Source organism: Nocardioides sp. NPDC047086 (genome assembly GCF_040643685.1).
Classification (GTDB): domain Bacteria; phylum Actinomycetota; class Actinomycetes; order Propionibacteriales; family Nocardioidaceae; genus Nocardioides.
The window spans coordinates 1-57671 of record NZ_JBEYUV010000006.1 but is presented as its reverse complement, the minus strand read 5'-3'; the positions used below and the strand labels follow the sequence as shown (position 1 = coordinate 57671).

At 70.2% G+C, this 57671-nt stretch carries 50 protein-coding genes and 1 riboswitch (1 of these 51 running past the window's edge); of the genes, 27 read left to right on the top strand and 23 right to left on the bottom strand.

Annotated features, from left to right (window positions below; translation table 11 throughout):
* Both ABZ796_RS06685 and ABZ796_RS06680 read right to left on the bottom strand, forming a co-directional pair.
* Window positions 1–67 carry the beginning of a thioesterase family protein gene (locus tag ABZ796_RS06685; protein ID WP_357335598.1) on the bottom strand. It extends 728 nt beyond the left edge of the window, so the window shows 67 of its 795 coding nt (coding positions 1–67); the start codon lies at window positions 65–67; its stop codon lies beyond the left edge, outside the window.
* Window positions 67–762 (bottom strand): SDR family oxidoreductase, encoded by a 696-nt coding sequence (locus ABZ796_RS06680; RefSeq protein ID WP_357335596.1) that lies wholly within the window; start codon window positions 760–762, stop codon window positions 67–69. The genes ABZ796_RS06685 and ABZ796_RS06680 overlap by 1 nt, the downstream gene beginning before the upstream one ends.
* A 101-nt stretch (window positions 763–863) precedes the next feature.
* Here ABZ796_RS06680 and ABZ796_RS06675 point away from each other — a divergent pair, with 101 nt between their 5' ends.
* A complete protein-coding gene (locus ABZ796_RS06675) occupies window positions 864–1298 on the top strand; it encodes a helix-turn-helix domain-containing protein (protein ID WP_357335595.1) in 435 nt (144 codons plus the stop codon).
* 24 nt (window positions 1299–1322) lie between these two features.
* Here the strand turns inward: ABZ796_RS06675 and ABZ796_RS06670 are convergent, their stop codons facing one another.
* The gene (locus ABZ796_RS06670; protein WP_357335593.1) at window positions 1323–1784 is read right to left on the bottom strand and encodes a DUF3817 domain-containing protein; all 462 of its coding nucleotides are present in this window, start codon (window positions 1782–1784) and stop codon (window positions 1323–1325) included.
* Between the two features lie 65 nt (window positions 1785–1849).
* Between ABZ796_RS06670 and ABZ796_RS06665 the strand changes: the two genes are divergently transcribed.
* The 3 genes from ABZ796_RS06665 (at window position 1850) to ABZ796_RS06655 (ending at window position 3343) form a co-directional block, all read left to right on the top strand.
* Complete coding sequence (locus ABZ796_RS06665; RefSeq protein ID WP_357335591.1) at window positions 1850–2404, top strand: DNA starvation/stationary phase protection protein; 555 nt, start codon at window positions 1850–1852, stop codon at window positions 2402–2404.
* 24 nt (window positions 2405–2428) lie between these two features.
* Complete coding sequence (locus ABZ796_RS06660) at window positions 2429–2572, top strand: hypothetical protein (RefSeq protein ID WP_357335589.1); 144 nt, start codon at window positions 2429–2431, stop codon at window positions 2570–2572.
* Window positions 2573–2668: 96 nt separating this feature from the next.
* Window positions 2669–3343 (top strand): DUF6766 family protein, encoded by a 675-nt coding sequence (locus ABZ796_RS06655; RefSeq protein ID WP_357335587.1) that lies wholly within the window; start codon window positions 2669–2671, stop codon window positions 3341–3343.
* 7 nt (window positions 3344–3350) lie between these two features.
* Here ABZ796_RS06655 and ABZ796_RS06650 read toward each other — a convergent pair whose 3' ends face one another.
* From ABZ796_RS06650 to ABZ796_RS06630, 5 genes are read right to left on the bottom strand one after another with little or no spacing between them, the layout of a single operon-like run.
* Window positions 3351–4370, bottom strand: a complete 1020-nt coding sequence (locus tag ABZ796_RS06650; RefSeq protein ID WP_357335585.1) for a DNA topoisomerase IB — start codon at window positions 4368–4370, stop codon at window positions 3351–3353.
* Window positions 4371–4382: 12 nt separating this feature from the next.
* Window positions 4383–4616 (bottom strand): CDGSH iron-sulfur domain-containing protein, encoded by a 234-nt coding sequence (locus ABZ796_RS06645; protein ID WP_357335583.1) that lies wholly within the window; start codon window positions 4614–4616, stop codon window positions 4383–4385.
* A complete protein-coding gene (locus tag ABZ796_RS06640; RefSeq protein ID WP_357335582.1) occupies window positions 4616–5548 on the bottom strand; it encodes an iron-containing redox enzyme family protein in 933 nt (310 codons plus the stop codon). The genes ABZ796_RS06645 and ABZ796_RS06640 overlap by 1 nt, the downstream gene beginning before the upstream one ends.
* Before the next feature lie 17 nt (window positions 5549–5565).
* Window positions 5566–6216, bottom strand: a complete 651-nt coding sequence (locus ABZ796_RS06635) for a class I SAM-dependent methyltransferase (protein ID WP_357335580.1) — start codon at window positions 6214–6216, stop codon at window positions 5566–5568.
* 33 nt (window positions 6217–6249) lie between these two features.
* Window positions 6250–7389, bottom strand: coding sequence for a glutamate--cysteine ligase (locus tag ABZ796_RS06630; RefSeq protein ID WP_357335578.1), 1140 nt, complete (start codon window positions 7387–7389; stop codon window positions 6250–6252).
* A 35-nt stretch (window positions 7390–7424) separates the two neighbouring features.
* Between ABZ796_RS06630 and ABZ796_RS06625 the strand changes: the two genes are divergently transcribed.
* Window positions 7425–8249 (top strand): class II glutamine amidotransferase, encoded by an 825-nt coding sequence (locus ABZ796_RS06625; RefSeq protein WP_357335577.1) that lies wholly within the window; start codon window positions 7425–7427, stop codon window positions 8247–8249.
* A gap of 119 nt (window positions 8250–8368) precedes the next feature.
* On the opposite strand, the gene ABZ796_RS06620 is transcribed toward ABZ796_RS06625, so the two are convergent.
* On the bottom strand, window positions 8369–9043 hold the full coding sequence (locus tag ABZ796_RS06620; protein ID WP_357335575.1) for a class E sortase: 675 nt from the start codon (window positions 9041–9043) through the stop codon (window positions 8369–8371).
* 304 nt (window positions 9044–9347) lie between these two features.
* Between ABZ796_RS06620 and ABZ796_RS06615 the strand changes: the two genes are divergently transcribed.
* Window positions 9348–14303 (top strand): Ig-like domain-containing protein, encoded by a 4956-nt coding sequence (locus ABZ796_RS06615; RefSeq protein ID WP_357335574.1) that lies wholly within the window; start codon window positions 9348–9350, stop codon window positions 14301–14303.
* Between the two features lie 129 nt (window positions 14304–14432).
* The gene (locus ABZ796_RS06610; RefSeq protein WP_357335572.1) at window positions 14433–15599 is read left to right on the top strand and encodes a trypsin-like peptidase domain-containing protein; all 1167 of its coding nucleotides are present in this window, start codon (window positions 14433–14435) and stop codon (window positions 15597–15599) included.
* Window positions 15600–15608: 9 nt separating this feature from the next.
* Here the strand turns inward: ABZ796_RS06610 and ABZ796_RS06605 are convergent, their stop codons facing one another.
* Both ABZ796_RS06605 and ABZ796_RS06600 read right to left on the bottom strand, forming a co-directional pair.
* Window positions 15609–17108 carry an amino acid permease gene (locus ABZ796_RS06605; RefSeq protein WP_357335570.1) on the bottom strand — a complete coding sequence of 500 codons (1500 nt, stop codon included), beginning with the start codon at window positions 17106–17108 and terminating at the stop codon, window positions 15609–15611.
* Window positions 17105–17329 (bottom strand): hypothetical protein, encoded by a 225-nt coding sequence (locus ABZ796_RS06600; protein WP_357335569.1) that lies wholly within the window; start codon window positions 17327–17329, stop codon window positions 17105–17107. Before ABZ796_RS06600 ends, ABZ796_RS06605 begins: the two co-directional genes overlap by 4 nt.
* A gap of 158 nt (window positions 17330–17487) precedes the next feature.
* On the opposite strand from ABZ796_RS06600, the gene ABZ796_RS06595 reads away from it, so the two are divergent.
* A complete protein-coding gene (locus ABZ796_RS06595) occupies window positions 17488–18354 on the top strand; it encodes a glycoside hydrolase family 16 protein (protein ID WP_357335567.1) in 867 nt (288 codons plus the stop codon).
* A 15-nt stretch (window positions 18355–18369) separates the two neighbouring features.
* On the opposite strand, the gene ABZ796_RS06590 is transcribed toward ABZ796_RS06595, so the two are convergent.
* The 6 genes from ABZ796_RS06590 to ABZ796_RS06565 all read right to left on the bottom strand — a co-directional run bounded on the left by ABZ796_RS06590 (window position 18370) and on the right by ABZ796_RS06565 (window position 22873).
* On the bottom strand, window positions 18370–18549 hold the full coding sequence (locus ABZ796_RS06590) for a hypothetical protein (protein ID WP_357335565.1): 180 nt from the start codon (window positions 18547–18549) through the stop codon (window positions 18370–18372).
* Between the two features lie 141 nt (window positions 18550–18690).
* Window positions 18691–18825: a hypothetical protein gene (locus ABZ796_RS06585; RefSeq protein ID WP_357335564.1), complete on the bottom strand. Its 135-nt coding sequence runs from the start codon at window positions 18823–18825 to the stop codon at window positions 18691–18693.
* Between the two features lie 103 nt (window positions 18826–18928).
* Window positions 18929–19690: an ABC transporter ATP-binding protein gene (locus ABZ796_RS06580; protein ID WP_357335562.1), complete on the bottom strand. Its 762-nt coding sequence runs from the start codon at window positions 19688–19690 to the stop codon at window positions 18929–18931.
* Complete coding sequence (locus ABZ796_RS06575; RefSeq protein WP_357335561.1) at window positions 19687–20850, bottom strand: iron chelate uptake ABC transporter family permease subunit; 1164 nt, start codon at window positions 20848–20850, stop codon at window positions 19687–19689. Before ABZ796_RS06575 ends, ABZ796_RS06580 begins: the two co-directional genes overlap by 4 nt.
* Window positions 20850–21905 (bottom strand): ABC transporter substrate-binding protein, encoded by a 1056-nt coding sequence (locus ABZ796_RS06570; RefSeq protein WP_357335559.1) that lies wholly within the window; start codon window positions 21903–21905, stop codon window positions 20850–20852. The genes ABZ796_RS06575 and ABZ796_RS06570 overlap by 1 nt, the downstream gene beginning before the upstream one ends.
* Window positions 21906–21958: 53 nt before the next feature.
* A riboswitch (cobalamin riboswitch) is annotated at window positions 21959–22146 on the bottom strand.
* A gap of 28 nt (window positions 22147–22174) precedes the next feature.
* Window positions 22175–22873 (bottom strand): NAD(P)H-dependent oxidoreductase, encoded by a 699-nt coding sequence (locus ABZ796_RS06565; RefSeq protein WP_357335558.1) that lies wholly within the window; start codon window positions 22871–22873, stop codon window positions 22175–22177.
* Window positions 22874–23051: 178 nt separating this feature from the next.
* Between ABZ796_RS06565 and ABZ796_RS06560 the strand changes: the two genes are divergently transcribed.
* The 4 genes from ABZ796_RS06560 to rhaS are packed head-to-tail and all read left to right on the top strand — an operon-like array spanning window position 23052 to window position 27725.
* Window positions 23052–24578 (top strand): sugar ABC transporter ATP-binding protein, encoded by a 1527-nt coding sequence (locus ABZ796_RS06560; protein ID WP_357335556.1) that lies wholly within the window; start codon window positions 23052–23054, stop codon window positions 24576–24578.
* A complete protein-coding gene (locus ABZ796_RS06555) occupies window positions 24575–25618 on the top strand; it encodes an ABC transporter permease (RefSeq protein WP_357335555.1) in 1044 nt (347 codons plus the stop codon). Before ABZ796_RS06560 ends, ABZ796_RS06555 begins: the two co-directional genes overlap by 4 nt.
* A complete protein-coding gene (locus tag ABZ796_RS06550) occupies window positions 25615–26688 on the top strand; it encodes an ABC transporter permease (RefSeq protein ID WP_357335554.1) in 1074 nt (357 codons plus the stop codon). Before ABZ796_RS06555 ends, ABZ796_RS06550 begins: the two co-directional genes overlap by 4 nt.
* A gap of 5 nt (window positions 26689–26693) precedes the next feature.
* Window positions 26694–27725: a rhamnose ABC transporter substrate-binding protein gene (gene rhaS / locus ABZ796_RS06545; protein WP_357335552.1), complete on the top strand. Its 1032-nt coding sequence runs from the start codon at window positions 26694–26696 to the stop codon at window positions 27723–27725.
* Window positions 27726–27880: 155 nt separating this feature from the next.
* Here the strand turns inward: rhaS and ABZ796_RS06540 are convergent, their stop codons facing one another.
* From ABZ796_RS06540 to ABZ796_RS06515, 6 genes are all read right to left on the bottom strand, one after another.
* On the bottom strand, window positions 27881–29005 hold the full coding sequence (locus tag ABZ796_RS06540; protein WP_357335551.1) for a glycerate kinase: 1125 nt from the start codon (window positions 29003–29005) through the stop codon (window positions 27881–27883).
* A complete protein-coding gene (locus tag ABZ796_RS06535; protein ID WP_357335549.1) occupies window positions 29005–29856 on the bottom strand; it encodes a sugar phosphate isomerase/epimerase family protein in 852 nt (283 codons plus the stop codon). Before ABZ796_RS06535 ends, ABZ796_RS06540 begins: the two co-directional genes overlap by 1 nt.
* The gene (locus tag ABZ796_RS06530) at window positions 29853–31037 is read right to left on the bottom strand and encodes a dihydrodipicolinate synthase family protein (RefSeq protein ID WP_357335547.1); all 1185 of its coding nucleotides are present in this window, start codon (window positions 31035–31037) and stop codon (window positions 29853–29855) included. Before ABZ796_RS06530 ends, ABZ796_RS06535 begins: the two co-directional genes overlap by 4 nt.
* Window positions 31034–32185, bottom strand: a complete 1152-nt coding sequence (locus ABZ796_RS06525; RefSeq protein ID WP_357335546.1) for a Gfo/Idh/MocA family oxidoreductase — start codon at window positions 32183–32185, stop codon at window positions 31034–31036. The genes ABZ796_RS06530 and ABZ796_RS06525 overlap by 4 nt, the downstream gene beginning before the upstream one ends.
* A gap of 127 nt (window positions 32186–32312) precedes the next feature.
* On the bottom strand, window positions 32313–33347 hold the full coding sequence (locus tag ABZ796_RS06520) for a LacI family DNA-binding transcriptional regulator (RefSeq protein WP_357335544.1): 1035 nt from the start codon (window positions 33345–33347) through the stop codon (window positions 32313–32315).
* Between the two features lie 156 nt (window positions 33348–33503).
* Window positions 33504–34550 carry a LacI family DNA-binding transcriptional regulator gene (locus tag ABZ796_RS06515; RefSeq protein ID WP_357335542.1) on the bottom strand — a complete coding sequence of 349 codons (1047 nt, stop codon included), beginning with the start codon at window positions 34548–34550 and terminating at the stop codon, window positions 33504–33506.
* A 137-nt stretch (window positions 34551–34687) separates the two neighbouring features.
* Here ABZ796_RS06515 and ABZ796_RS06510 point away from each other — a divergent pair, with 137 nt between their 5' ends.
* From ABZ796_RS06510 to ABZ796_RS06440, 15 genes are all read left to right on the top strand, one after another.
* A complete protein-coding gene (locus ABZ796_RS06510) occupies window positions 34688–35026 on the top strand; it encodes an L-rhamnose mutarotase (RefSeq protein ID WP_357335541.1) in 339 nt (112 codons plus the stop codon).
* 193 nt (window positions 35027–35219) lie between these two features.
* Complete coding sequence (gene rhaI / locus ABZ796_RS06505; protein ID WP_357335539.1) at window positions 35220–36389, top strand: L-rhamnose isomerase; 1170 nt, start codon at window positions 35220–35222, stop codon at window positions 36387–36389.
* Window positions 36390–36523: 134 nt separating this feature from the next.
* A complete protein-coding gene (locus tag ABZ796_RS06500) occupies window positions 36524–38554 on the top strand; it encodes a bifunctional aldolase/short-chain dehydrogenase (protein WP_357335537.1) in 2031 nt (676 codons plus the stop codon).
* A complete protein-coding gene (locus tag ABZ796_RS06495) occupies window positions 38551–40023 on the top strand; it encodes a rhamnulokinase family protein (RefSeq protein ID WP_357335536.1) in 1473 nt (490 codons plus the stop codon). The genes ABZ796_RS06500 and ABZ796_RS06495 overlap by 4 nt, the downstream gene beginning before the upstream one ends.
* 23 nt (window positions 40024–40046) lie before the next feature.
* The gene (locus ABZ796_RS06490) at window positions 40047–43142 is read left to right on the top strand and encodes a glycosyl hydrolase (protein ID WP_357335534.1); all 3096 of its coding nucleotides are present in this window, start codon (window positions 40047–40049) and stop codon (window positions 43140–43142) included.
* A 73-nt stretch (window positions 43143–43215) separates the two neighbouring features.
* Window positions 43216–43443 carry a helix-turn-helix domain-containing protein gene (locus ABZ796_RS06485; protein WP_357335532.1) on the top strand — a complete coding sequence of 76 codons (228 nt, stop codon included), beginning with the start codon at window positions 43216–43218 and terminating at the stop codon, window positions 43441–43443.
* A gap of 43 nt (window positions 43444–43486) precedes the next feature.
* The gene (locus ABZ796_RS06480) at window positions 43487–44242 is read left to right on the top strand and encodes a (Fe-S)-binding protein (protein WP_357335531.1); all 756 of its coding nucleotides are present in this window, start codon (window positions 43487–43489) and stop codon (window positions 44240–44242) included.
* A 79-nt stretch (window positions 44243–44321) separates the two neighbouring features.
* On the top strand, window positions 44322–45758 hold the full coding sequence (locus ABZ796_RS06475; RefSeq protein ID WP_357335529.1) for a lactate utilization protein B: 1437 nt from the start codon (window positions 44322–44324) through the stop codon (window positions 45756–45758).
* Entirely contained in the window at window positions 45755–46363 is a 609-nt protein-coding gene (locus tag ABZ796_RS06470; protein ID WP_357335528.1) for a lactate utilization protein C, read from the top strand. The genes ABZ796_RS06475 and ABZ796_RS06470 overlap by 4 nt, the downstream gene beginning before the upstream one ends.
* 93 nt (window positions 46364–46456) lie before the next feature.
* The gene (locus ABZ796_RS06465; RefSeq protein ID WP_357335526.1) at window positions 46457–49621 is read left to right on the top strand and encodes a family 78 glycoside hydrolase catalytic domain; all 3165 of its coding nucleotides are present in this window, start codon (window positions 46457–46459) and stop codon (window positions 49619–49621) included.
* 59 nt (window positions 49622–49680) lie between these two features.
* Window positions 49681–52452 (top strand): family 78 glycoside hydrolase catalytic domain, encoded by a 2772-nt coding sequence (locus tag ABZ796_RS06460; protein ID WP_357335524.1) that lies wholly within the window; start codon window positions 49681–49683, stop codon window positions 52450–52452.
* Between the two features lie 29 nt (window positions 52453–52481).
* Complete coding sequence (locus ABZ796_RS06455) at window positions 52482–53336, top strand: hypothetical protein (protein ID WP_357335523.1); 855 nt, start codon at window positions 52482–52484, stop codon at window positions 53334–53336.
* Between the two features lie 107 nt (window positions 53337–53443).
* Window positions 53444–53869, top strand: coding sequence for a ribonuclease domain-containing protein (locus ABZ796_RS06450; protein WP_357335521.1), 426 nt, complete (start codon window positions 53444–53446; stop codon window positions 53867–53869).
* 164 nt (window positions 53870–54033) lie between these two features.
* Entirely contained in the window at window positions 54034–56319 is a 2286-nt protein-coding gene (locus tag ABZ796_RS06445) for a transglycosylase domain-containing protein (RefSeq protein ID WP_357335519.1), read from the top strand.
* An 89-nt stretch (window positions 56320–56408) separates the two neighbouring features.
* On the top strand, window positions 56409–57371 hold the full coding sequence (locus ABZ796_RS06440; RefSeq protein WP_357335517.1) for a GNAT family N-acetyltransferase: 963 nt from the start codon (window positions 56409–56411) through the stop codon (window positions 57369–57371).
* Window positions 57372–57671 lie beyond the last annotated feature (300 nt).

The window sequence follows — 57671 nt, the reverse complement described above, 5'->3', positions numbered from 1 at the left end:
CCGGGGTCGACTCGAAGACGCCGTCGTCGCCGGTCGGTAGGTAGAAGGCCTCGAAGTCGCGGGTCATCAGCGGCTCAGCTGGGGGTAGAGGGCCTCGATCGGCTGAGCGAGACCGGCCTTGACGTCGGCGCTCACCTGGTCGGCGAGGATCTCGTACGCGTCGGCCTCGAGGCCGTCGTAGGCACTGCGGACCACGTCGGCCGGATCGTTCTTCGGGTCGGTGATGCCGACCGTCATCGGGGTGTCGGTGTATCCCAGGTGCAGCGACGCGACGTGGATGCCATCGCCCGCCAGCGCGAGGCGCTGGGTGTTGGTCGCCGACCACAGCGCGGCCTTGGTGGCGCTGTAGCCGTCCCCGATGCCGTACCAGCTCAGGACCGAGAGCACGTTGAGCACGACACCCTTGCTGGCGCGCAGGGATGGCAGGAAGGTGTTGGTGACGTCGAGCGCTCCCCAGAAGTTGGTCTCGAAGAGGTCGCGGACGGCGCTCAGGTCACCCGTCACGCTGGCGCCGTTGGAACCGCCGGCGTTGTTGATGACGACCGTGACGTCTCCGGCCGCCGCTGCCGCCTCGGCGATCGAGTCGTGGTCGGTCACGTCGAGCCTCAGCGGCACGATGCGCGGGTCGTTCCACTCGCGGGGCCTGCGTGCGGCGGCGTACACCTTGGCGGCGCCGCGCTCCAGAGCCTGGCTGACGAAGTGGGTGCCGAGGCCGCCGTTCGCTCCGGTCACCAGGACGACCGCGTTCGCGAGAGTGGGCATGTGGTTCTCCTGCGTCAAGGGCGGGGACGCCGCTCCGCTGAGTTGGTTTTTCCAACGTACTCGGGTTGGTTTGGTTTTCCAACTCGATTAGGATCGAACCCATGATGACGCAGGTACGTGAATGCTCGGTCGCGCGGACGCTCGAGCTCGTCGGCTCCAAATGGACCCTGCTCATCGTTCGTGAGCTGTTTCTCGGAAGTCGCCGGTTCGAGGAGATCGCCCGGTTCACGGGCGGACCGCGCGACATCCTCACCGATCGCCTACGCAGGCTCGAGGCGCACGGACTGGTGACGCGGGTCCAGTACGAGCAGCGCCCGCCGAGGTTCGAGTACCACCTGACCGACCTCGGACGGTCGCTCGCGCCGATCATCGCCACGATGCGCGAGTTCGGCGATCGTCACCTGGCCGGTGAGGACGGCCCGCCGGTCAGGTTCGATCACTCCTGTGGCGCGGAGTTTCACCCCGTGCTGGCCTGCAAGGCCTGCGGCGAGGTCGTACGCAGCGGTGAGGTCGAGATCGCAGAAGCCGCGAAGTGACCGGGCTGCGCTGTCCGGCGTGGGTCAGCCGACAGGCGGCCCGGCGATGAGCGCGACCACGGTCAGCGCGGCGACGCTCGCGAGGCCGGTGGCCAGGCCACGGACCGGGTTGCGCAGGAGCCACGCGAGGGGACGCTCGAGCGGGCGGGTGGGCGACTCCTCGATCAGGCGCCACGTCGGGGCGAGGAGGCCGCGGCGTTCGGCGTAGCGCTCGAACCAGAGGGTGAGGAGCGGCGGGATCGAGGAGGCGAGGCCGGCGACCAGGCGGCCGAACGACCAGCGCTGGTCGACCGCGATCGCGACGGTGGTCACGCAATAGGTGATGAACACGATCCCGTGCAGCATCCCGAAGATGCTGACGCCCAGCTCGGTAGTCTCGGTGACGTACTTCAGGAACATGCCGCTGAGCAGCCCGGTCCAGGTCACCGCCTCGGCAGTGGCGACGATCCGATAGAGGCGAGACGGCGAGCTGAGAAGTGCGGACACGCGGCGAAGTTTATTCGCCGCCTGGTCACGGCATGAATCGGAGCGCGGCGGGGTACCGGCCGGACATGACGACAGACACGTTGCACTACACGATTCCCGGGCTTGACGAGAGCGCTGCGCGTACGACGATCGGCCTGCTGCAGTCACGGCTGCACGCCACGAACGACCTCCAGCTCACCCTCAAGCACGTGCACTGGAACGTGGTCGGACCGCACTTCATCGCGGTCCACCAGATGATCGACCCGCAGGTCGACGCGGTGCGCGCGATGGCCGATGCGCTCGCCGAGCGCATCGCGACCCTGGGTGGTGCCCCGCGAGGCACCCCGGGTGCGCTGGTCGAGGAGAGGGAGTGGAACGACTACAGCATCGGCCGGGCCACCACCCAGGAGCACCTCGCCGCGCTCGACGTCACCTATCAGGGCGTGATCGGCTCCTACCGGGAGGCCATCAAGACCCTTGACGACCTCGACCTGGTGACCCAGGACATCCTGATCGGCCAGGTGGAGCAGCTCGAGCTCTTCCACTGGTTCGTACGCGCCCACCTGGAGGACCAGGGTGGTCAGCTGAAGACCAGCGGCGAGGACACGGAGGCTGGGGCGGCACGGGCCGCCCACGGCTGAGGGGTTCGCATGCGGTGGTGGTCCATGGCGTCGGTCTTGCTCCTGCCGATGGTCCTCACCGGATGCGGCTCGGGGCAGGACGAGGCGGTTCAGGAGCGGGCCGCCGCCTTCGAGGCGGCGGTCACCGCGCAGGACTGGGCTCGGGCGTGCGCGCTGCACGGAGGCTGAGATGAGAGTCATGTACGTCACCTATCTGGCGGTCATCGGCATCGGGCTGCTCTACACGTTGGCCCTCGCGCTCAGGCACGGGTGAGGAGCCACGAGATGCGCCGGTTCCTCAAGGAGAACTCGCTCAGCCTCGTCTTCGGGGCGCTCTTCCTGGGCAGCCTGATCGGCCAGGCGTTCGCCGGCTGGCACCAGCTCAACGACGAGCTGTTCGCCGACGGCCTGCACCAGCTCTCGCTGGGTGCGTACCTCACCTCGGCGAGCTTCGCCGTGGACGTGACGGAGAACTGGCAGAGCGAGTACCTCCAGTTCCTGCTTTACGTCGTGCTGACCGTCTGGTTGGTGCAACGAGGTTCCCCGGAGTCCAAGCCGCTCCAGGACGCCGGGCAGGAGTCCGACGAGAAGCAGAAGATCGGCGCGTACGCCCGGTCCGACTCTCCCCGGCTGGCCCGGATCGGTGGCCTCCGGACCGCGCTCTACTCCCGGTCCCTCGGGATCGTCATGGGTTCGATCTTCCTGATGTCCTGGCTGGGCCAGTCGGTGGCCGGGTGGGCGACGTACAACGAGTCCCGGCTGCGGCAGCTGTGCGACCCGATCTCGTGGGTCTCCTACCTGGGCAACGCGGACTTCTGGGCGCGCACCCTGCAGAACTGGCAGTCCGAGTTCCTGGCGGTCGGCTCGATGGCCGTCCTCGCGATCTACCTCAGGCAGCGCGGGTCGCCCGAGAGCAAGCCGGTCGGCTCCTCGCACGAGGCCACCGGGGTCGAGGGCTGAGGGTCGGTCAGGCGTCGTCCTGCGCCAGCAGACGCAGGACCGCCCGCTCGGCCGCGGCCTGGCGCCGCTGGGGGTCCTTGCTCACGGCCTCGCGTACCTGGATCGTGCGCCCCTGCTCGTGCAGCTCGAGGACCCGCGGGTCGATGTAGGAGCTCCGCGCGATCGCCGGCGTGTTCCCGAGATACTCCGCGACCTCCTTGATCGCGGCGACCTGCTGTTTGCGGCGGGACCTGGCGGTCGGGGTCGAGCGACCTGCGGCGTGCGGGTCCTCGGCCAGTGCGAGCGCCGCGAGCACGGTGGCGTGCCAGGTCCGGAAGTCCTTCGCCGACACCTCCAGACCGCTCACCGCACGCATGTAGTCGTTGACCATGGCCGCCGTCAGCCGCTGCCAGCGCCGGCCCTGCCGGTAGGCGAGGAGCTCCTGGAAACCATCGCGCCGGCGTCGCAGCTGCGCGATCGCCTCCATCGAGAGCGGGTCGTCGATGCTGATGGTGTGGTCGACGCCGGACTTCCCGGTGAAGGCGAAGACGTAGGAGTCGCCACGCTTGCGCACGTGGCGACGCTCCAGCGTCGTCAGGCCGAAGCCACCGTTCTCGTCGGCGTAGGCGTCGCTGCCGATGCGGAAGCACCCCAGGTCCAGCAGGCGCACCGCGAGCGCTGATGCCCGCGCATCGCTCATCCCAGTGGTGGTGAGATCGCGCTCCGTCCGCTCGCGTACGCGGGGCAGGACCGCCCCGAGCTCCAGCACCCGTTCGAACTTCTCCTGGTCACGCTTCGCCCGCCAGTCGGGGTGGTAGAGGTACTGACGGCGGCCGGCCGCATCGGTTCCGACGGCCTGCAGGTGCCCGTTCTCTCGGGGGCAGATCCAGACGTCCTCCCAGGCGGGCGGGATGGCCAGGGCACGGATCCACTCGGTGGCGTCGTCCGGCAACCGGTCACCGGAGTCGTCGAGGTAGACGAAGCCACGACCCGCGCGGCGGCGGGTCCACCCCGGCTCCTCCGTCGAGACCCGGCGAAGTCGGACCACCAGGGTCTCCTCTCACCTGCCGTCGCCGTCGCCGTCGCTGTCGCGCTCGCGCGCTGCCGCGGCGAGCAGCCGGTGCGTACCGTCGCACCAGGGCTTGATCGCGGAACCGCCGCACATGCACACCGCGCTGACCGGGCGAACCGTGTGATGGATCTTCCCGTCGGGGTCCTGGATCTCGTGCTTTCCGCGCAGCAGCATCGGCCCGGCCGGGCACAGCACGACCGAGGGGTGCTCGAAGTCCGTCATCAGGCACCCCACTCGGTGAGCATCGTCCGGGCGTACCGCGCCTCCAGGTCGAGGCAGGTGTACGCGCCGAAGAGCACCTGGTCGCGCTCGCTCGGGTTCTCCTCCACGAACGAGCCGCACGCGTCGCGCACGGCCACCTGCTCGTGGACGGCGTCGGCCTCGACGTGCTCGTCGTAGTAGGCCGCCATCTCGTCGGGGAAGTCCAGCCGGCGCAACCCCTGGGCGAGCTGCCGCGACGGCACCGAGCTGGTCGACTCGAACGCGGCGAAGTGGCCGAGCGCCGCTCCGCGGAGTCGACGATGGAGCCCGAACAGCGAGAGCGCGTTGTTCATCTCGAGGATCTCGAGCGGCGCCTCGTCGACGTAGCAGGCATGGTCGGTGCGCAGGCCGGCCGCTTCCAGCCCGCGGCGGAACAGATGGTGGTGGAGCCGGTTCGGGTCACCGTCGCCGTACTCGTCGAAGAGGATCTCCATCAGCGCGGCCTTGGGCCGGGTGTCGAGCCGGGGGACGATCCAGCTGGTCGGGTCGGCTTCCTTGAGGTGGTAGAGCGAGCGGTGCTTGAGGATCTCGAGCACCTGCTCCCGGTCGGCCCGGCGCTGCACGAACCGGGCCAACGACGGTCCGTCGTGCCCGGCGACCAGTCCGGGCAGGTCCAGCTCGCGATCCTCCTGGAAGCCGCTGTGCGCCCAGCGCTGCCGCAGCTCGGCCTCGAACGACCTTTCCAGACCGCGCCGCAGACGCAGCAGGTCCGCGTCCCACTCGAGATCGGGATCGACCTCGTCGAAGCCCCGGTAGTGGAGCTCGTAGAGCGCCCACAGAGTGATCTGGGCGTCCTCTGCTGACTCCGGAGTCGGCTCCAGATCAGCGGTGGCGCCGCTCTGCAGCGCGGTGAAAACAGCGGCACTCAGGGTGCCACGCGACTTCGGCAGCATCTATGCCTACCTTTCCCTCAGACTCTCCGGTACCCGACCGCCGGGTCCGACATGCTCGGCCGCGGTGCCCGGGCGATGTGCACGAGCACTCCTTCCCCCGGCGAGTCCCGGACCTCCTGGATCCCCAGATCGCTGCCCTCGACCATGTCCAGCAGGCGATCGGCCTGCTCGGACGTGCCGAGCTGGAGGACGGCCGCGCCGCCGGGGGAGAGGTGCCGAGCGGTCGTCGCCAGGCACTTCTCGGCGACCAGCATCCCGTCGGTCCCGCCGTCGATGGCCGACCGGGGGTCCTCGGGATACCGCTCGACCTGGGCCGTCGGCACCCACGGCGGGTCCGCGATCACCAGCCAGTAGCGCTCGTCCGGGTCCAGTGCGTGCTCCATGCTGCCGTGGCGTACCTCCACCAGGTCGGCCAGACCGGCGCGTTCGGCGTTGGCACGGGTGAACGCACAGGCGGCCGGGTCGGCATCGACGCAGACCAGGCGACGGCCGGTCAGCGAGGCGGCGAGCAGGCCGATCTGGCCGGCGCCGGAACACAGCTCGAGGATCGGCCCGTCGGGCAGCTCCGCGGCGAGCTTGGCCGCCCATTCGGACTGACGGGCGGTCCAGGTACGCGGCGTGAGCACGCGATCGTCGAAGTCGATGTCGAGATGACCGAATCGGATCATGACAGCAGGTGCCTCCTGTTCAGGGTGGAAAACTCAGGTGAGCTCGGCCAATCGGACCACGGCCCGGTCGAGACGACCTTCTTCGGTGTGGATCCGGCGCTGGGTCGAGGAGCCGGTGCCGCCGGTGAAGACCCGGCCGAGGCCCTTCTCTACGCGCACGAGATCTCCGGTGTCACGCAGGGCCGGGCCGATGTGTTCGAGGAGGCGTTCGACCACCTCACGAGCCGGTCTCGGCCGATGGGTCTGCGGGTCGAGCAGGTCGCCGGTGATCCCGTGCCGGCCCGCCTGCCACATGGCGAGGCGGAGCACGGCCACCGAAGCGGGCTCGGGCGGCCGGCCCTCGGCCCACTCCCTGGCGCCGGTCTCGACGAGAGCTCTCGCGATCCCGGCGACGAGCACGGCGTCGCGAGGGTCGAGACAGACGTCGGCGACCCGGATCTCGAGCGTCGGGTAGTTGCGGGACGGACGGGCGTCGAAGTACGCCATGCCCTCATCGATCGGCACCCCCGTCTCGACGAGCAGGCGCAGGTGGTCGGCGTACGCCTGGGCGCTGCCGAAGATCTCGGTCGGACCGTTGGTGGGCCACCGGGTCATCGCCTGGGAACGATAGCTCGCGTAGCCCGAGTCGTCGCCCTGCCAGAAGGGTGAGTTGGCGCTCACCGCGAGCAGCGCCGGCAGCCAGGTGTGGATCCGGTCGAGCGCCCCGACGGCCTCGTCGTCGGAGTCGACCGAGACGTGTACATGGCAGCCGCAGGTGAGCTGTTCGCTGGCGGTCAGCCCGAACTGCTCCGTGATCGCCGCATAGCGCTCGTCGTCGAAGGTCCGAGGGTGCACAGGCAGAAGGGGCGTACCGCTGGCCAGGATCAGCGCGCCCGCCTCCTTCGCCGCGGAGCGAGCCTTGTCACGCCACTGCCGCAGGTCCAGCTCCAGGAGCCCGAGATACTCCTGCGGAGGAGTGTCGGTCTCGACCTGCTGCTCCTGGAGCTCCGGCCCCACCGAACCACCGGGCTTCCCGGCCTCTGCCTCGGTGTCGCCGTGCCGGCGTGCCACCCGGAGCACCTCGCTCGCCACCGACCGCGGGGCGCCCGTCTCGGCGTCGACGAGAAGAAGCTCCTCCTCGACTCCGACTGTCCTGAGCTGGTGATGGGTACTGCTCGAAAAGTGTCTGTTCAACGCTTGCACCTGCCTTCGGAAGGAGCTGCTCGACGATGTGTCGCCTGTTCGGATATGTGACCGAGTCGCCGTGTGCCGTGGCCGACCTGCTCGGGGAGGAGGGACTGGAGGCGTTCACCTCGCTCACCTCCGTGCACTCCGACGGGTGGGGAATGGCCTGGCATGCTCCCGAGGGCACCTGCACGACGAGCTCGCCGCGTTCTGCCGACATCGACCCCGCCTATCGCCGGCTCGTCGAGGCCCCGCTCTCCAATGCCGGTTTCGTGCACCTTCGCTGGGCGACCGGTGGGCTCGACGTACGTCCGGAGAACACCCACCCGTTCCTGACCGACGGCGCCGCGTTCGCGCACAACGGCCATATCTCGCCGATCGCGGATCTCGAGGCCCTGCTGACTCCGGAGTCCCGCTCGCGGCTGCGCGGTGACACCGACAGCGAGCGCTACTTCCACTTCGTGCACCAGAACGTCGAGAAGTACGGCGACGAGGCCGAGGGCGTCACCCGGGCGCTGGCCACGCTGGTCCAGAAGTTCCCGCGGTGCAGCCTGAACGCGCTGATGCTCACCCGGACGCACATGTTCGCGATCCACATCAACTCGCGTGCCGACTCGCCGCTGCGTGCGCTGCGCGAGCTCTTCGACGACGAGGGCGACATCCCGCCGCGTCACACCACGGAGTACTTCGCGATGGACTACCGCCGCAGCGACCACGGGCTCGAGATCGTCTCCAGCGGTCTGGGGCAGCCGGGCTGGACCCCGGTGCCCGCCGACACCGCGGTGATGGTCGACCTGGCCACCCGCGACGTCACCAGGCTGGATCCGATCGCTCAGCTCGGTGCCGACGCGGTGCGTGCCCGCGACTGAGGACGCGGTGTCACCGACCTCCTGTGGGGTGCGTACGGCCATGCCCAGAGGTACCCCGTCGGGTGCCCTTTCATTCCGAGCCGTGCACGTGAGCTGCGTCCCGTGGACCTGCTGCCGACCTACGTCGTCGGCTCCTCGGAGACCAGCTTGCCGAAGGCGATCATCCGGTTGTCGGTGTGGAAGAGCTCGGCGCAGGTGGTGAGCGTGATCAGGCGCTGGCCCTTCTGCTGCACAGGTTCGACCCCGCCTCGCTCCGGGTTGTCGGGGAGCGGGTCGGTGACCCAGATCGACGTGAACGGCACGGTCAGGTCGTCGCCGTCGCTGATGAGGGCATAGACGTACGTCTTCTCCCTGGTCAGTACCCGGATCTTGTCCCCTTGCCGGAGCTTCGGGAGGTCACGCAGCGGTTCGCCGTGGGTGATCCGGTGGCCCGCGAGCGCGAAGTTGCCGACCTCGCCGGGCGCGGCGGTGCCGTCGAAGTGGCCGAAGCCGGCGCCCAGGGCTCGGTCGGAGGTCCCGGCGAGGACCGGGATCCGGTAGTCCTTGCCGAAGCGCGGGATCTCGATGAGGGCCTGGGCGGACCCGAACTCGGTGCTGACCTCGGTCTGTCCCGAACCCCACGCCTTCTCGATCCTCGAGGTCGCGTCCTGCTGGTGCTGCTTGCTGACGTACGTGGTGCCGTAGAACTCCCAGGCGACGTAGCCGAGGATCGCCAGTCCGGCCAGGACCAGGGCGATCCCGGCCCAGAAGACGGACCGGCGCCCCCGTCGCTGGGGTTGCGTTGTGGTGGACATCGACTCAAGCATCTCAGTCTGTCTGGGCACCGTCGGCGGGCACGCGGCCCGGGTGCCATCACTAGGGTCGAAAGACCATTTCTTTGACAGGTACCAGATTTGTCATCGATTTGGGTGACAAGAATCACTGTTTTGATGAAAGGTACAGGTGCCGACGTTCGGGAGGCGGCATAACAGCCGAAATACGGCTGTTGATGGCGATTCACCTGGGGGAGCTATGCCGTCGCGCAAGTCGATGGGTTCGTCGGTTTCGAGGTCGCGAGTGTCGCGCGCGTGGGGAGCGACACTCGCGACTCTCGTCGCAGTGGGGTTGACGGTCGGGTCCAGCCCGGCCGCGTACGCGGACGCGGGGGACTCCTCGCAGTCCTCGGCGCAGTTCCTCAGCGGGTCGCTGCTCGACGGGCTCGACCTGAGCACGGTCGCCGGCATCGCCGGCGCGCAGGCGCAGCACACTGACGGTGCGGACCCGAGCGCTCCGACCGTGGACAACGCCGCTCTCGACGTGACCGCGCTGAGCACGATCGGGCTCGCCCTTCCGGGCATCGACCTCAGCCTGGGCGACCTGCTCGAGCTCGAGGCCGTCACCCAGCAGGCCACCGCCGAGGACGACGCGATCTCCAGCTCCAGCACGGGCACGGCGAGTGCGAGCCTTGATCTGACCGCGCTGCTCGGCCAGACCCAGGCCCTCGACGCCGCTGCGCTCGACCTGGGCGCGGTGGACTCATCCGCGCGGCTCGAGCCCGACCCCGACAACCCGGGGGAGTGGATCGTCACCCGCGACTACAACATCGCCGAGGCGACCCTCGATCTGCACTCGCCCGTCGTCGGTGACATCGGCACCACGACCAACCAGGCGATCGCCGACCTCAACACCCAGGTCAACGGTCTCAGTGACGTCATCGAGACCGCCGTCAACGGCAGTGTCAACCAGATCATCAACCTGGTCGGTGGAGTCACCGGCACCGCGAGCACGAACACGACCGTCACCGTCAACTCCCGGATCGACGAGCAGATCAACCAGGTCCTCAGCTCACCGCTGTCGACCGACCTGGTCACGATCGACCCGCTGACGGGCCAGGTCACCGTGAACCTCGCCGGTGGCATCGACCTCAACAACCTTCCGCCCAACTCGACGTTGCTCAGCCCCGAGGTGATGCAGCAGGTCTCCGCCGACGTGGCCACGCTCCTGGGACAGTTGCAGAGCAACCTGAACGACGTCATCACCAACGCCCACGACTACATCGACATCACGATCACGTCGAACACCACGCTGCGGGACCCGGTCTTCGGCACCACCCTCGGCGGGCTGAACATCGGCTACACCGGGACGGTCGGTGACCTTCTCGACGGTACGACCCCGATCACCGCCGACGGCAGCGGCGTCCTCGCGCCGCTCGATGCACTGCTCGGGCCGATCACGAACATCCTGGTGCCCGCGATCGGAGGTGCGGTCGACACTGCGCTCAACACCGCGCTGGCGACGGCCGGACAGGCGATCGACGAGGTGGTGACCCAGGCGACGAACACCCTTGCCCCGGTGCTCGAGGGTCTGACCGATGTCGTCGCGGTCAACGTCAACGTACAGAACGACGTCGGTGGAACGGGCCCCGGGCCGTACAGCGTCACGGCCGTGCAGGTCACCCTCCTCGACGACGCCGGTGCCCGGCTTGACCTGGCCACGTCCACGGTCGGCCCCAACGTCGATCAGGACGGCACCGCGCCGGAGGCGCCGGTGATCGAGTCGCCCGCGGACGGGTCCTCGATCAACGACAGCACCCCGACGATCACGGGCACCGGCGAGCCGGGCGCCACGGTCGAGGTGAGCATGGACGGGGCCGTGATCGGTACGGCCACGGTCGATGCCGACGGCAGCTGGTCGTTGCCGACGACCGACGCCCTGGCCGACGGGGAGCACACGGTCTCGGCGATCCAGACCGATGAGGCCGGGAACGTGTCCCCGGCGGACTCCAACACCTTCACCATCGACACCGCCGCGCCGGAGGCGCCGGTGATCGAGTCGCCCGCGGACGGCTCGACGATCAGCGACAGCACCCCCGCGATCACGGGCACCGGTGAGCCCGGTGCCACGGTCGAGGTGAGCATGGACGGGGCCGTGATCGGTACGGCCACCGTCGATGCCGACGGCAGCTGGTCGTTGCCGACCACCGACGCGCTCGCGGACGGTGAGCACACGGTCTCGGCGGTGCAGACGGATGCGGCGGGCAACGTGTCCCCGGCCGACTCCAACACCTTCACCATCGACTCGAGCGCGCCCGATGCGCCGACGATCACCGGGCCGGCCGACGGCTCGACGATCGGGCCGGACGTACAGACAGTGACCGGCACCGCCGAGCCCAACGCGACCGTGCGGGTGAGGGTCGACGGCCAGGACTACGAGACCCAGGCCAACGCCGACGGCGCCTGGACGATCGACACCGGCACGCCGTTCACCGAGGGTGAGCACACCGCGACCGCGGTGCAGGTCGATGCCGCGGACAACGAGTCGCCGGCCACGACCAGCACGTTCACGGTCGACGCCTCCGAGGATGCGCCGGTCATCACGGGCCCGGAGAGCGGCACCACGACCGACGACAACACACCGACCATCAGCGGCACGGGTACGCCCGGCACGCTGATCACGGTCTACGACCAGAACGACGACGTGATCGGCACCGCGCGGGTCGACGACACGGGCAGCTGGACGATGGACGCCCCCGAGCTCGCGGACGGGACGTACACCTTCACCGCGACCGCCACCGACGACCTCGGCAACGTCTCGCCCGAGAGCAACTCGGTGATCCTGACCATCGACACGGCCGCCCCGGAGGCGCCGGTGATCACGTCGCCGGAGGCCGACTCGGTCACCGACGACAACACCCCGACGGTCACCGGCACCGGCGAGCCCGGCGCCGAGGTCGAGGTCTTCGTCGACGGCGTCCCGGTCGGCACCACCACGGTCGATCCCGCCGGCAACTGGTCGCTCGAGCTGACCACGCCGCTCGCGGACGGTGGCCACACCGCCACCGCGACCCAGACCGACGAGGCGGGCAACATCTCGCCGACCTCCGACCCGGTCCCGTTCACGGTCGACACCCAGGCTCCGGCCGCGCCGGTGATCACCTCGCCGGCCGACGGTGACGTCATCGACGACAGCACCCCGACGATCACAGGTACGGGCGAGTCGGGTGCGACGGTCGAGGTGTCGATCGACGGTGAGGTCGTGGGCGAGGCCACGGTGAGCCCTGAGGGCACGTGGGAGCTGCCGCTGACCGACCCGCTGGCCGATGGTGAGCACACGGTGACGGCGACGCAGACCGACGAGGCCGGCAACGTCTCCGAGCCCTCCGCCCCGGTCACCTTCACGGTCGACACGACGGCACCCGACGCTCCGGTGATCACCTCGCCGACCGACGGATCCACGACCTCGGACACCACCCCGACCATCACGGGCACCGGTGAGCCGGGTGCGACGGTCGAGGTGACGATCGACGGTCAGGTCGTGGGCGAGGCCACGGTCGACGCCGACGGCAACTGGGAGCTGCCGCTGACCGACCCGCTGGCCGATGGTGAGCACACGGTGACGGCGACGCAGACCGACCAGGCCGGCAACGTCTCCGACCCCTCGGCCCCGGTGACCTTCACCGTCGATGCCGCGGCCCCGGAGGCGCCGGTGATCACCTCACCGGCCGACGGCTCCTCCACGCAGGACACGACGCCGACGATCAGCGGCACCGCCGAGCCGGGCACGACCGTCGAGGTGACGATCGACGGCACCGTCGTCGGCAGTGCTCCCGTCGATGGCGACGGCAGCTGGAACCTGATCCTCACCGATCCGCTCGTGGAGGGACCGCACACCGCGACCGCCACGGCGACCGACGAGTCCGGCAACACGTCCGACCCGTCCGAGCCGGTGACCTTCACCGTCGACCAGACCGCACCGGAGGCGCCGGTGATCACCGGTCCGGCCGACGGCAGCACCGTCAGCGACACGACACCGCCGATCACCGGCACCGGTGAGCCGGGCGCCACGGTCGAGGTCGTCATCGATGGCGAGGTCGTCGGCGAGGCCACCGTGAACCCGGACGGCACCTGGACGTTCACCCCGAGCGAGCCGCTCGCCGACGGCGAGCACACGGTGACGGCGACCCAGACCGACGAGGCCGGCAACACCTCCGAGGTCTCGGAGCCGGTGAGCTTCACCGTCGACGCCTCCTCGGACGCGCCGGTGATCACCTCGCCGGAGTCGGGCGACAGCACCAACGACGACACCCCGGCCATTGAGGGCACCGGGAATCCCGGTGACACCATCACCGTCATCATCGACGGCGAACCGGTCAGGGAGACGACGGTGGACCCGGACGGTGCCTGGACGTTCACGCCGACCGAGCCCCTCGAGGACGGGGACCACACGATCACCGCTACCGCGACCGACCCGCTGGGCAACACCTCGGGCGAGTCGAACGCCGTGATCATCACCGTGGACACGACCGCTCCCGAGGCGCCGGAGATCACCTCCCCGGCCGATGGCGGGTCGACCAGCGACACGACCCCGACGATCGAGGGCACCGGTGAGCCGGGTGCCACCGTGACCGTCGAGATCGATGGTGAAGAGGTCGGCACCGCGGTCGTCCAGCCTGACGGCACCTGGTCGCTCGAGGTCACCGACCCGCTCGCCGCGGGGGAGCACACGGTCGAGGCGGTCCAGACCGACCCGGCGGGCAACACCAGCCCGGCGACCACGGTCGACTTCACCGTCACCCCGGCGGCCCCGGTGATCACCTCGCCCCAGGACGGCGACAGCGTGGACAAGACCCCGGACGTCGCCGGCACCGGCCAGCCCGGTGCGAACGTGACGGTCCAGGTCGACGGGAAGGATGTCGACACGGTTCGGGTCGGCGACGACGGCACCTGGTCCACGACGCTGCCCGCGCTCGAGTGCGGCGACCACACCCTGACCGCAACTCAGGCCGTCACCCTCCCCGAGGGCGGCGCGGCTCGCGGGATCGCGGGCGCGGCCGGACGTACGGTCATCTCCCCGGCCTCGGACGCGGTCGCCATCGAGGTCGCCTGTGCCGGGAACGGCACCGACCCTGGCGGCTCCGCCGGTTCCGACGGCGGGGACCGGGGCGACGACGGTAACGGCGGGGTCCTGCCCAACACGGGCTCCCCGACCTTCCTCGCCGCGCTCCTCGGGCTGGGTATCGGCCTGGTGATCATCGGTGGGCTGATGGTGGCGGGGAGGTTCCGCCGCCAGAGCTGACGGGCCGGTCCCCCCGCGAGCCGTGGGGGGGGGACCGCTGACTTTCCCAGCCAGTCCGTGCCTTGCTCACAGGAGGCTCACAGCGGACGAGCGGAGTGTTGAGGCATCAACAGCCTCAAGGAGCACCCGATGTCCCGTTCTCGTCGTATCCGCCGTTCACTGCTCGCCGTCGCGGCGATCCCGCTCGTCGCGATCCCGGTCGCCACGCCTGCCCTCGCCGTGGCGGCGGTCGCCAGCAGGACGTACGTCGCCGAGTCGAGCCCGGGGTCTGTTTCCGGCTCCCTCGGGACCTACGGAGGAGACAGCTACCAGGGCGGGATCAGCGGCGGCTACGGCTACGGTGGGACCGCGGATCCCTACCAGCGCGGTCTCGGCACCTCGACCGCCACGGTCGACTCCGAGCCCGCGACCGAGACAGAGTCGACCGGCGTCGTGCTGATCAACACCACGGTCGGCTACGGCACCGCGCAGGGCGCGGGCACGGGGCTCACGATCACGGGCGACGGGATCGTGGTGACCAACCACCACGTCGTCGAGGGTGCCACCTCGATCACCGTGACGGATCCGAGCACGGAGGAGACGTACGCCGCGAAGGTCCTCGGCTACGACGACCTCCATGACGTCGCGGTGCTGCAGCTGGAGGACGCCTCGGGGCTCTCGACGGTCGCGACCGACCGGGACGCCGCCACCCAGGGCGAGCAGGTCACCTCGGTGGGCAACGCCGAGGGCCAGGGCTCGCTCTCGGCCGCGGACGGCACGGTCACCGACCCGAGCACCGCGATCACCGTCGACAACGAGGACGGGACCACGGCCGCGTTCAGCGACCTGATCGAGACGGACGCCGACGTCGTCTCCGGAGACTCGGGCGGCGCCCTGCTCGACGAGGACGGCGAGGTCATCGGGATGAACGTCGCCGCAACCTCGGGCTCGGCGGAGATCTCCGGCTACGCCATCCCGATCGACACCGTGCTCGACATCGCCGCCCAGATCCTGGCCGGCGAGGAGTCGGGCGACGTCGAGATCGGTGGCTCGGCCGCCGCGCTCGGGGTGCAGGTCGACACGACCAGGTCGACGCTGGTCGTCGGTGTCGTCGAGGACGGTGCGGCCGCGTCCGCCGGGATCGCCGAGGGCAGCACGATCTCCTCCGTCGGCGGGACCGCGGTGGCCAGCATCGAGGACATCACCTCGGTCCTCGACAGCCACGAGCCCGGCGACGAGATCTCGGTCGGGTGGACCGATGCCACGGGGGCGGCCCACACCGCCACCGTCACGCTCGGCGAGGGTCCCGTCGCCTGAGCACGAGAGTCAGCTGCTCGGCTCGTCGTCATCGTCGGAGATCGGACGCTCCGCCCTGATCGGGATCGCGCCGGTGTAGCCCTCGCGGTCGAGGGCGATCTGCTGGACGCGGTCGCGGACGAGCCGCCAGCCGATCATCAGCGCGGGGATGATGATGACCAGGGTCGCGACCGTCCAGGTGCCGATCGGGTAGTCGAAGCCCATCAGGACGAGCACGGTGGCGAGGAACACGAGCGTGGCGTAGCCGGTCCACGGTGATCCCCACAGCCGGAAGTCGGGCCGGTACATCAGGCCCTTCTTCCACCGCCGGTAGAGCTGGATCTGGCAGATCACGATGGTCGCCCAGGACGCGATGATGCCGAGCGCCGACATGTTCAGCACGATCTCGAACGCCTGGCCCGGCACGATCGCGTTGAGGCCGACACCGAGGAGCGTGATGCTGCCGGTGAGCAGGATCCCGCCGAACGGCACCCCGTTCCTCGACATCCGGGCGGTGAAGGTGGGCGCGCTCCCGCTCATCGCCATCGACCGCAGGATGCGCCCGGTGGAGTAGAGGCCGGCGTTGAGCGAGGAGAGTGCCGCGGTCAGAACGACGAGGTTCATGATCGTGCCGGAGTTCGCGATCCCCAGCTGGTCGAAGAACGTCACGAACGGGCTCTCGTCGGCCCGGTAGGACGTGTAGGGCAGCAGCAGTGCCAGCAGCACCAGCGAGCCCACGTAGAACACCGCGATGCGCGCGATGACGGAGTTGATCGCCCGGGGCATGATCTTCGCCGGCTCGGCGGTCTCGCCGGCGGCGGTGCCGACGAGCTCGACCGCTGCGTACGCGAAGACGACGCCCGAGATGACGATGACCAGCGGCAGCACGCCGACGGGGAACAGCCCGCCGTTGTCGATGACCATGCCGATGCCGGTCTCCTGGCCGTTGAGGTCCTCGCCGCCGGCGAGCACGATCATCCCGAGCACGAGGAAGGCCAGCAGCGCGACCACCTTGATGAGCGCCGCCCAGAACTCCAGCTCGCCGAAGAGCTTGACCGAGATCAGGTTCATCGAGAGCACGACCGCGAGCGCGACGAGCGCGATCACCCATTGCGGGACGACCTCGAAGGTGCCCCAGAAGTGCATGTACGTCGCGATCGCGGTGACGTCGACGATGGAGGTCATCGCCCAGTTCAGGAAGTACATCCAGCCGGCGGCGAACGCGGCCGGCTCGCCCAGGAACTCGCGCGCGTAGGAGACGAACGATCCCGACGAGGGCCGGTGCAGCACGAGCTCGCCGAGCGCGCGCAGGATGAGGAAGACGAACACTCCGCACAGGGCGTAGACGAGGAAGAGGCCCGGCCCGGCCTCGTGGAGGCGGCCGCCTGCCCCCAGGAACAGCCCGGTGCCGATGGCGCCGCCGATCGCGATCATCTGCAGCTGCCGCGGGCTGAGGCTCTTGTGGTAGCCCTCGTCCTCGTCCGTCAGGCCGCTGGCCTGGCTGCCGGTCTGGTCGTCGGTGTCGGTCATCGGCTCGCTCCCGGTCCGGAGTGCGGTGGCTCGGGCACGTCCTTGAACAGCAGCCATCCGCCGACCACGGCGACGACCGCCGCTGCGGCGTAGCCGAGCAGCGACCACCAGCCGAGGTGCAGGTACGCCGTCACCCCGACGATCGCCAACGCGAGGAACACCATCGTCATGCCGATGATCGGCGTCCGTGGCCTGTACGGATCCCGTGCCAATGCGATCACCTCACCTGCGGAGCCCCCGATGGCCCCGCTCCGGGGACCAATTAGAGCGCATCGAGCGTGTTCTCGCGGTGACCGGACGTCGCCCGGCGTTTCCGTTCCACCGAACGGCAAATAACAGTAAGGTCGCCTTACAGTTAACCCCCATGAAGGAGCGTTCGATGCGTAGCTCGAGGATCCGCACCATCCGCACCACACTCACGGCGACCGCCGCTCTGGCTCTCGTCCTGGTCGCCCCGCTGGCCGCGCCGGCCGCGGTGCCCGACACCCAGGCCGGCGGTGCAACCCGGGCCGGAGAGGTCGAGGCCGCTGCCCTCACCTGGTCCGACGAGTTCGACGGGCCCGCCGGCAGCGCCCCCAACGGCGCCAACTGGAACTTCGAGACCGGCGGCGGGGGCTGGGGCAACAACGAGCTGCAGACCTACACCGACTCCCGCGACAACTCCGCGCTCGACGGCAACGGCAACCTGGTCATCACCGCCCGGCAGAGCGGGAGCGGCTATACCTCGGCCCGGCTCACCACCAAGGGCAAGGTGCAGCCGAAGTTCGGGCGCCTGGAGGCGCGGATCCAGATCCCGCGCGGCCAGGGGATCTGGCCGGCGTTCTGGATGCTGGGCGGCCAGTTCCCGAACACGCCGTGGCCGAACGCCGGTGAGATCGACATCATGGAGAACGTCGGCTACGAGCCCCATCTGGTCCACGGAACCCTGCACGGTCCGGGATACTCCGGCGGCAACGGCATCACCGGTCAGTACATGCACCCGCAGGGCTGGTCCTTCGCCGACACCTTCCACACCTTCGCCATCGACTGGCAGCCCGGCTCGATCACCTGGTCCGTCGACGGCGTCGCCTACCAGACCTTCACCACGGCCAACACCGGAGCCAACCCCTGGGTCTTCGACCAGCCGTTCTTCTTCATCCTCAACGTCGCGGTCGGCGGCAACTGGCCCGGAAACCCCGACGGCACGACCCAGTTCCCGCAGAGCATGGTCGTGGACTACGTACGCGTCTACGACTCCCAGCTCTGAGCGAACCGGTTCCGTTCAGGAGCCGGACCAGTTGAGCGACAGCACGGCCTGCTCCTCGGAGGCGTCGAGAACCTTCGCGGTCATGCCCTTGAGGTAGTAGGCCTTGCTGTCGCCGACCGGAATGATCGTGGCCAGGCCGCCGGTGCTCGAGTTCCCCGCTGCCGAGAGCGTCAGCCCTACGCCGGTCGGGCTCACGTCGGTGACGGTGAGCCGTTCCCAGCCGCCGGTGTCCAGGCCCGGGGTGCCTTCCCAGGCGAGGTCCGGGTCGAGCTCGATCTCGGTGCCCTTCTCGACGAGTACCTCGCAGGTGGCGTCGGAGCATTCGTCGTACGCCGCTCAGTCCGTCGCGCTGAAGCCGCCGCCGCCCGACGAGTCGCGGTCGGCGTTGCCTCCGTTGTCATCGCTGCCGCCGCACGCGGTCGTGAAGAGCGCGACGGTGACCAGCGCAGCGGCGATACCGGTTGTCTTCACGGGTTCTCCGTCCGAGAAACGGTGTTCGGCTCACTGAACCAGAAGTTTGCTCTCGTACTTGCCGGAGCGGTCCGATAGCAGGCCGCTTCGGCCCGGCTATCCATCACGCCGGGCCGAGGAAACGGATGACGACGCCGTCGTCGTGGTGCACCCGGGCCCGCACGCCGTAGACCTCGGAGATGAGGGTCTCGGTGAGCACCTGTGCGGGCGGGCCGCCGGCCACGACGCGGCCTTCCGAGAGCACGAAGACCTGGTCGCAGTAGGTGGCGGCGAGGTTGAGGTCGTGCAGTGCGACGAGGCAGGTCGTGGGCATCCGGCGGACCAGTGCGAGCAGGGCGAGCTGGTGACGTACGTCGAGGTGGTTGGTCGGCTCGTCCAGGAGCAGGATCTCCGGCTCCTGGGCGAGCGCTCGCGCGATCTGCGTACGTTGCCGCTCGCCGCCCGACAGGGTCGAGAAGCGCTGGTCGAGGCGGTCGGCGATGCCGGCGTGGGCGGCGGCCTCCTCGATGACTGTTCGGTCCTCGGCGCTGTCGGGTGCCCAGGCCGGGCGGTGGGGGACCCGGCCGAGGGCGACGACGTCGCGGACGCGGAGGTCCTGGCTGGTCGCCGGCTCCTGCTCCACGACCGCCAGCCGCCGTGCGAGGCGGCGCCGGGACATGCCGGTGAGCGGGCGGCCGTCGAGGCTTACGTCTCCGGAGGACGGCGGCCGGAGCCCGGCGAGGATGCGGATCAGTGAGGACTTCCCGGACCCGTTGGGGCCGAGCAGCCCGACGGTGGTGCCGTCCTCGACCCGGAGGGACACGTCGTCGACGACGATCCGGCCACGGGGTGCCCAGCGGACCCGGCCGGCCTCGAGCGCCGTCATCGGCGTGCCCTCATCAGCACCAGCGCGAAGGCCGGCACCCCGACCAGCGCGGTGGCCACCCCGACCGGGAGCTCTTCGGGGTCGATCACCGTCCGGGCCGCGGTGTCGACCCAGATCAGGAAGATCGCGCCGAGCAGCGCGGTGGCCGGGAGCAGCAGCCGGTGTCCGACTCCGACCAGCGCGCGAGCCAGGTGCGGCAGCACCAGTCCGACGAAGCCGATCGCCCCGGACGTGGAGACGATGACGGCCGTCATCAGTGCCGTGAGCACGAGGAGTACGACCCGGATGCGGGTGACGTCGACGCCGAGCGAGGCCGCCGCGTCGTTGCCGAACGCGAACGCGTCCAGCCATCCGGCGCCCGCGACACAGCAGAGCAGCCCGCCGAGCACGATCACCCCGCAGACGAGCACGTCGGTCCAACTCGCCGAGGAGAGCGACCCGAGCAGCCAGAAGAGCACCCCGCGCGTCTGCTCGGCGTCGGCCGCGGTGAACACGATGAACGAGGTGAGCGCGGAGAAGAGCTGGGTGGCGGCGATGCCGGCGAGCACGAGCCGGTCGGTGGTGCCGCCGGCGAGCGAGGCGAGCAGCAGCACCAGCGCGAACGAGACGAGCGCGCCCGCGAACGCCCCGGTCGAGAGGCCGATCGCGCCCGACCCGATGCCGAGCACGACGACCGCGACCGCCCCGGTGGAGGCACCCGAGGAGATGCCGAGCACGAACGGGTCGGCGAGCGGGTTACGCAGCAGCGACTGCAGGATCACCCCGCAGATGGCCAGCCCAGCCCCGCAGATCCCGGCCAGCAACGTACGCGGCAGCCGCAGGTCCCACACGATGCTCTGCTGCAGCAGAGTGAGGTCGGAGGAGCCGAGGCCCACCCGGTCGGCGACCACGCCGTAGACATCGGCGACGCCCAGGTCCGAGGGCCCGACGGTGATGGCACCTGCGACCGAGGCCAGCACCGCCAGGGGAGCGACGCACAGCAGGACCCCGGCGACCCCGATCGCCGAGCCGTCACCCCCGTCGCCCGAGCCGTCACCCCCGTCGCCCGAGCCGTCACGTACGTCGGCCGAGCCGTCACGGCCGTGCCAGGTCGGCCGACCGGGCTGACGCCTCGGCCGACGGGGGTGACGCTTCGGCCGGTCGGGGAGGCGTACCGACATCAGCGGAGGCCGAGGTCGGCGAGCTGGTCGGCGGTGTTCTCCACCGCGTAGACCGTGCGGATCGAGGGGTTGAGCTCGGCGCCGGAGAGGGTCACGAAGCGGTCGTTCTTCACCGCGTCCATCTGCGCGGTCACCGGGTTGCTCTTCAGGTAGTCGATCTTCGCGCGGGCGGTCTCGGCGGTCTGGCTCTTGCGGGTCAGGTCGCCGAGGACGATGACGTCGGGGTTGCGCTCGGCGACGGTCTCCCAGTTGATCTGCGGCCACTCGTCGGTGGTGTCGTCGAAGACGTTCTCGATGCCGAGGGTGCGGCCGATGATCCCCGGGCCGCCGCAGCAGCCGGCCAGGTAGGGCGACTCGGAGTTGGCGAACCAGTACATCGCGCTCACCTCGTCGTCGGGCGCCTTGCTCTCGGCGGCCTCGAGGCGGCGCGTCAGGTCGGCGACGAGCTCCTCGCCCCGTTCGGGGACGCCGAAGATCCGCGCCAGGTCGGTGATCTCCTGGAGGATCGTGTCGATCTCGAGCACATCGTGGCGGGTGCCGTCGTCGTCGCCCTCGTTGTCCTTGAGGCACTCGGCGGGGGAGAGGTAGGAGCCCACGCCGAGCTTCTCCAGGTCCTCGGGCGTGGTCACCCCGCCCTCACCCAGCGTGCTGATGAAGGAGGCGGTGACGAAGTCGGGCTCGGCCTCCAGGACGCGCTCGTAGGAGGGCGCGTTCTCGGCGAGCCGGGGCACGTCCTCGTTGTCGGCGGCGAGCGAGTCGAGCACCGGGTCGGTCCAGTTGGCGGTGCCGGCCATCTTGTCGGCGAGGCCGAGCGAGAGCAGGATCTCGGTGGTGCCCTGGTTGAGCGAGACGACACGCTCGGGCGGTGCCTCGAGGGTGATCTCACGCCCGCAGTTGGTCAGGGTGAGCGGGAAGCCCGCGGCCTCGGTGGCCGCCCGGTCTGCGCCGGCGGGCTGGTCGGCGGAGCAGCCGGCGAGCGCGGAGCCGAGCATCAGGACGGTGCTCGCGGTGAACGTTCGGGCCAGGAAGGGTCGGATGGTGCGGGACAGGTGCACGTCGGTCCTCGAGCAGGTCGCGGGCTGGTGCGCGTCGCCCGTGCTGACCGGCAGCGGTCTGCTGCAGGGCCAGCAGGTCTTCGGACTCGGGATCGACCGGAGCGAGACGCCTTCCCAGGCCCGAGGGCCCAGTGGCACAGTGTCCCGTCCGTCACCCACACCGCTGCGCGTCAGTCCCGGACTCTCACCGGGTTCCCGTGCCGGGACTACGTCCCGAGCGGCTGGCCACACGACCGTAGCAGGCGACCGTGCGCGGGCGGGGTACGACCTCAGCCCTCGCGATGGGCGCTCAGCCCGTCCTCCCCGGGCGCGACCGAAGCGTGGAGCCTGATCGTGTGGTCGTAGTGCTCCTCGGCCATCGGCCGGTAGCCGATCCGCGGCTCCGTCATCACACCCTCGAGACGTACGCTCAGGTCGGCCTCGACGCGCGCGACGGCCTGGGCGTCGATGGTGTCGGCGTCGGTGATCAGGTGCGGTCGGAGCGGGTCCATCCCGGTGTACCAGAACGTGCCGTGCAGCAGCGGCCACAGGACGTCCTCGATGTCTCCGCTGATCCCGCGCGGCCCGAGGGTCGCGGCCCGGTCACCGGCGGTGACCACGGTCAGCGCGCGCTTGCCGACCAGGCCGCCCTTGCCGTACTTGAGCGGCTTGCCGGTCTCCGGGTCCGGTACGTCGAAGGCGAACCCCGACTCGAAGACCCGGTCGATCCAGCCCTTGAGGATGGCCGGCACCGAATACCACCACAGCGGGAACTGCACGACCAGCAGATCGGCCTCCCGCAGCCGCTCCTGGTGGCGGCGTACGTCGGCCTGGCCCTGCTCCACCAGAAGTGGATTGAAACCTTCTCGATAGAGGTCGATCTCGTCGACGCTCCAGCCCGCCGCGCCGAGCGCGTTCACGCCGATCTCGCGCAGCCGTCCGTTGAGTGATGACGCGTGCGGATGTGCCCATACCCAGAGTGCGTGCATGGGGTCCTGAACGCCGTCTGACGCGGTGGGATTCCCGCCTGGATGCGGACGGGCGTCGAAGCGGTCTGAGGACAAAGTCCGGATCTCGCTCAAATTAGCGGCCTCAGAGTGTTGACGTATGTGATTGCCATCACTAGCGTAAACCAGACTTGAAACCTTTCAATTCGAGGAGTTGCCCATGCCGGACACACCCGCCGCACTGGAGCTGCGGGACGTGGCCAAGTCGTTCGGCCCCGTACGCGCCCTCCGCTCCGGAAGCCTCCGGGTCGAGGCCGGATCCATCCACGCGCTCGTGGGGGAGAACGGAGCCGGGAAGTCGACCCTGGTCAAGATCGTCGCCGGGCTCTACCGCCGCGACGCCGGCGACTACCTGCTGGCCGGGGAACAGGTCGACTTCCGCAACACTGCCGACGCCAAGCAGGCCGGGGTCGCGGTCATCTACCAGGAGCCGACCCTCTTCCCCGACCTCTCGGTCACCGAGAACATCTTCATGGGACGTCAGCCGACCAATCGCTGGGGCAGGATCGACCGCGCCGCGATGCGCACCGAGGTCGTCGAGCTCTTCGCCAGGCTCGGAGTCCCGATCGAGCCCGACCGTCCCACCGAGGGCCTCTCGATCGCCGACCAGCAGCTGATCGAGATCGCCAAGGCGCTCTCGCTCGACGCCAAGGTCCTGATCATGGACGAGCCGACCGCCGCCCTCTCGGGCAACGAGGTCGACCGGCTGATGAGCGTGGCGCGCACGTTGCGCGACCAGGGCTGCGCCGTGGTCTTCATCTCCCACCGCTTCGACGAGGTCTTCGCGCTCTGCGACACCATCACGGTGATGCGCGACGGCGGCTACATCTCCACCGACCCCATCTCGGCGGTCACCGAGGACCAGATCGTCCAGCGGCTCGTCGGGCGCGAGGTCTCCGACCTCTACCCGAAGCTCGAGGCCACCGTCGGCAAGCCGCTGCTCGAGGTCAAGGGCCTCACCCGCACCGGCCTCTTCCAGGACATCAGCCTCACCGTCCGGGAAGGCGAGATCGTCGGCCTGGCCGGCCTCGTCGGAGCCGGACGGAGCGAGGTCGCCCAGGCGATCTTCGGCGTCGACCCCTACGAGAGCGGCGAGGTCACCCTCGAGGGTCGCCAGGTCCCCGCGGGTGACCCGAGACGGGCGATCGAGATGGGCCTGGCGTTCGTCCCCGAGGACCGTCGCCAGCACGGCCTCGTCCTGGACGCGCCGATCTCGCGCAACATCACGCTCCCGACGAGCGGCCGGCTCGCCCGCACCGGGCTGATCAGCACCGGCATCGAGAACCGCTCGGCCGCCGACTGGGCCGCCCGGCTCGAGGTCAAGGCCGCGACGCTCGACACCCTGGCCGGCACGCTCTCGGGCGGCAACCAGCAGAAGGTCGTCCTGGCCAAGTGGCTCTCGACCCGGCCCAAGGTGCTGATCATCGACGAGCCGACCCGAGGCATCGACGTCGGCACCAAGTCCGAGGTCCACCGCCTGCTCTCGACCCTCGCGCAGCAGGGTCTCGGGATCCTGATGATCTCCTCCGAGCTCCCCGAGGTGCTCGGTATGGCCGACCGGGTGATCGTCCTCAGCGAGGGCCACCAGACGGCCGAGCTGAGCCGCGAGGACGCGACTCCCGAGGCCGTCATGCGCGCGGCGACGGCCCACCACTCCACCACCCTGAACGTCAGCGAGGCATCATGACCACCACGCTCGACGCGCCCGCCCCGGCCGCGCCGCAGCCACGTCACCGAGCAGCCGGCCGGCTGACCTGGCTCCTGAAGCAGCGCGAGACGGGCATCGCCGTCGCCTTCATCGCGCTGCTCGTCGTGACCACGGCGGTGAACCCCAACTTCCTGTTCAGCACGGACGGCTGGCGCGACCTCACCCTGACCCCCGCGATCCTCGTCTGCCTGGCGATCGGCCAGGCGATGGTGATCATCACCCGCAACGTCGACCTCAGCGTCGGCTCGACCCTCGGTCTCACGGCCTACCTGGCCGGGCGTCTCTTCCTCGACACCGGGCTCCCGGTGATCCTGGTCGTCCTGATCGCCGTCGCCGCGGGCGCCGTGCTCGGCCTGATCAACGGGGCGCTGGTCGCCTTCGCCAAGGTGCCGGCGCTGGTCATCACCCTCGGCACGCTCTACGTCTACCGCGGGATCATGCTCGAGTGGGCCGGCAGCGACCGGATCAACGCCTCCGACATCCCGCCCGGGCTGCTCGACTTCGGCACCGGATCGTTCCTCTTCATCCCCAACCTCGCCTGGATCTCGTTCGCGCTGCTGGCCGTGGCCATCTACCTGATGCGCTCCACCCGCGTCGGCCGCGAGTTCTACGCGATCGGCTCCGACCCCGACGCCGCCACCCTCTACGGGCTGCGTGACAAGCGCCGGGTCCTGCAGGCGTTCGCCACCTCGGGCGCGCTCGCCGGCCTTGCCGGGATCCTGTACGTCTCCCGCTACGGCACCATCAGCTCCGGTGTCGGCCAGGGCATCGAGCTCGAGGCCGTCGGCGCCGCGGTCGTGGGTGGCGTGGCCATCTTCGGCGGCAGCGGCACGGTCCTCGGGGCGGCCCTGGGGGCGTACCTCCTCACCACCATCAACCGGGCGCTCCCGGTCCTGGGCATCCCCGACTTCTGGCAGCAGGCCGTCGTCGGTGCGCTGATCATCGGCGCGATCGTCCTGGACCGCTACTTCGCCCGCCGTCAGCACGACAAGCTCCTCGCGGAGAGGGAAGAATCATGAGTCTGCTTGCCTCTGAGAAGACGCCGACGAGGACGTACGCAGCGCACGCCAAGCCGTGGTGGCAGCGCACCCTGATGACCAGGGACTCGGCGATCATCGCCCTGCTCGTGGTCGTGTGGACGTACGCCTCGATCGCGATCCTCAACTTCTCCGACCCGATCACGGTCTACTTCCTGGTCCTCGACATCACGCCGATCCTGCTGATCGCGCTGCCGATGACGCTGATCATCATCACCGGCGAGATCGACCTCTCGGTCGCGAGCGTCGTCGGGCTCTCCAGCGTCCTGTTCGGGGTGCTGCACCGTGAGGGCGTCCCGATGGTCGCCGCGATGGTGCTCGCCCTGCTCGCCTGCGCCGTCGCGGGAGCCCTCAACGGGGTGCTCGTCACCCGCTACGGGCTGCCTTCGCTGGCCGTCACGATCGGCACCATGGCGCTCTTCCGCGGCATCGCGGTCGGCGCGCTCGGCACCACCGCGATCACCGACTGGCCCGACGCCTGGGGCGACCTCGTCCAGGCCCGGATCGGCGACTCCCAGATCCCGATGATGACGATCCCGCTGGTCGTCCTGATCCTGATCTTCGCCGTGGTCCTGCACTTCACGCCCTTCGGGCGCGGCATCTTCGCCGCCGGTCTCAGCAAGGACGCGGCCCGCTTCTCCGGCGTCAACGTCGACCGTACGAAGCTGATCCTGTTCACGCTCAGCGGGCTGGTCTCGGGGCTGGCGGGCATCTACTTCACGCTGCGCTACGGGAGCGCACGCGGCGACAACGCCACCGGGATGGAGCTCCAGGTCATCGCGGCCGTGCTGCTCGGTGGGGTGTCCATCTTCGGTGGCCGCGGCGCGATCCCCGGGGTCATCGCCGGCGTCGTCCTGATCGGGGCCATCGGCAGCGCGCTGCGCCTGGACGGCCTCAGCGCCAACCTCATCCAGATCATCACCGGCGTACTCCTCATCGCAGCGGTCATCGCGGCCAGCGTCCTCGGCTGGACCGGTCGCATCGTCGGCACCTATCGCCGGCAACAGAGCTCGGACGAACCATCCTCGAAGAACTCAAAGAAATCGGAGTGAGAGACATGACCAGCAAGTTCCGACGCGCCGGCGGTGCCGTCGCCATCGTTGCGGCCCTCGGCCTCGCCCTGTCCGCCTGCGGTGGCGGGAGCGGCAGCGGCAGCGATGGCGGGGATGGCGGCGACACCAGCAGCATCACCTTCATCCCGAAGAATCTCGGCAACCCCTACTTCGACGCCTCCGACACAGGTGGCAAGAAGGCCGCCGAGGAGATCGGCACCGAGTGGAAGCAGGTCGGCCCGACCGAGTCGACCCCCGACTCCCAGGTCAGCTTCATCAACACCGCGACCCAGCAGCGCGCCGGCGCGCTCGTCGTCTCGGCCAACGACCCGACCGCCATCGGCGACGCCCTCGACGAGGCCCGCAACGCCGGCACCAAGGTCGTCACGATGGACTCCGACACCGAGCCGCAGTTCCGCGACGTCTTCGTCAGCCAGGCCGACGCCGCCGGCATCGCCAAGAGCCAGGTCGACCTGATCGCCGAGCAGATCGGCGACAAGGGCGAGATCGCGATCCTCTCCGCGGCGGCCAACGCCACCAACCAGAACGAGTGGATCAAGCTGATGGAGGAGGAGCTGGCCGCCAGCCACCCCGACATCAAGCTCGTCGACACCGTCTACGGCAACGACGACGACCAGACGTCCTTCGACAAGACCGCGGGCCTGCTGCAGTCCCACCCGAACCTCAAGGGCATCATCAGCCCCACCACGGTCGGCATCGCCGCGGCTGCGCGCTACCTCTCCGACTCGCAGTACAAGGGCAAGGTCGCGCTGACCGGTCTCGGCACCCCGAACCAGATGAGGGAGTACGTCAAGGACGGCACCGTCAAGGCCTTCGCGCTGTGGGACCCCGAGCAGCTCGGCTACCTGGCCGCCTTCACCGCCGACGCGCTCGCCTCCGGTGACATCGAGGGCAAGGAGGGCGACACCTTCGAGGCCGGTGACCTGGGTGAATACACCGTAGGTGCCGACGGCGTAGTCGTCCTGGGCGAGCCGACAGTCTTCGACGAGTCGAACATCGACGACTTCGACTTCTGAGTCCGAGCCTGCGACCCTGCGACGGAGTCGCAGGGTCGCAACGCGAGGCGATGTCCTGAGCTTGTCGAAGGGAGATCGAGCGAGCCCCGTTCCGGCGAGCGTGCTCGCCGGAACGACGGGCGGGTCGAGATCGACGAGCCCGACCGAGCGACGTCTCAGACGAGTTCGCCGCCGAGCTGTGCGAGCAGCTCGGCGGCGTTCCGCATGCAGCGCTCGGGGTCGGGCTCCAGATCGGTGAGGGCGTGGACCCTGGCGGCGCCGGCGTGCTCCGCATCGGCGGGGGAGAGGGTGGTGCGACCGCAGACGACGGTCGCCGGGATCCCCGCTCGCCGAGCCGCCTGGAGCACACCCACCGGAGCCTTTCCGGACAGCGTCTGGTGATCGAAGGAGCCTTCGCCGGTGACGACCAGGTCGGCACTCGCGAGCGCCTCGGCGAAGCCCACCAGGCCGAGCAGCAGCTCGACGCCGCGCTCGACCCGGCCGCCGAGCACCGCGAAGGCGGCGAACCCGACGCCGCCGGCCGCCCCGGCGCCGGGCGCCTCGACGATCTCGGCGTGGTCGCGTCCGGTGGTCTCGGCGACCGTGGCCGCGTAAGTCGCGAGGGCTGCCTCGAGCCGCTCCTGATCCTCCGGGCCGGCCCCTTTCTGCGCCGAGAAGGTGGCGACCGCCCCGCGGGGGCCGAGCAGCGGGTTGTCGACATCGCAGGCGACCACGATCTCGGTCACCCGCAGACGTGGGTCGAGGCCGGCGAGATCGAGCTCGGCCAGGCTTCCGAGAGCCGCGCCGCCTTCGGCGAGCTCGGCGCCGGAGGCGTCGAGGAGCCGTGCACCGAGCGCCCGGAGCATCCCGGCGCCGCCGTCGTTGCTGGCGCTGCCGCCCAGCCCGAGGACGACGGTGCGGGCACCGCCGTCGAGCGCGGCGAGGACGGCCTCACCGAGACCGCGGGAGGACGCGGTCAGCGGGACGAGCCCGCCCCCGGGAAGCCGCAGCAGCCCGCAGGTGTCGGCGAGCTCGACGACGGCCAGGTCGCCGCGTACGGCGTAGTTCGCCGCCACCGGCTCGAGGGTCGGGCCGGCCACCTCGACCGGCACCAGGTCGAAGCCGGCGCCGGCCAGCGCCGCCACGGTGCCGTCGCCGCCGTCGGCGATGGGCACGATGCGTACCTCTGCCTCCGGGTTCGCAGCGAGGATGCCCGCGGCCACCGCCTCGTCGACCTCGCGCGCGGTCAGGGAGCCCTTGAACTTGTCGCAGGCGACGACGACGAGCGGACGACCGGGCATCACAGGTGGGGGAGGACGAGGTCGCGGTAGCGCTGCGCCATGGTGGCCAGCACCTCGTCGGGGTCGCTCGACCAGACCGTCTCGTTGAAGATCTCGACCTCGACGTCTCCGGTGTAGCCGGTCGCGGCGACCATCCGGGTGACCGGCGCGAAGTCGATGACCCCGTCGCCCATCATCCCGCGCGCCAGCAGCGCGTCGGCGGGGATCGGCAGGTTGAAGTCGCAGACCTGGTACGCCGCGATCCGGCCCTCCGCGCCGGCGCGCTCTACCTGGGTGGCGAGGTCGGGGTCCCAGAAGACGTGGAAGGTGTCGACGACGACCGCGACCGCGTCGACCGGGTGTGGCGCGGCCAGGTCGAGCGCCTGGCCGAGTGTGGAGATGACCGCCCGGTCGGCGACGTACATCGGGTGGAGCGCCTCCAGGACGAGCTTCACGCCGGCGGCCTGGGCGTAGGGGGCGAGCTCGGCCAGCCGCTCGGCGACGCGCCCCCGGGCACCGGCCAGGTCCACATCATCGTCGGGGAGGCCGCCGACGACCATCACCAGAGCGTCGGTGCCGAGCGTCGCGGCCTCGTCGATCGCCCGCTTGTTGTCGTCGAGGGCACCGGCGATCCCGGCCTCGTCGGCTGCCGTCAGGAAGCCCCCGCGGCAGAGCGAGGAGACCCGCAGCCCGGCGTCGCGTACGAGCTTGGCGGCCTTCTCCACGCCGGTCTCGTGCACGCGGTCGCGCCACAGCCCCAGGGCGGGGATGCCGGCCCGAGCGGCTCCGTCGACGGCCTCGGCGAGGGTCCAGGAGTTGGTGGTCTTGGTGTTGAGCGAGAGGCGCTCCAGCCCGGTGATGCTGTCGGTCACTGGTCGACTCCTTGCACGGTGAGGAAGGCGCGCATGCGTGCGGCCGCGAGATCGGGGCTGGTCAGCAGGCCGGCCGCGTCGGCCAGCCGGAACACCTCGGCCAGATGGAGCACCGAGCGACCGGCGTGCAGGCCGCCGGCCATCGAGAAGCCCGGCTGGTGGCCGCCCAGCCAGGACAGGAACGCGATCCCCGCCTTGTAGTAGTAGGTCGGCGCCTCGAAGATCTTCCGGCCGAGCGCCTGGGTGCTCTCCAGGACGTGGCGCGCGGTGTCAGGGTCGTCGGCGTCGAGCGCCTGCAGCGCGGCGGAGGCGGCCGGGTAGATCGCGGCGAAGATGCCGAGCAGCGCGTGCGAGAACTCGCCCTCGCCGGTGCCTCCGCCGACGATCAGCTCGGGGTAGTTGAAGTCGTCCCCCGTGTAGAGCCGTACGCCACCGGGCAGTGCCTGGCGCAGCCCGACCTCGTGCTCGGCGTCGAGGAGCGAGACCTTGACCCCGTCGACCTTGCCGGGGCGGGCACGGATGACCTCGAGGAAGGTCTCGGTCGCCTCCTCGACCGAGGAGGAGCCCCAGTAGCCGGCCAGCGCGGGGTCGAACATGTCGCCCAGCCAGTGCAGGATCACCGGGCCCTCGGCCTCGTCGAGCAGGGTCGCGTAGACCTCGGCGTAGTCCGCGGCGCCGCGGGCGACCCGGGCGAGCGCGCGCGAGGCCATCACGATCGTGGTCGCGCCGGTGCCGGCGACGACCTTCATCTGCTCGCGGTAGGCGTCGATGACGGTGGCCAGGCCGGCCCTGCCTTCGGGGACGGCGGACAGGACGAGCTGGTCGGTGCCGGCGCCGCAGGCGATGGAGCCACCGACGGTGGCCGCCTCGGCGGCCGAGCGGCGGATCAGCTCGGCCGCCGCGGTCCAGTCGACGCCCATGCCGCGCTGGGCGGTGTCCATCGCCTCGGCGACGCCGAGACCGTAGGACCACAGCTCGTGGCGGTAGGCGAGGGTGCGGTCCCAGTCGATGTCGGCGGGGGCGCCGGGCACGTTCTCGGCGAGCGTGCGGGGCACGACGTGGGCGGCGGCGTACGCGGTGCGGGAGGTGAACGGCGCACTCGGCTTCGGCCACTCCCGGGGGGCCGCGAGCGTGTGGAGCTCGGTGCCGCCGTCGGGCAGCGGGAGTCGTACGGAGGTCACAGCTGGATCTCTCCGAGCTCGATCCGGCGGCCCTCGACGGACGAGGTGAGCCCGGCCTCGGCGAGCCTCACCCCGCGGACCCCTGCCATGAAGTCGTAGGGGTGCTCGCCGTCACCCTCGACGTAGCGGATGAACTGCTCCCACTGGGCCTTGAAGCCGTTGTCGAAGGGCTGGTTGTCGGGCACCTCGTTCCACAGGTCACGGAACTGGATCGACTCGACGAGGTCGGGGTTCCACACCGGCTTCGGGGTCAGGTTGCGGTCCTGGGTGACGCAGTGGTGCAGGCCGGCGACGGCGGAGCCGTGGGTGCCGTCGACGTGGAACTCCACCAGCTCGCCGCGGTTGACCCGGGTGGCCCAGGAGGAGTTGATCTGGGCGACGATCCCGCCCTCGAGCTCGAAGATGCCGTAGGCGGAGTCGTCGGCGGTCGCCTCATAGCGCGCGCCCTTCTCGTCCCAGCGCTCGGGGATGTGGGTGACGACCTTGGCGGTGACGGCCTCGACCTTGCCGAAGAGGTTCTCCAGGACGTAGTTCCAGTGGGGGAACATGTCGACGGTGATGCCGCCGCCGTCCTCCCTGCGGTAGTTCCAGCTCGGCCGCTGGGCGGGCTGCAGGTCGCCCTCGAAGACCCAGTAGCCGAACTCGCCGCGGACGCTGAGGATGCGGCCGAAGAAGCCCGACTCGACCAGCCGGCGCAGCTTCAGCAGGCCGGGCAGGTAGAGCTTGTCGTGGACGACGCCGCTCTTCACGCCCGCGTCGGCCGCCAGGCGGGCCAGGCGCAGGGAGCCCTCGACGTCGTCGGCGATCGGCTTCTCGGTGTAGACGTGCTTGCCGGCCGCGACCGCCTTGGTGATCGCGCTCTCGCGGACGTTGGTCAGCTGGGAGTCGAAGTAGATCGTGTCCTCGGCGTTGTCCAGCGCCTCGTCGAGGTTGGTCGTCCAACGGTCCAGGCCATGCTCCTTGGCGATGTCCTGGAGCTTCTCGGCATTGCGTCCGACCAGGATCGGGTCGGGCAGGATCCGGGTGCCGTCGGAGAGCTCGACACCGCCCTGCTCCTGGATCGCCAGGATGCTACGCACCAGGTGCTGGCGGTAGCCCATGCGTCCGGTGACGCCGTTCATGATGATGCCGAGCCGTCGTGTGGCCATGTGATCGTTCCTCGTCTGCTGGAGAGCGATGGGGGAAAGCGCTTTCCGATACGGTAGGACAGATGTGACGCCCGTCGCAAGAGGGTGTTCCGTCGGGCCGGTGTCCGACCTCCCGAGCCGGGCCGGGTCAGGAGCGCGGGGGAGTGCTCTCCCGCAGCACGACCTCGCCGTGGACCGACCGTTTGCGAAGTTCCGCCGACGGCTTGCCGAGGACGAGCTCGAGCGCCAGCCGGCCGATCTCGGCCAGCGGGAGACGTACGGTGGTCAGCCCCGGGGTCACGTCGCGCAGCGTGGCGATGTCGTCGAAGCCGGCGACGGCCAGATCGGGTCCCACCTCGACGCCGGCCTGCCTGCAGGCGGCGAGAGCGCCGACCGCCATCAGGTCGTTGACCGCGAAGACGCAGTCCACCTCCGCGCCGTCGTTCCGGCCCTCCTCGAGCAGCCGGGTCATCGCCCGGCGCCCGCCGTCGCGGCTGAACTCGTCGGAGACGTACGCCGGCGCCGTGCCGGTCGCCTCCAGCCACCCCTCCGCAAAGCCCGCGTGCCGCTCGGCCGAGACCAGGAGGTCCTCGGGGCCGGTGAGCACCGCGGCGCGGCGGTAGCCGAGGCCGACCAGCTGCTCGGCCAGCGCCTTGGCGCCGCCGTGGTTGTCGATCACGACGGTGTCGACCGGCAGTCGCGGCTGGCTGATCGCGGCCGCGCGGCCACCGCCGTCCAGATAGGACGTCAGCAGGTCGGCGACCTCGCTGGTGTGGCGTACGTCGGCCGTGTCGCTTCCCGCCAGCACGATCGCCCGGCTGCGCTGGCGACGCAGCGCGGCCAGGAACTTCTGCTCGCGCTCGGGCTGGCCGCCGGTGTTACACAGCATCACCAGCAGGCCGTGCTTCTCGGCCTCGTCGGCCAGGCCGCCGGCGATGGTGGAGAAGTAGGGGTCGGAGATGTCCTTCACCAGCAGCCCGACCGTCTCGGTCGAGCCGCGTGCCATCGCCTGGGCGTTGGCGTTCGGCGTGTAGCCGAGCTTGTTCGCCGCGGCCAGGACCCGCTCCTGCAGCTCGGGGCGCACCACCCGGTCGCTCCCGTTCAACGCGCGCGACGCGGTGGCCAGCGAGACCCCTGCCTCACGGGCGACATCGCTCAGCGTCGCTGCGCGTTCTCCGGCCAACTGACTCTCCTTCGGCTTCCGCTCCTGGAGCCTAAGGCATCCGAGGATGACGTACGCCGTGCTCCGCGTCTCCTCACTCCGCCGAGTGGGCGCCGATACGTGAGACATCAGCGCCGACTCGGGAGTCGGCTGCGGGACAGTTGCGCCGGGTCGGGGTCAGGAGGGGCGGCCGAGGGTGGAGGCGCGGGCGACCAGCTCGGGGGTGAAGACGACCTGCTCGTGCTCGTGAGCGGGGTCGCCGACCTCGTCGAGGAGCAGCTCGGCGGCGCGGCGGCCGAGGTCGTGACGGGGCTGGCGCACGGAGGTGAGCGGCACGGCCGCGGCGGCGGCGAACTCGATGTCGTCGTAGCCGACGATGGCGAGGTCGCCGGGCACGGTCCGGCCGCTGGAGATCGTCTGCTGGAGCAATCCGAGCGCGAGCAGGTCGTTGGCGCAGAACGCCGCGGTGGGGCGGCGCCGGGCCGGCAGCCCGACGAGCCGCTCGCCGGCGGCGCGACCACAGGCGACGGTCGGCGCCTCGCAGGAGAGGACCACCAGGTCCTCGGGCGGCAGCCCGGCCTCGGCCCAGGCCTGCCGGGCGCCCTCGCCGCGGTCGCGGACCTGTCCGATCGACTCCGGCCCGCCGACGTACGCCACTCGCTTGTGGCCCGCGTCGATGAGGTGCTCGACGGCGAGCCGCCCGCCCAGGACGTCGTCGACGGCGACGGAGCAGAACGACGATCCTGCGCGGGTGCGGTCGACGATGACGACCGGGGTGCCGCGCTCGATCAGCTGGTCGAGCTGCGGGTCGTCGGGGTCGACCGGGGTGATCAGGATGCCCTGGACCCGCTGCTGCTGCAGATGGGCCAGGTGGGCGCCCTCGCGGGCGGAGCGGCCGTCGCTGTTGCACAGGAACAGCGAGAGACCGGCCGCCTCGGCGGCCAGCTCGATGCCCCGGGCGACGTCGGTGAAGAACGGGTTGCCGGCGTCGAGCATGACGTAGGCGAGCGACTGGGTGCTGCCGGTGCGCAGCGAGCGCGCCGACTCGTTGCGTACGAAGCCGAGGTCGGCCATCGCGCGCTCGACCCGCTCGCGTGTCGTGCGGCTGACCCGGTCGGGGCGGTTGAGCACGTTGGACACCGTGCCGAGGGAGACGCCTGCGGTGGCCGCGACATCCTTGACCGAGGCGCTGCGCGGTGAACCCGCACCTGTGGTGATCGCCACCTGGGCTCCTTCCTGAAACGTTCAATCGCAGCATAGGCCGTGGGCGGCGCTGTGACGAGGAAGGACGCTACCCGGATTGACCGATGTCGGACATGCTCACTAGCGTCCGTGTCTAAATCGTTTCATCGGAGGTTGTCATGGAGCGCGTCTGCTTCCAGCTGCAGGTCAAGCCCGATCGCATCGAGGAGTACAAACGGCGCCACGCCGCCGTCTGGCCCGACATGCTCCAGGCGCTCGCGGAGACCGGGTGGCACAACTACTCGCTGTTCCTGCGCCCCGACGGCCTGCTGATCGGGTACGTCGAGACCCCGTCCATCGAGGCTGCTCAGGCCGGGATGGCGGCCACCGAGGTCAACGCGCGCTGGCAGGCGGAGATGGCGGAGTTCTTCGAGGACCTCGACGGTGTGGCTCCCGACGAGGGTTTCCTCCGTCTCGAGGAGGTCTTCCACCTCGAGGACCAGCTCGGTCGCGACTGAATCCCTCGCCGAGTCGGCGCGTTATAACGCGCCGACTCGGCGGCGGTTGCGGTCAGGACGCGCCGACTCGGCGGCGGCCGGCCCAGAACTGAAACGCAACGAAACCCCGCCTCCTCTTGACGCAAGTGACGTGCGCCACTAACGTCGGACGCGCGCTTTGAAACCTTTCAACCGCACACAGAGAGGCTCTCCGATGACGACGTTCGACCAGATCTCGGGCGACCTGGCCGCCCTCGAGATCGAGGTCCCCTCGTGGGCCTACGGAAACTCGGGGACTCGGTTCAAGGTCTTCGGCACCCCCGGCACACCGCGCACCCCCGAGGAGAAGATCGCCGACGCGGCCACCGTCCACCGCTTCACCGGCCTGGCGCCGAGCGTCGCGCTGCACATCCCGTGGGACAGGGTCGAGGACTACGCGGCCCTGCGCCGCTACGCCGAGGACCAGGGGATCGCGCTCGGCACGATCAACTCCAACACGTTCCAGGACGACGACTACAAGCTCGGCGCGCTCACCCACACCGACGCCAAGATCCGGCAGAAGGCCATCGACCACCACTTCGAGTGCATCGAGGTGATGAACGCGACCGGCTCGCGCGACCTGAAGATCTGGCTCGCCGAGGGCTCCAACTACCCGGGCCAGGCCGACATGCGCGGCCGCCAGGACCGGCTCGCCGAGTCGCTGGCCACCATCTACGAGCGCCTCGGTGAGGAGCAGCGCCTGGTGCTGGAGTACAAGTTCTTCGAGCCGGCGTTCTACCACACCGACGTGCCCGACTGGGGCACCTCGTTCGCCCAGGTCAACGCGCTCGGAGAGCGGGCCGTCGTCTGTCTCGACACCGGCCACCACGCCCCCGGCACCAACATCGAGTTCATCGTGATGCAGCTGCTGCGGCTGGGCAAGCTCGGCTCCTTCGACTTCAACAGCCGCTTCTACGCCGACGACGACCTGATCGTCGGCGCGGCCGACCCGTTCCAGCTCTTCCGGATCCTCGTCGAGGTGGTCCGCGGCGGCGGCTTCAAGCCGGTGAAGGAAGGTGGCGTCGCCTTCATGCTCGACCAGTGCCACAACATCGAGAAGAAGATCCCCGGCCAGATCCGGTCCGTGCTCAACGTCCAGGAGATGTCCGCGCGGGCGCTCCTCCTCGACACCGATGCTCTCGCCCGGGCGCAGGAGGACGGCGACGTACTCCTGGCCAACGAGATCTTCATGGACGCCTTCTACACCGACGTACGCGCCGACCTCGCCGGGTGGCGTGAGGACCGTGGTCTGCCCGCGGACCCGATGCGCGCCTATCTCGCCAGCGGCTACCAGGAACAGATCGAGTCCGCCCGTGTCGGCGGCACCCAGGCGGGCTGGAGCTGAATGTTCGTCAAGGTACGCAGACCAGCCGTCACTTCCCATGCGGAACTCCGCGTGGGAAGTGACTGCTCGGCTGCGTACCTAGACGAACAGCGCCCGGGCCCCACGCGACCCCACACCAAGAAACAAGGGAAGCAATGACGACTGCAGAAGAACTGATCGCGCGCTCGAACCGTCTCGGCGCGGATCCGAAGAACACCAACTACGCCGGCGGCAACACCTCCGCCAAGGGCACCGCGATCGACCCGGTGACCGGGCAGGACGTCGAGCTGCTCTGGGTGAAGGGCTCCGGCGGTGACCTCGGCACCCTGAAGGAGAGTGGCCTCGCCGTGCTCCGGCTCGACCGGATGCGTGCGCTGGTCGACGTCTACCCGGGCGTCGAGCGCGAGGACGAGATGGTCGCCGCCTTCGACTACTGCCTGCACGGCAAGGGTGGTGCGGCGCCCTCGATCGACACCGCGATGCACGGCCTCGTCGACGCGGCTCACGTCGACCACCTCCACCCCGACTCCGGCATCGCGATCGCGACCGCCGCCGACGGCGAGAAGCTCACCGAGGAGATCTTCGGCGACCAGGTCGTCTGGGTGCCGTGGCGCCGTCCCGGCTTCCAGCTCGGCCTCGACATCGCCGAGATCAAGGCGAAGAACCCGCAGGCGATCGGCTGCATCCTCGGTGGCCACGGCATCACCGCCTGGGGCGACACGTCCGAAGAGGCCGAGAAGAACTCGCTCTGGATCATCGACACCGCCGCCGCCTACATCGCCGAGCACAGCAAGGCGGAGCCGTTCGGTCCCGCGCTCGAGGGCTACGGCCCGCTGCCCGAGGAGGAGCGGCGTACGAAGGCAGCCGCTCTCGCCCCCACGATCCGGGGCATCGCCTCGGCGGACCAGCCGATGGTCGGCCACTTCGACGACTCGCAGGTGGTTCTCGACTTCCTGGCCCACGAGGCCCACCCCCGCCTGGCCGAGCTCGGCACCTCCTGCCCCGACCACTTCCTGCGCACCAAGGTCAAGCCGCTGGTCCTCGACTTCCCGGCCACGGCCTCCGTCGAGGACAGCATTGCCCGCCTCAAGGAGCTCGCGGTCGGCTACCGCGAGGACTATCAGGGCTACTACGACCGCCACGCCGACGCGACCAGCCCGGCCATCCGCGGCAAGGACCCGCTCATCGTCCTGGTTCCCGGCGTCGGCATGTTCTCCTTCGGCCGCAACAAGCAGACGGCACGGGTCGCGGGGGAGTTCTACCTCAACGCGATCAACGTGATGCGCGGTGCCGAGGGACTTTCGACGTACGCCCCGATCGACGAGTCGGAGAAGTTCCGGATCGAGTACTGGGCGCTCGAGGAGGCCAAGCTCCAGCGGATGCCCGCCCCCAAGCCGCTCGCGACCAGGGTCGCCCTGGTCACCGGCGCCGCCTCCGGCATCGGCAAGGCCACCGCGAAGCGGCTCGCGGCCGAGGGCGCCTGCGTCGTGATCGCCGACCTCGACCCCGCCAAGGCAGAGGCGGCTGCGGCCGAGATCGGCAACAGCGACGTGGCCGTGGGCCTCGCCGCCGACGTCTCGGACGAGGCCGCGGTGCAGGCGATGTTCGACGCCGCGGTGCTCGCCTTCGGCGGTGTCGACCTGGTCGTCAACAACGCCGGCCTGTCGCTGTCGAAGTCGCTGCTGGAGACCACCGAGCGCGACTGGGACCTCCAGCACGACGTGATGGCCAAGGGCTCGTTCCTGGTCTCCAAGGCTGCCGCCAAGGTGCTGATCGAGCAGGAGATGGGCGGCGACATCGTCTACATCTCCTCGAAGAACTCGCTCTTCGCCGGGCCCAACAACGTCGCCTACGGCGCGGCGAAGGCCGACCAGGCCCATCAGGTACGCCTCCTGGCCGCCGAGCTCGGTGAGCACGGCATCAAGGTCAACGGCATCAACCCCGACGGCGTGGTCCAGGGCTCCGGCATCTTCGCCGGTGGCTGGGGCGCCAAGCGCGCGGAGGTCTACGGGGTCAAGGAGGAGGAGCTCGGCAAGTTCTACGCCCAGCGCACCCTGCTCAAGCGCGAGGTGCTCCCGGAGAACATCGCCAACGCCGTCTTCGTGCTCTGCGGTCCCGACCTGTCCCACACCACCGGTCTGCACGTGCCCGTCGACGCCGGCGTCGCCGCAGCGTTCTTGCGATGAGTCCACACCTCAGGGTCGCGGCGGTCGACCTGGGCGCCACCTCCGGCCGGGTCATGTCCGGCCGGATCGGTGGCGACCGGGTCGAGATCGACCAGAGGCACCGCTTCCCCAACGGGGCCGTACGCGTCCGCGGCTCGCTCTTCTGGGACGTGCTCGGCATCCATCGCGAGGTGCTCACCGGCATCCGCGAGGTGGCCCGGACCGGACCGCTGCACGGCATCGGCATCGATTCCTGGGCTATCGACCACGGGCTGCTGGACCACGACGGCCAGCTCCTCGGCCAGGTCTTCAGCCACCGTGACGCCCGGGTCGAGGGGGTCGCCGAGAAGGTCGTCGCCCAGGTCGGGGCGGCCACGCTCTACGGCACCACCGGCATCCAGCAGCTCCCGTTCAACACGATCTACCAGCTCGTCGCGGCCCGCGGCACCACCGCGCTCGACGCCGCCGAGACGATGCTGCTGTTGCCGGACCTGCTCGGCTACTGGCTCACCGGTGCGATCGGCGCGGAGCGCACCAACGCCTCGACCACCCAGCTCTACGACGTACGTCGGGGAGCCTGGGCGGTCGACCTGTGCCGGGAGCTCGGGATCCCCGAGGGGGTCCTCCCGCCCCTTCGGGACCCGGGCTCTCTCCTCGGCACGCTGCTGCCCGAGGTCGCCGACGAGCTGGGCGTCACCACCGACGTACCGGTGGTCGCGGTGGGCTCGCACGACACCGCCTCGGCGGTCGTCGGTGTCCCGGCAGAGGTCGGCGACTTCGCCTACATCTCCTCGGGCACCTGGTCGCTGGTCGGCCTCGAGCTCGACCGGCCGGTGCTGACCGAGGAGGCCCGGCTGGCCGACTTCACCAACGAGGTGGGCGTCGACGGCACCATCCGGTTCCTCAAGAACGTGATGGGCCTGTGGGTCCTGTCCGAGTCGCTGCGCTCGTGGAGCGAGCGGCGCTACCAGGGCGCCGAGCTGCGCTCGCTGCTCGCGGCCGCGGCGGAGCTCGAGCCGCTGCGTACGGTGGTCGACATCAACGACCCGCGACTGCTCTTCCCGAGCACCTCGGCGGACCCGATGCCGGAGCGGATCGCCGCGCTGGCCGCGGAGTCCGAGGCGATCCCGCACTCGCCGGCCGCGATCACCCGCTGCATCCTCGACAGCCTCGCTGTCGCCTACCGACGTCACGTCCGCACCGCGGCCGCCCTCGCGGGCACCTCTCCCGAGGTGGTCCACGTCGTCGGCGGCGGCTCCCAGAACGAGCTGCTCTGCCAGCTCACCGCGGACGCCTGCGGCCTACCGGTTCTCGCCGGCCCGGTCGAGGCGGCCGCACTCGGCAACGTCCTGGTCCAGGGCAGGGCTCTCGGGGCCGACCTGCCTGACCTCCCCGCGATGCGGGACCTGGTCCGCCGTTCCTACGACGTACGCCGCTTCGAGCCGCGCGACGGCCTCGACTGGGCCGCCGCCGAGGCCCGCATCTCCTGACCCTGCTCCCCGAAGGCACCCCCATGACCGACTTCCTCTCCCACGCCCGGCTCAGCCGCCGCGCGCTCTTCGGCACCGCGGCCGTCAGCCTCGGCACCGCTGCCGTCGGCGTCACCACGACCGCCGCCACGACCCCCGCCGGGGCCGCACCCGGCAGCGCCGGCCTCCCGGACGCCTTCGTCAAGGCGTTCCGCAAGCCCGGAACCGCCACCGCTGCCGGCTTCCGCTGGTGGTGGCCGCACGGCCTGGTCGACCCGGTCGAGATCGCGCGTGAGGTCGACCAGGTCGCCGACGCCGGCTTCGGCGTGCTGGAGGTCGCCGATGTCACGCACAGCCTGCGTGCCCGCGACATCGACATCGACGTCGCGACCCACGGGTGGGGGACCGCGCCGTGGGTGGCCGGCGTCAAGGCCGCGCTCGCGCGGGCGGCGAAGCGGGACGTACGGGTGGACCTGACGGTCGGCCCCTCCTGGCCGGCCGCGGTCCCGACGATCACCCCCGACGACGACGCGGCCTGCACCGAGCTCGTGCACGGACAGGCGCTGGTCGGCGCCGGGGCGTCCTACGACGCCGCGCTCCCCGAGCCCGTCGTGGAGGCGGCATCGTCGGTGACCCGCGCGGAGCTGGTGACCGTGCAGGCTCACCGCGTGACCGGCTACGTACGCGACCGCAACAACAACAACATCACCAGCACGATCCTCGACCCGGCCTCCTACCTCGACCTCAGCGCGAGCGTCGAGGGCGAGCACCTCACCTGGACCGCGCCGGCCGAGCCGGCCGGCGCCACGTGGGTCCTGCTTTCCACCTGGCGCCGGGGCTCGGGACAGGAGCCCGAGGCCGGCCCGCACACCTCGCCGCGCGCCTACGTGGTCGACCACTTCAGCAGTCGTGGCGCCCAGAAGGTCATCGACCTGTGGCGGGACCGGGTGCTCGACGGCGAGCTGCGTACGCTGCTGCGGGCCGCGGGCGGCTACCTCTTCGAGGACTCCCTCGAGATCGAGACCGACGCGACGATCTGGACGCGAGACCTCCTCGACGAGTTCGAGGCGAGACACGGCTACGACCTGCGGCCGTGGCTGCCGTTCGTGCTCGAGAAGGACGAGAAGTACCAGTTCTCGCTCGCGGCCGCCGACCCCGCCACCGCCGACAACCTGCGCACCAACGAGATCCGCGACGACTACAACATCGTGCTCTCCGACCTCTACCGCGACCACCACCTGCGCCCGATGCAGGAGTTCGCGAAGACGCTCGGCATGGGCATCCGGATCCAGCCCTATGGCCTCGAGACCGACACCATGCAGCACGCGGCCGTGGTCGACGTACCGGAGACCGAGTCCTTGGGGTTCAAGAACCTCGACGACTACCGGGTGATGGCCGCCGGCCGCGACCTCGCCGGTCACAAGGTCCTCTCCTGCGAGGCGATCTGCTACAACGGCGCGGCCTACAACACGACCTGGGGCGCCAACAGCGCCAGCCCGACCGCCCAGAACCAGGCGCTGTTCACGATCAACAGCATCTTCGTCGCCGGCGTGAACCAGCTGATGATCCACGGCTTCCCCTACGCGAAGGCGCCCGACGTCACCTGGCCCGGCTTCGCGGCCTTCTCGCCGTACTACAACAACGCGATCGGCTTCGGGGAGGCCTGGGGACCGCGCACCCCGCAGTGGCAGCACATCCCCGGCATCGCCGCCTACCTCGCCCGCACCCAGCTGGTGCTGCAGACCGGCGCCCCGAAGTACGACGTCGCGTTCTGGCGGCACAAGGGCTGGGCCTCGACCGGCATCGGCCCGCAGTGGATCACCAACAACGGCACCAAGCTCGGCTGGTCGCACTCCTTCGTCAGCGCCTCGCTCCTCGCGCTCGACGGCGTCGACGTCGCGAAGGGCCGCCTGGCACCTGACGGTCCGGCCTACAAGGCCGTCGTCGTCGGTCCCGACTCGTTGCGCAGCAACGCGTTCACGATGGAGATCGCCGGCGCGAAGCGGCTGCTCGCGCTCGGCCGCAAGGGCCTGCCGATCGTGCTCATCGGCGACTGGTCCCAGGTCACCGTCGCCGGGCGCGACGACGAGGCGGCCACCGCTGAGGTCCGCTCGCTGATGGCCCAGATCGGAGCCCTCCCGACCACCCGCACCGTCCCGGAGGCCGAGGTCGGCAACGCGCTGGCCGCGCTCGGTGTCGTACGCGACGTCGAGCATGCCGACTCCACGCTGATGCACGTGCGACGCGTCACCGGCAAGGTCGACCTCTACTACCTCGCCAACGCCCGGCACGCCGAGAACCGGCGGCTCAACCCGGTGCAGCAGGACGTCTGGCTGACCGCCACCGACCGCGCCGCGGTGCCGTGGCTGCTGGACGCGTGGACGGGCCAGGTCGTCCGGATCGCCGGCTACGAGCGTGCCGGCGACCGGGTCCGGGTGCGGGTCGACCTGGTTCCCGGGCAGTCCACCGTGGTCGCTCTCGCGGCCCCGGGCGCGGGCGTGGCCCGCTCTGTTCTCCCCGTCGCCACCGCTGGCCAGGCCGTGGTGGCGCGGGGCGCCAACGTCGCGTTGCGGACGACGACCGCCGGCAGCTTCGAGCTCACCAAGGCCGACGGCCGGACGGTGAACGTCGCCGTCGACCGGGTCCGCGAGCCGGTGACGCCGCAGTCCTGGTCCCTCGCGCTCGAGGACTGGAAGCCGGCGAACCCCGCCGACCCCGAGGACCTCGCCACGACGAAGGAGGTCGTCACCAGCGATCTCGCCTCGCCGCAGTCCTGGTCGAAGGTCGCCGGCCTCGAGGACGTCTCCGGCATCGGCCGCTACCGCACCAGCATCGACCTCGGCGCCGACTGGACCGAGCAGGACGGTGCCCACCTGGAGCTCGGCGAGGTCAACGACACCTTCCGGGTGCGCGTCAACGGTGAGCTGCTGGCGCCGTGCGACCCGATGGACCCGGTCGTCGACCTGGGTCACGCCCTGGTCCCCGGCGCCAACACGATCGAGATCGAGGTGGCCTCGACGCTGCTCAACCGGCTGCGCACCGTCACCCCGTCGGTCTACGGCGTGGCGACCAGGCAGAGCTACGGGCTCGCCGGGCCGGTGCGCCTGGTGCCCTACGTCGAGAAGGTGGTGGCCGGGTGAGCGTGGTTCTCGGTCACGACCCCATCTGTCGGCCCTTCGAACGATCAGCGTCATGCTGAGACAGGAGTGAACCGTGGCGGCCTCGGGCGGCGTACGTCCTTCCCCTTCGACCGATCTTCCCGCGGACGAGGTGGAGGTGCTGGCGTTGTTCGCGCGGGGCTACACGATCGAGCGGATCGCGCGTGCGCTCGGCATCTCAGAGCGCACCGTGCGGCGCCGTCTCCGGGCGGCCGCGGATTCGCTGGGAGCGGGGACGAGCGTGGAGGCGGTCGTGCAGGCTGTACGCACCGGACTCATCTGAGAACTGATTTGATGGAAGCACCACAGACGAAGGAGGCAGCCGGATGCGAGTCGCGCTGATGGTCACGTGCATCAACGACGCGCTCTACCCGAGCACAGGAAAGGCCGTCGTACGCCTCCTGCGCAGGCTGGGGGTCGAGGTCGACTTCCCACAGGCGCAGACGTGCTGCGGGCAGCCGATGGTCAACACCGGCTATCTGGACGAGGCGGTCCCGGTGGTGCGTACGTTCGTGGACGCCTTCGCCGGCTACGACGCCGTTGTCACGCCGTCGGGGTCGTGCGCGGGATCGGCACGACATCAGCACTCCATCGTGGCCCGCCGCTCCGGCGACGCGGCCCTGGAGCGGGCCGTCGCCGAGGTGGCCCCGAAGGTCTACGAGCTCTCCGAGTTCCTCGTCGACGTGCTCGGCGTGACCGACGTCGGTGCCTACTATCCGCACCGGGTGACCTACCACCCCACCTGCCACTCGCTGCGGATGCTGGGGGTGGGCGACCGGCCGCGGCGGCTGCTGGAGGCGGTTCGCGGAATTCGTCTCGTGGACCTCCCGGGTGCCGACCAGTGCTGCGGCTTCGGCGGCACCTTCGCGGTCAAGAACGCCGACACCTCGGTCGCGATGGGCGCCGACAAGGCCCGCCACATCCGCGAGACCGGCGCCGAGATCGTGGTCGCCGGCGACAACTCCTGCCTGACCCACATCGGCGGCGTGCTCTCCCGCCAGCGCTCGGGCGTACGCACGGTCCATCTCGCCGAGATCCTCGCCTCGACCGAGGCGCGCTCGATCGAAGGGACGCTCCGATGAGCGAGCGCCAGCGAGCGAATATCCGATCAGTCATCGGGCCGCGTCCGTATTCTGGCGCTTGCGCTACGGAGGTGGCCCGATGAGCGGCACCTTCGTCGGCATGCCGGCGTTCCCGACCGCCGCGCGCGAGGCCCTCGCCGACTCCCAGCTGCGCCACAACCTCGCCCATGCGACCAGCACGATCCGCGCCAAGCGGGCGAAGGTCGTCGCCGAGATCCCCGACTGGGAGGAGCTGCGCCTGGCCGGCGCCGCGGTCAAGGAGCGTGCGCTGCTCGACCTCGACAGCCAGCTCGTACGCCTCGAGGAGACCCTCACCGCCAACGGCGCGACCGTCCACTGGGCCCGTGACGCCGCCGAGGCCAACGCGATCGTCGCTTCGATCGCCAAAGCGCACTCGGCCGAGGAAGTCGTCAAGGTCAAGTCGATGGTGACCCAGGAGATCGGGCTCAACGAGGCGCTCGCCGAGGAGGGCATCGCGGCCTGGGAGACCGACCTGGCGGAGCTGATCGTGCAGCTCGGCGACGACCTGCCGAGCCACATCCTGGTGCCGGCCATCCACCGCAACCGGGCCGAGATCCGCGAGATCTTCCGGTCGAAGATGGCGGCCGCGGGCCGCCCGGCGCCTGAGGATCTCACCGACGAACCGGCCGTGCTCGCCGCCGCGGCCCGCGCGCACCTGCGTGAGAAGTTCCTGCGCGCCAAGGTCGGTGTCTCGGGTGCCAACTTCGCGGTCGCCGAGACCGGCACCTTGGTCGTGGTGGAGTCGGAGGGCAACGGCCGGATGTGCCTGACCCTGCCCGAGGTGCTCGTCTCGGTCGTCGGCATCGAGAAGGTCGTCTCCCGCTGGGAGGACCTCGACCCGATGCTCCGGCTCCTGCCGAGGTCTTCGACCGGCGAGCGGATGAACCCCTACACCTCGGTGTGGTCCGGCGTGACCCCGGGCGACGGCCCGCAGGAGGTCCACGTGGTGCTGCTCGACAACGGCCGCACCCGCGCTCTGGCCGACGAGGTCGGCCGGCAGGCGCTGCGCTGCATCCGCTGCTCGGCCTGCCTCAATGTGTGCCCGGTCTACGAGCGCACCGGCGGCCATGCGTACGGCTCGGTCTACCCGGGCCCGATCGGCGCCATCCTCAACCCGCTGCTGAAGGGTGTCGGGCACGACGACCAGATCGACTCGCTGCCCTATGCCTCCTCGCTGTGCGGTGCCTGCTTCGAGGTCTGTCCGGTACGCATCGACATCCCCTCCGTCCTGGTCGACCAGCGTGCTCAGGTGGTCGACGCCCACCGAGGTGGGGTACCGAAGCCGGAGGCCGCGGCGATGAAGGGCGCGGCGTACGTCCTGGGGCGCTCGCGCCGCCTCTCGGCCCTCGAGCGCCTCACGGGTCTCGGGATGCGGTTCGGGCGCCGCTTCGGACCCACGGCCTGGACCGGAGCCCGCGACCTGCCCGACGCGCCGGGGGAGAGCTTCCGGGCCTGGTGGCAACGGACGAACGGCGGACGGAAGGACGACGCATGACCGACGCACGTACCGAGATCCTCGCCCGGGTCCGCGAGGCACTGGCCGGCTCGGCGGTCGAACCCGCCCCGCCGTCCGTGCCCCGGGACCTCGCGCCCGTCGCCACCCCCGAGGTCGTGGACCTCTTCGCCGAGCGCGTGGCCGACTACCGTGCCGTGGTCGAGCGCTGCGCAGCCGCGGAGCTCCAGGACCGCGTCGCCGCCGCGCTCCCCGCCGGCCAGGTGGTCGTCCCACCGGGCCTGTCGGTCCACGTCCCCGACGCCATCGTCGACGACGGCACCCTCACCGCCGCGGAGATGGACCGGATCGCAGCGGTCGTCACCGAGGCTCGGGTCGGCATCGCCGAGACCGGCACGATCGTCCTCGACCACGCCCCCGACCAGGGCCGCCGAGCCATCTCGCTCGTCCCCGACACCCACATCTGCATCGTCCGCGAGGACCAGGTGGTCGCCGACGTCCCCGACGCCTTCGGCGTCCTGGACCCCGCCCGCCCCCAGACCTGGATCAGCGGCCCCTCGGCCACCAGCGACATCGAACTCGACCGCGTAGAAGGCGTCCACGGCCCTCGCACCCTCCACGTCATGGTGGTCGCCGCCAATCCGTGACCGGATCCGGCCACGACCCTTCCCGTGCATGTGACGGGCGTCATAGTCTCTGGGTGGCAGTGAAACGTATCAAATCACGCTTCGGAGGACCCCATGAAGCTCCGCCTGGCCGCGATCGTCATCAGCGTCCTCGCCGTCTCGGCACCGGTCCCGGCCGTTGCCGTCGACGGTGCGGCAGCCACCCACCTCACCGTCTCGCAGCTCCCCTCGCCGCGCGACGTGGAGGACCTCGGCTCGCCGCTGCTGGCCTGGCGGGTCCCCTTCGCCGAGCAGAGCGCCTACCGCGTGCAGGTCGCCCGGGTCAGCGAGGGCATCGGTGCCGCCGGCGTCTGGGACTCCGGTCGGGTCACGTCCTCGGCGAGCACCAACGTGCCCTACGCCGGTCCGAGGCTCGAGCCGGAGCAGAGCTACCGGTGGCGCGTACGCACCTGGGACGGGCGCGGTAAGGGCTCCGACTGGTCGAAGGCGTCCACCTTCACCACCGGTCCTGGTCAGGAGTGGGGCCAGGCCCAGCCCATCTGGCTCGCACCCGGACGTGCGACCAGCTGGGGCGACGTCACCATCGACACCACCTTCCGGATCACCTCCCAGAACGCCACCATCGCCTTCCGCGCCCAGGACACGAACAACTACTACATGTGGCAGTTCCGCGGCGACGGGGTGAACACCTTCGCTCCCCACAAGCGCGTCGGCGGCACCTTCACCCAGCTGGACTCGGTGCCGCTGCCCGAGCCGCTCGTCCGCGGGACGTCCTACCGGCTGCGTATCCAGGCGGAAGGATCGACGATTCGCACCTGGCTCGACGACACCCTCGTCGACACCCGCACCCTCACTGACTTCGCCGCCGGCACGGTCGGCTTCCGTACGGGCGGCTCCGAGCGCAACGCGTGGGACGACCTGACCGTCACCTCGTCCTCCGGCGAGGTCCTGTACGCCACCGACTTCTCGGACGCCAACGACTTCGCCTGCGGCACCGTGACCGGCGGTTGGCTCGAGGTCGGCACCAACGCCAACTGCGTCTACGGCGTCGAGTCGCAGGACTGGGCCTTCCTCCGGCACGAGTTCACCCTGCCCGACAAGCCGATCGCGGTCGCCACCCTCTACGCGACCGCATCCTCGACCGCACCGGGCCGGCAGTACGTCTACAAGGCATGGCTCAACGGCCGGTTCGTCGGTCTCGGCCCGACCCAGCCGATCCGCGGCGAGGCCCGCTACGACGGCTTCGACGTGACCGCCGCGCTGCGACCAGGAGCCGACAACGCGATCGGCGTGCTCGGCTGGACGAGCAGCGACCGGCGCTTCCTCGGCCGGCTCGTCGTGGAGTACGCCGACGGCACCCGTGACGTGGTCGTGAGCGGTCCCCGGTGGCGGGCCCTCGCCGGCGCCAAGGTCTTCCCGGCCGCGGGTAGCGTCGGGACCGGCTACTTCACGGCACCGAAGGAGAACCTGCAGTCGGCCGAGTGGCCGGAGGGCTTCGCCGAGCCGGGCTTCGACGACTCGGCCTGGCGCGATGCCGCCGTACGCCCGGCCTTCGACGACCTCCGCGCCGCCCCCACGGCGAAGGTGGAGCAGCGGCTGAGGAAGCCGGTCGGCGTGGTGGAGAAGGCGCCCGGCCACTACTTCATCGACTACGGACGTACCTGGATCGGTGGTCTCTCCCTGGACGTCGACGGCACCGCGGGACAGGTGCTCGACCTCCGGTTCGGCGAAGAGCTGTCCGCGCCCCAGACGGTGCGCTACGCCATGCGCACCGGCAACACCTACCAGGACAGGTGGACGTTGCGCGAGGGGCAGCAGCACCTGGAGACGTGGGGCATGCGGGTCTTCCGCTACGCGGAGGTCATCGGTGCGCCGACAGGGCTGGGGGTCGAGGAATTTCCCGCCCTCGCCCAGATCTACCCCTTCGACACCGACGAGGCGGTCTTCGACTCGGCCGACGACGGGCTCAACAGCGTGTGGGCGTTGTCGCGCAACACGATCGAGGCCACCAACCACAACCTCTACGTCGACTCCTGGACCCGGGAGCGTGACGCCTACGAGGCCGACAGCTACCTGCAGATGATGGCCAACTTCTTCGTCTCCAGCGACCCCACGCTGGGCAACTACTCGCTGGAGTACCTGCTCACCGGACGCACGTGGCCGACGGAGTGGCCGATGTACACGATCTTGGCCTTCCACGACTCCTGGCAGCAGACCGGTGACACGGACGCGCTGGCGCGCAACTACGCGGCGCTGCAGGACAAGCTGCCCCTGGAGTGGGTGGAGCCGTCCACGGGTCTCATCCGGAAGAACACCGGCTCCAACGGCTCCAGCTCGTGCACCGACTGCGACATCGTCGACTGGCCGGCCTCGGAGCGCGATGGCTACGTCTTCCGCCCCTACAACACGGTCATCAACGCGATCGGGCACCGGTCGTTCCGCGACATGGCGGAGATCGCGACGGCGCTGGGGCGCGACGAGGACGCGGCGACGTACACCGCCATCGCCGACCGGCTCCGGACCGCGGCCAACGACAAGTTGTGGGACTCGGCCAAGGGCGCCTTCCGCGACGGTCTCGAGGCCGACGGCACCCCGATCCAGCACTGGGCGGTCCAGGCCAGCGTCTTCGCCACCGCGTTCGGGCTCGCCGAGGGCGAGGTCGCGCAGCGCGCCGCGGACTACCTCGGCACCCGTGGCATGGCCTGCAGCGTCTACTGTGCCGCCTTCGTCCTCGAGGCCCTCTACGACGGTGACCGCGGAGACGTCGCGCACCAGCTGCTGACGAGCACGGGGCTTCGCAGCTGGCTCAACATGATCGCGAAGGGGGCCGGCGCGACCGCCGAGGCCTGGGACACCTCGCTGAAGCCCAACATGACGTGGTCGCACCCCTGGGCGGCGTCGCCGGCCTACAACGTGCCTCAAGGCATGTTCGGCATCGAGCCGCTGGTGCCCGGCTACGAGGAGTTCCGCGTCCGGCCGCAGCCCGACGGCGTCCCGTGGGCGCACGTCACGCTCCCCACTCTGCGCGGCCGCATCGGTGCGGCGTACGCCACGACCGCGCGCGGCACCGACGTCGGTGTGAGCGTCCCGGGCAACTCCCGGGCCGAGGTCCTCGTGCCGTCCACGTCCGGAGACCGCGTGTTCCTCGACGGGCGCCCCGTGCCCGCGACCCGGGAGGGCGACTACCTGGCGATCCAGGGCGTGCCCTCCGGCTGCCACGTACTCAGCACGAGCCCCGGCCAGAGCCCGGAGCTCGAACGTCTTCGCGCCGTCTGCTGAACCTGAAGGCTGTGGCCGGACCCGGCCGCAGAAACGTATCAACTCGCTCGGAGGACCCCATGAAGCTCCGTCTGGCCGCGATCGTCACCAGTGCCCTCGTCGCCACCAGCCTCTCGGCCGCCGTCTCCCCATCGGGGGCGGCCGCAGGCAACACGGCGCCCGACCGGCCCGTCGGCCTGACCGTCGACGACGTCAGCCACCCGCTCAACACCGACCTGACCCCACGGTTCGGCTGGCTGCCCCGGGACCGCGACGCCAACGAGGTGCAGAGCGCCTTCAAGATCGAGGTACGCGACGCCGCCGGTGACATCGTCTGGGACTCCGACAAGGTGTCCTCCGCACAGCAGTCCTACGTCGACTACGCCGGCGAGACTCTCGCGCCCGGCAGCAGCTACACCTGGCGCGTCAAGACCTGGGATCGTCGCAAACAACCGTCACGCTGGTCGGCCGACGCGGCGTTCGAGACCGGTCTCGACGACACCGACTGGGCTGGCGCCAGCTGGATCCGGCGACCACCCGGCACCGCCGACAACCCCGCCCAGGAACGCGACGAGTGGACCCTGGCCCGCACGGAGGTCGAGGTCCCGGAGGGCAGGATCGTCCGCGCCCGCAGCTACCTGGCCGCCAGCCACACCGCCGAGCTCTATCTGGGCGGGGAGCAGGCCGACCGGATGAGCAACTTCGGCTACCCGAGCGAGGGCTACTACCAGGCCGCGGACGTCACCGATCTGGTCACGCCCGGCGAGACCCTCGCCCTCGGCGTCAAGCTGCACTGGTTCAGCGGTGGTCAGGGCCGCGCCGCGGGCATCCCCGGCGTACTCCTGAAGCTCGAGCTCACCTACGCCGACGGTGAGACGGCCACGATCGTCACCGACGGCTCCTGGAAGGTCCGCCGCGGCCCGTACGTCACCGTCGGCACCCGCAACGGCGAGGGCCTGTGGATCGAGCACCTCGACGGCCAGGCCGCCCAGGCGATCGGCGACTGGACCGCGCGAGGCTACGACGACGCGGCATGGTCCGACGCGGTGGTCGTCGGACAGCATCCGGTGGCGCCGTTCACCCACCTCGAGGGCCAGCAGACCCGGCTCGAGGAGACGCTCGTGCACCCCGAGCGCATCCTGCGAGCCGCTGACGGCACCCCCGTCGCCGACTTCGGCAGGATCATCCCGGCCCGACCCGGCGTGCACTTCGAGGACGGAGTCGCCGGACGCCAAGTCCCGATCCGGGCCGGCTACGAGCTCGCCGACACCGGCCGGGTCTCGACCACGGGCCTCTCGACGCAGAGCACCAACATGTCCTTCCCCTACACCCAGGCTGCGGGCGCACAGGACTACCTCGCCGTCGGCCACCTGGGCTTCCGCTACCTCGAGGTCCCGGGCGCGGGGGAGGAGATCACCGCCGAGGACGTGACCGCGACGGTCGTCCACACAGCCTATGACGAGGACGGGGCCGCCACGTTCGAGAGCTCGGATGCCACCCTCGACGACGTCTGGGACCTGATGGACCGCTCGCTGCGCTACTCGGTCCAGGAGACCTTCGTCGACACCCCGACGCGCGAGCAGGGCCAGTTCCTGCACGACACCGCCAACATCTCGATCGGTCTGATGTCCTCCCAGCGTGAGCGGGTCGCGTCCCGCCAGGCGATCCGCGAGTTCCTGCTCAGTCAGGAGCGCTACTGGACCACCGGCAACGACGCGGGCCGCTACAACGCGGTCTACCCCAACGGTGACGGCAAGCGGGACATCCCCGACTTCACCGAGGTCGTCCCCGACTGGATCTGGCGCTACTACCTCGAGACCGGCGACAAGGCCGTCCTCGAGGACGCCTACGACAACCTGACCGCCACCGCCGGCTACATCCGCCGCCACATCGCCACCAGCGGTCCCACCCAGGGCCTGGTCGCCAACCTGTCCGGCGGCTCCGGCCAGTACCTGTACGGCATCGTCGACTGGCCCGCCCACGGCCGCTTCGGCTACGACATGACCACCGCCGCCAGGACCACGGTCAACGCGCTCGGCGTGGACGTGCTCCGCAAGGTCGCGCTGGTCGGCGAGGAGCTGGACCGCCCCGAGACCGAGGTCGCCGCCCTCCGCTCGGATGCCGACGCCCTCGCGACGCGGATGAACCAGACGCTGCGCAAGGCCGACGGGACCTACGTCGACGGCCTGCTCGCCGACGGCAGCCAGTCCGCCCACGCGGGCCAGCACGCGACGTCGTACGCCATCGCCTTCGGCGTCGCCCCGGAGCAGGACGTCGCCGCGCTCGGTGAGCAGATCGCGGCCATGGGGATGAAGCAGGGCCCGATGACCGCCCATGTGCTGCTCGAGGCCCTCGCCGACGCCGGGGCCGGCGCAGGCGTCCTCGACCTGCTGACCGACGAGGACGACTACGGCTGGGCCGGCTGGCTCGCCGACGGCGGCACCTTCACTCCCGAGGCCTGGGAGCTGAGCGGCTCGGCCAACAGCGCCTCCCACGGCTGGGGCTCGCGCGGCATCGTCGACGTCACCGAGTCGGTGCTCGGCATCCGCACCACCGCCCCGGGCGCCGCCGAGGTCGAGCTGAGCGTCCCGGCAACCGGCCTGACCCACGCCAAGGGGTCCGTGGTCACCCAGCGTGGCCGCGTCGCCTCCGACTGGACCCGCACCGACTCCGGCGCCGTCGCCCTCCGCGCCACCGTCCCGGTCAACGTCACCGCGGTCGTACGCCTCCCCGCAGGCTCCTACCTGGCCACCGGCCCCGGCCGGACCGCCCCGGAGCGTCTCGGCACCGAGAACGGCATCACCTCCTACCGGATCGGCTCCGGTCAGTGGACCTTCAAGAAGGGAGCGTGAGCAGGTGCCGACTCCGCTAGCCTGCGGCAGTGCGCCGATTCGCCGCGCTGGCCGCGGGTCTCCTGATCGGGTCGCTGCCGGCCGCTTGCGGCAGCAGCGAGCCGCAGGAGACGGCCTGGCCCGACGGGCTGACGGCCTACGTCGACCAGACCCGGCTCCAGCGCAACACCGGTGAGGCGTTCGTACGCCTCGTCAACGACACCGGCTCCTCGATCGAGGTCTCGCGCCTCGAGGTGAGCAGCGACCGGTTCCGGGCCCGTTGGACGGGCTCGGAACCGGTCGAGCCGGAGATGGACTTCGACTTCGACATGCCCCGCGGCAGGTGCGGCGAGGGCGGCGACGCCGACCTGACCATCACCTGGCGTGAGAACGGCGAGGCGGAGGACGAGGCGGGGGAGTGGCGCACCAGCACCGGCACCGCCGAGGACAGGTACGCCAACATCGACCGTCTCCTCGACCGCGACTGCGCCGAGCGCACCCTGACCGACGCCGCCGACGTCACCGTGGGCGAGCCCCGGGTCGAGGGCGCGGGCAGGCAGAGCGTCTTGGTCCTCCCGGTCACCTTCACCCCGACCGAGGCCCTCCCGGACGTCACCTTCGACGGCTGGGAGGGCACGGTGCTCTTCCAGCTCGCCTCCGAGACACCCACCTGGCCGCGATCGGCCCCGCACCCGATGACGGGCGAGCCGGCCACGCTCGAGCTGCGGGTCCTGCCCGCCCGGTGCGACCCGCACGCCCTGGCCGACGACAAGGTCGGCAGCCTCTTCCGTGTGCACGTGGGCGGCCCCGACGTCCCCGACGGCGCCAGCTACTTCCTCCCGCTCAGCAAGGCGCAGAAGCGTGCCCTCTACGACTTCCTTCCCGGCTACTGCGGCTGGGAGTGACGAGCTCACACCCCAGAGTTCACCGGTTCGTGACCTTCGGAGCCCCCATCCGGACGCGTCAGGTAGCAGAATTACCAACCGTCCGTAACGCACACACTGGAGGATTCATGTCCGGGAAGAACCGCTCCGTGCTCACGATGATCAAGCTGCTCCTCGCAGGTCTCGTCGCTACCACCAGCCTGCTCGGGGGCAGCGTCGCGCTCGCCCCCGCCGCCCAGGCCGACTGGGTCGAGAGCTGCACCCACAAGGGCTGCGCCGAGGCCCTCGACTCCAACGAGGTGTGGGCCTCGCTGGGCTACCCGTCCAACCGTGGCTGGCACGACTGGCCGCCGACCGGCACCTGCAACTTCTCCGGCGGCACCTACAACAACTACGAGGGCGAGCTGCCCTCGGGCCACTCCTACCTCGAGTTCGACGTGACCCCGCGGGCCTGCGGTGCGCAGCGCCAGGCCTACCGACTCGTGGTCGACACCACGACGGGTGACGTCTACTTCACACCCGACCACTACAGCACCTTCTACTTCTTGGTCTGAGTGTTCCCGCAACGGGCCTCTGACCTGGGCAGACACGGCATCGCCGGCCCAGATCAGAGGCCCGTCGCCAACTCACAGGCAACCTGAGACCCCGCTGAAACGTCCTGGACACGGAGCCGACGATCGCGTCGGGCATGGGCGCCCGCCGTACTCTAGGAACGTTTGTGACCGCGGGAGGGGACATCTTGAGCTGGCAGGGCAATCCGCCTTACACACCCACGCCGAAGCCGAAGAAGAAGCGCGGAAGGAAGGTCCTGAAGGCCTTCTTCACCGTGGTTCTGGTGGGGGTGCTGATCGGCGCCTTGGGTGTCATCGTGGCCTACAACGCCATCCCGATCCCCAACGCCAACGCCGCGTACGAGAAGGAGACCTCCTTCGTCTACTACCGCGGCGGCGAGGAGGAGCTCGGGCGTTATGTCGCCGACTCCCAGGACCGCGACTCGCTGCCCTATGACGAGATCCCGCAGCTGATGAAGGACGCCGCGGTCGCCGCGGAGGACCGCACCTTCTGGACCAACAGCGGCATCGACATCAAGGGCATCCTGCGCGCGGTGGTCAACAACAACACCGGCGGCACCCAGTCCGGCGCCTCGACGATCACCCAGCAGTACGTCAAGAACCTCTACCTCACCCAGGAGCGCACCTACACCCGCAAGGTGAAGGAAGCGGTCATCTCGCTGAAGATCAGCCGGCAGAAGTCCAAGGAGGACATCCTCGCCGGCTACCTCAACACCATCTACTTCGGCCGCGGCGCCTACGGCGTCGAGGCCGCGTCGAACGCCTACTTCGACAAGCCGGCCGCGAAGCTCTCCCTCCAGGAGGCCGCCGCGCTGGCCGCGATCCTCAACGACCCCAACGACCTCGACCCGAGCAACGGCGAGGAGTCGGTCGCCGAGCTCGAAGGCCGCTACCGCTACGTCATCAACTCGATGGTCAAGATGGAGCTGGTCGGCGCCGAGGAGGGCGAGAAGGCCAAGGCGTCGCTGCCGAAGTTCAAGAAGCCGCGCTCCGACAGCCGATACGGCGGCCAGAAGGGGCACGCGCTCAAGCTGGTCCGTGACGAGCTCCTCAAGCTCAAGGACGAGCAGGGCAACCCGCTGGTCACCGAGGACGAGATCAACGGCGGCGGACTCCGGATCACCACCACGCTGACCAAGAAGACGATGAAGACCGCGGAGGACGCGGTCGAGAACGTACGTCCGGAGGACAAGAAGGCGTACGTCGAGGGCGACGTCTCCGACGAGCTCCACGTGGGCGCGGCCACCGTCGACGTCAAGACCGGCGCCCTGCGCGGCTTCTACGGCGGCCAGGACTACCTCGAGTCCCAGATCAACTGGGCATCGAGCAGCTCCACCATGGCCGGGTCGACGATGAAGGCGTTCACGATGGCAGCGGCTCTGAAGGCCGGCTACTCGCTCAAGGACAGCTGGGACGGCAACTCTCCCAAGGACTTCAACGGCCTGCCCGTACGCAACTCCGGGCAGAGCGCCGCCGACCCGAACGGCCACAGCTATGGCTCCGTCAGCAGCCTCACCGCGATGGAGAAGTCGATCAACACCGCCTTCGTCGAGATGTCCGACTCGCTGCCCAACGGCAGCAAGGACGTCTACGACATGGCCGTACGCTCCGGCATCCCGCGCGGTGACCGCCTCGACCCCGCCTACCCGGGCATCCCGGTGAAGTCGGGCGGCGACATGCAGCCCGACAACTTCCTGCTCACCCTGGGCAACTCGACGGTCAGCCCGATCAACATGGCCAACTCCTACGCCACGATCGCCAACGGTGGGGTGCACAACGACGTCTTCGTCGTCTCCAAGGTGGTCGACGCCGACGGCACCGTCCTCTACGAGCACGACGACACCGAGAGCAGCAGGCGGGCGATGGACGAGGACGTCGCCGCCGACACCTCCTACTCCCTCCAGCAGGTCGTCTCCAGCGGCACCGGCCAGGCCGCCAGCGCGGTGGTCCAGCCGGCCGCGGGCAAGACCGGCACCGCGACCAACGACAAGGACGAGGTCTCCTCGGCCTGGTTCGTCGGCTACACGCCGCAGCTCTCCACCGCCGTCGCCTACAGCCGCGGACAGGGCAGCGGCGCCCTCGACGGCTGGCTCGACACCTTCTTCGGCGCCGACTACCCGGCCGACACCTGGGTCGAGATCATGGGCCCGCTGACCGACGGCCTCGACTACGAGGAGTTCCCGCCGCCGGCCTGGCTCGACGGGGATGCTCCGGAGTCCGGCCATGCGCCCTACGTCCCGCCGAGCCCCGATCCCGAGCCGACGACCAAGGCGCCGGAGCCGTCCAAGACGCCGTCGCCGACACAGGAGCCGACGCCGACGCTCACGCCGACGCCCACCCCGACTCCGACGCCGACCCCGACGCCGACCAAGACCCCCGGTCCGCCGGACCCGGATCCCGAAGATCCCTCCACGGAACCCGGGCCACTCTGAGGCGGCTCCGGCCCGAACAGATGACGTGTCAACGCTTGCTGGGGGACCTCATTTCCCCCGACCTTGCCCGACACGGTTAGATAGAGCCCGTGTCTGTGATCGCCCCCGTCGACGTCCACGATGACACCGCTCTGAAGGCTTGGTACGCCGTGGAGGCGGCATCGATGGCCTTCGATCGACCCTACGCGTCGCATCGCACCTTCGAGGCGCTCGCCAACTCCGTGCGCACCCCGCACGACCACGGCCGCCGCGTCCTCCTCGCCGCGAAGGAACAGGGCGAGACGATCGGCATCGCCGAGCTCGATCTTCCCGAGGAGGAGCGCAGCCACGTCGTCGAGCTCGGGATCCATGTCCTTCCCGTGCACCGCTGGCGCGGGGTCGGCACCGAGCTGTGGCGAGCCGCTGATGACGTACGCCGCACCAGCGGCCGTACCCTGACGACCGCCGAGGTGACCATCCCCCCGAAGTCGTCCCTGGCCTTCGCCCGGGCGCTCGGTTTCAAGTCGGTACGCCGCGAGGACCATCTCGCCGCCGACCTCCCGCTGCCCCACAAGCCCTTCAACGTGCTCGGCTACGAGATCCTGATGTGGGAGGACCGGACGCCGGAGAACCTGCTCGCCCAGTTCGTCGGCCTGCGCAACCAGATGGGCAAGGAGATGCCGGGCAAGACCGAGCAGGACATGGTCGCCCACACCGCCGACCGCATCCGCTCGGCCGAGAAGAGCACCGCCCGCTCCTACGACCGCATCACCGCCGCCGCCCGCGAGATCCTCACCGGCGAGCTGGTCGGCTACTCGGTCATCTTCCTGGCCCACGGCAGCGACGAGGCCATCCAGGACGACACCTTCGTCAAGACCGCCCACCGCGGCAACAAGCTCGGCCTCGCCCTCAAGGTCGCCACCCTCGCCGCCGTCCAGCGCGACCACCCCGAGCGCACCACCATCCACACCTGGACCGACCCGTCCAACGACGTGATGCAGCGCATCAACAGACAGTTCGGCTTCCGCAAGATCGAGCTCATGCACGAGGTCCAGCGCACCGATCGTTGGTAGGCCGTGCGGGGCTCGAACCCGCGACCCAAGGATTATGAGCACTAAGCCACATAGCGCTGTGCTCTCCCGCGTGCCGAACAGCGGAGATGCAACCGAAACTGGTCGAATCCCTGGTTGTTCGCGTCGAGTCCAACAGTGCATGCCCTATCCCCGCCCGGGCGCGCATCGCTGGTCAAAGCGTCGTGCCGCATCCGTCACACAGGCCCGCGCCAGGGCCCTAGGTGGATCAGCTCATCGAGCTGCAGCGCGTCGACACGGGCGTCGTCCTCGGTGGCCGTACGCAGCAGCTGCCAGGTCATC

Bases quoted from the DNA above. Each gene is read 5' to 3' on its own strand.
- ABZ796_RS06680 (WP_357335596.1), bottom strand. From the start codon at position 762: ATGCCCACTCTCGCGAACGCGGTCGTCCTGGTGACCGGAGCGAACGGC.
- ABZ796_RS06675 (WP_357335595.1), top strand. From the start codon at position 864: ATGATGACGCAGGTACGTGAATGCTCGGTCGCGCGGACGCTCGAGCTC.
- ABZ796_RS06665 (WP_357335591.1), top strand. From the start codon at position 1,850: ATGACGACAGACACGTTGCACTACACGATTCCCGGGCTTGACGAGAGC.
- ABZ796_RS06660 (WP_357335589.1), top strand. From the start codon at position 2,429: ATGGCGTCGGTCTTGCTCCTGCCGATGGTCCTCACCGGATGCGGCTCG.
- ABZ796_RS06655 (WP_357335587.1), top strand. From the start codon at position 2,669: ATGCGCCGGTTCCTCAAGGAGAACTCGCTCAGCCTCGTCTTCGGGGCG.
- ABZ796_RS06645 (WP_357335583.1), bottom strand. From the start codon at position 4,616: ATGACGGACTTCGAGCACCCCTCGGTCGTGCTGTGCCCGGCCGGGCCG.
- ABZ796_RS06640 (WP_357335582.1), bottom strand. From the start codon at position 5,548: ATGCTGCCGAAGTCGCGTGGCACCCTGAGTGCCGCTGTTTTCACCGCG.
- ABZ796_RS06635 (WP_357335580.1), bottom strand. From the start codon at position 6,216: ATGATCCGATTCGGTCATCTCGACATCGACTTCGACGATCGCGTGCTC.
- ABZ796_RS06625 (WP_357335577.1), top strand. From the start codon at position 7,425: ATGTGTCGCCTGTTCGGATATGTGACCGAGTCGCCGTGTGCCGTGGCC.
- ABZ796_RS06620 (WP_357335575.1), bottom strand. From the start codon at position 9,043: ATGTCCACCACAACGCAACCCCAGCGACGGGGGCGCCGGTCCGTCTTC.
- ABZ796_RS06610 (WP_357335572.1), top strand. From the start codon at position 14,433: ATGTCCCGTTCTCGTCGTATCCGCCGTTCACTGCTCGCCGTCGCGGCG.
- ABZ796_RS06605 (WP_357335570.1), bottom strand. From the start codon at position 17,108: ATGACCGACACCGACGACCAGACCGGCAGCCAGGCCAGCGGCCTGACG.
- ABZ796_RS06595 (WP_357335567.1), top strand. From the start codon at position 17,488: ATGCGTAGCTCGAGGATCCGCACCATCCGCACCACACTCACGGCGACC.
- ABZ796_RS06580 (WP_357335562.1), bottom strand. From the start codon at position 19,690: ATGACGGCGCTCGAGGCCGGCCGGGTCCGCTGGGCACCCCGTGGCCGG.
- ABZ796_RS06575 (WP_357335561.1), bottom strand. From the start codon at position 20,850: ATGTCGGTACGCCTCCCCGACCGGCCGAAGCGTCACCCCCGTCGGCCG.
- ABZ796_RS06565 (WP_357335558.1), bottom strand. From the start codon at position 22,873: ATGCACGCACTCTGGGTATGGGCACATCCGCACGCGTCATCACTCAAC.
- ABZ796_RS06560 (WP_357335556.1), top strand. From the start codon at position 23,052: ATGCCGGACACACCCGCCGCACTGGAGCTGCGGGACGTGGCCAAGTCG.
- ABZ796_RS06555 (WP_357335555.1), top strand. From the start codon at position 24,575: ATGACCACCACGCTCGACGCGCCCGCCCCGGCCGCGCCGCAGCCACGT.
- ABZ796_RS06550 (WP_357335554.1), top strand. From the start codon at position 25,615: ATGAGTCTGCTTGCCTCTGAGAAGACGCCGACGAGGACGTACGCAGCG.
- rhaS (WP_357335552.1), top strand. From the start codon at position 26,694: ATGACCAGCAAGTTCCGACGCGCCGGCGGTGCCGTCGCCATCGTTGCG.
- ABZ796_RS06540 (WP_357335551.1), bottom strand. From the start codon at position 29,005: ATGCCCGGTCGTCCGCTCGTCGTCGTCGCCTGCGACAAGTTCAAGGGC.
- ABZ796_RS06525 (WP_357335546.1), bottom strand. From the start codon at position 32,185: ATGGCCACACGACGGCTCGGCATCATCATGAACGGCGTCACCGGACGC.
- ABZ796_RS06510 (WP_357335541.1), top strand. From the start codon at position 34,688: ATGGAGCGCGTCTGCTTCCAGCTGCAGGTCAAGCCCGATCGCATCGAG.
- rhaI (WP_357335539.1), top strand. From the start codon at position 35,220: ATGACGACGTTCGACCAGATCTCGGGCGACCTGGCCGCCCTCGAGATC.
- ABZ796_RS06500 (WP_357335537.1), top strand. From the start codon at position 36,524: ATGACGACTGCAGAAGAACTGATCGCGCGCTCGAACCGTCTCGGCGCG.
- ABZ796_RS06495 (WP_357335536.1), top strand. From the start codon at position 38,551: ATGAGTCCACACCTCAGGGTCGCGGCGGTCGACCTGGGCGCCACCTCC.
- ABZ796_RS06490 (WP_357335534.1), top strand. From the start codon at position 40,047: ATGACCGACTTCCTCTCCCACGCCCGGCTCAGCCGCCGCGCGCTCTTC.
- ABZ796_RS06480 (WP_357335531.1), top strand. From the start codon at position 43,487: ATGCGAGTCGCGCTGATGGTCACGTGCATCAACGACGCGCTCTACCCG.
- ABZ796_RS06475 (WP_357335529.1), top strand. From the start codon at position 44,322: ATGAGCGGCACCTTCGTCGGCATGCCGGCGTTCCCGACCGCCGCGCGC.
- ABZ796_RS06470 (WP_357335528.1), top strand. From the start codon at position 45,755: ATGACCGACGCACGTACCGAGATCCTCGCCCGGGTCCGCGAGGCACTG.
- ABZ796_RS06465 (WP_357335526.1), top strand. From the start codon at position 46,457: ATGAAGCTCCGCCTGGCCGCGATCGTCATCAGCGTCCTCGCCGTCTCG.
- ABZ796_RS06460 (WP_357335524.1), top strand. From the start codon at position 49,681: ATGAAGCTCCGTCTGGCCGCGATCGTCACCAGTGCCCTCGTCGCCACC.
- ABZ796_RS06450 (WP_357335521.1), top strand. From the start codon at position 53,444: ATGTCCGGGAAGAACCGCTCCGTGCTCACGATGATCAAGCTGCTCCTC.